We start from the raw sequence: 44,839 nt of genomic DNA, 5'->3' as shown, positions 1-44,839 counted from the left end.
AGGCGCTGCTGCTGGTGGTCGGGCTGGTGGGCGCGGCCCTGCTCTACGGCGACGGCGCGATCACGCCGGCGATCTCGGTGCTGTCGGCGATCGAGGGGCTGAAGATCGACGCGCCGGCGCTCGGGCCTTACGTGGTGCCGATCACCCTGGTGATCCTGGTCGGGCTGTTCCTGGTCCAGCACAAGGGCGTGGCCGCCATCGGCCGGGTGTTCGGGCCCGTCATGCTGGTCTGGTTCGTCGTGCTCGGGCTCCTCGGGATCGCCGGGATCGTCGCAAAACCGGAGATCCTGGCGGCGGCCAACCCGTTCCGGGCCGTCGATTTCATGCTCCACGCCGGCTGGCACGTCAGCTTCGCGATGCTCGGCGCGGCCTTCCTGGCGGTGACCGGCGGCGAGGCGATGTACGCCGATCTCGGCCATTTCGGCGCCCTGCCGATCCGCGTCGCCTGGTTCGTGCTGGTCCTGCCGGCGCTGGTGCTCAACTATTTCGGTCAGGGCGCCCTGCTGATCGCCGCGCCCGACGCCCTGGAGAACCCGTTCTTCCGCCTCTGCCCCGACTGGGGCCATCTGCCCCTCATCGCACTGGCCACGATGGCGACCATCATCGCCTCGCAGGCGATCATCTCGGGCGTGTTCTCGCTGACGCAGCAATCGGTCCAGCTCGGCTTCCTGCCGGCCATGCGCATCGTCCAGACGGCGCACGAGGAGCGCGGCCAGATCTACGTGCCGGCGGTGAACTGGCTGCTGGCCGTGGCGACCCTGACCGCCGTGGTGGTGTTCGGCTCCTCCGACGCCCTGGCCGGCGCCTACGGCATCGCCGTCTCGATGCTGATGGGCATCACCACGCTGCTCGCCGCGCTGATCGCGCTCCGCTGGGGCTACAACCCGGCCCTGGTCCTCGCGGTCAACGGCTTCTTCCTGGCCATCGACCTCGTGTTCTTCGCCGCCAACAGCGTGAAGATCCTGGAGGGCGGCTGGTTTCCCCTGGTGCTCGCCGGCCTCGTCGCCGCGATGATGCTGACCTGGAAGAAGGGCAACGAGCTGGTCGAGGAGGCGCGGGCCGCCCTGCGCCTGCCGGAGGACGTCTTCCTCGCCGGTCTGCAGCACCGCGACCTGCTGCGGCTGCCGGGCACGGCCGCGTTCCTCTCGGCGGCCGAGCACGGCATCCCGCTGCACCTCTCGCGCTTCGTGGAGCGCAACCACGCCCTGATGGCGCGCATCCTGATCATCACGGCGCTCTACGAGGAGACGCCCACGGTCCCGCGCGACCAGCGCGCCCACGTGACGATCCTGGCGCCGGATTTCTACCGGGTGATCCTGCGCTACGGCTTCATGGAGGAGGCCTCGATCCCCGAGGGGCTGGCCTGCGCGGTGGAATCGCGCCACCTGCCGCCGCACGTCCTCGACGACATGACCATCTTCGTCGGGCACGAGACGATCATCCCGCGACGGGACAAGCGGGGGATGGCGCCCTGGCGGGAGAACCTGTTCGCCTTCATGCAGCGCAACGCCGAGCGCACCGGCGCCTTCTTCGGGGTGCCGACCCGGCAGGTGGTCGAGGTCGGGACCGAGATCGAGATCTAGGCCCCGCCCAGGGATATTCCCGCGGCCCGGCAAGTCGCCGCGGCGGCGCGGCCCAGACCAGGCCGGGTCGTGGCGAGAGATCGGGGCGACGGCCCGCGCGCGATGTGCATGGATCGCCCGCCCGGCATTGGCGTCGTAGTGGCCGTGGTCGTCGATCCGGCCCGGACCTGTTTCCGCCACGGGCGCGCCGAAGCACGGAAACTTGAGGCCGCGCCGCGGCGCCGCAGGGAACCGTAGCCTTCCGCCGTCGTTCCGCCCCGACGCAGGCGTCGCGCCCCCGGGGCGCGCGCCGGATAGGAGAGACAGCATGAACAGGGATCATCTCGAGGGCGGCGTCCGCCATCTGCGCGGCCGGATCAAGACGGCGGCGGGCGCGGTCCGCGGCCGGGCCGGCGATCAGCTCGACGGCGCCTACGACCAGGCCGCCGGCGCGGCCCAGTACGCCTACGGCGAGGCCCGGGACACGGTCCGCGACCTGCGCCACGGCGGCGAGCACCTCGTCGAGGAGGGTCGCGCCCGGTTCCGCGACGTCAGCGAGCGCGGGCACGCCCTGGCGGACGAGGCGCTCGAGCGCGGCCAGCACTACCGCGACCGCGCCGTGCGCCACGGCCGCACCCTCGCGGCGCGCGCGGACGAGAACCGCGGCACGACCCTCGCCCTCGTGGCGGCCGTCGCGTTCGGCCTCGGCTGGCTGGCGCGGCCGACCCGCTGAGCGGCTGACGGCTCCTGATCCGGAGCGGGGCGGGCGCTCGCGCGGCCGCCCCGCCGACCGGAACGCATAAAGACATCTTTATGTCTTGATTGCTTCGTAGACCGCGCGGTGTTAGGGGTTGCCCCGACCCGCAACGCGAACACGGAGCCATCGACTCATGGCCAAGGATTACATCGTCAAGGATATCGGGCTGGCCGATTACGGCCGGAAGGAGATCTCGATCGCCGAGACGGAAATGCCGGGCCTGATGGCGGTCCGCGAGGAGTACGGCGCCGCGCAGCCCCTCAAGGGCGCGAAGATCGCCGGCTCGCTCCACATGACGATCCAGACCGCCGTGCTGATCGAGACCCTGAAGGCGCTCGGCGCCGACATCCGCTGGGTCTCCTGCAACATCTACTCGACCCAGGACCACGCCGCCGCCGCCATCGCGGCCGCCGGCATCCCGGTCTTCGCCGTGAAGGGCGAGACCCTGGAGGAGTACTGGGATTACACCTCGCGCCTGTTCGACTGGCACGACGGCGGCATGCCGAACATGATCCTCGACGACGGCGGCGACGCGACCATGTTCGTCCATCTCGGCCTGCGCGCCGAGAACGGCGACACCGCCTTCCTCGACAAGCCGGAGAGCGAGGAGGAGGAGGTGTTCTTCGCGCTCCTCAAGCGCAAGCTCGCCGAGAAGCCGAAGGGCTGGTTCGCCGGCCTCGCCGACAGCATCAAGGGCGTGTCCGAGGAGACCACCACGGGCGTCCACCGCCTCTACGTGCTGGCCAAGGAGGGCAAGCTGCTCTTCCCGGCGATCAACGTGAACGACTCGGTCACCAAGTCGAAGTTCGACAACCTGTACGGCTGCAAGGAGTCGCTGGTCGATGGCATCCGCCGCGGCACCGACGTGATGATGGCCGGCAAGGTCGCGATGGTCGCGGGCTTCGGCGACGTGGGCAAGGGTTCGGCCGCGTCCCTGCGCAACGCCGGCTGCCGCGTGCTCGTGTCGGAGATCGACCCGATCTGCGCGCTCCAGGCAGCCATGGAGGGCTACGAGGTCGTGACCATGGAGGATGCCGCGCCGCGCGCCGACATCTTCGTCACCGCCACGGGCAACAAGGACATCATCACCATCGACCACATGCGGGCGATGAAGGACCGGGCGATCGTCTGCAACATCGGCCACTTCGACAACGAGATCCAGGTCGCCGGCCTGAAGAACCTCAAGTGGTCGAACATCAAGCCGCAGGTGGACGAGATCACCTTCGCGGACGGCCACCGCATCATCCTCCTGTCGGAGGGCCGCCTGGTGAACCTCGGCAACGCCACAGGTCACCCGTCCTTCGTGATGTCGGCCTCGTTCACCAACCAGACGCTGGCCCAGATCGAGCTCTGGTCGAACCCGGGCAAATACCAGAAGCAGGTCTACACCCTGCCGAAGACCCTCGACGAGAAGGTGGCGGCCCTGCACCTGGAGAAGATCGGCGTGAAGCTCTCGAAGCTCCGCCCCGATCAGGCCGCCTATATCGGCGTCTCCGAGAGCGGCCCGTTCAAGCCCGAGCACTACCGCTACTGACGACGTGTCGCCGGCGGCGCGGACGGCCTCGTCTCCGGGGCCGGCACCGTGCCGCTGCGATCCGGCGAGGGAATCCGATCGGACGATCCGAAGGCCCGGCGCGCTGCGCCGGGCCTTCGCGTTTGTCAAGCGCCGCCGGACGAATCGAACTGTGTCTTCTGTGTGTCGTTAACGACTGATTATGCCGGGTCGGCCCATAGCCACGCTTCGTTCCCCTTCCGGGGCGATTCCGCCGCACTGTAGAGTGCGGGCGAATCTTAGATCGATGGGGCTGCGGCGCTTCGGGAGAATCGCCGCGGGAACGGTGCCTTCTGCGCCGCGCGGCGACGCGCGCCGGTCGGACAGCCATCGGGTACGGGGGCGGGGCAAACCATGGGTGTCGGTCGTGCGACACACGTTCGGATCGGCGTGGGCGCGCTCGCCCTGACGACGGCGAGCGCGGCCCTGGCCGAGCTGCCGGAGGCCACCGCCGCGCATCCCGCGCGGGAGATCCACAGCGTGGCCGCGCTGGCGATCTTCGGCGGCCTCGTGGCCTTCGCGGTGATCCTGTCGCTCCTGCACCTCTACGAACGCGGGCGGTGGACCCGGCGCGAGCGCGAGCTCGCCGGGACCCTCGACGTCCTGCGCGGCGCCCACGACCGGGCCGAGATGCTGCTCAACGCCGAGCGGCAGATCCTCGTCACCTGGGACCAGCGCAGCGAGCCGGTCGTCGAGGGCGACATCAGCCTCGCCATCCACGGCGAGCGGCCGACCTCCGGCTACGCCCGCCGCGTGCTGGCCTTCGGGACCTGGCTCGTCGCCGCCGACGCGACCGCCGTGGAAGCCGCCGTCGAGACCCTGCGGGCGCGCGGCACCAGCTTCGCGCTGAGCCTGCGGACCCAGACCGGACGCAGCGTCGAGGCGCACGGTCAGGCCGTGGCGGGGCGGGCACTCCTGCGCCTGCGCGAGACCAGCCAGGAGCGCTGCGAGATCGCCGACCTGCGCGCGACCCTGGACGAGACCCGCCGCGGGCTGTCGGCCCTGTCGGGGCTCCTCGACGCGATCCCGCAGCCGGTCTGGCGGCGTAACCGCGACGGCGGGCTGAGCTGGGTCAACGCCGCCTACGTGGCGGCGGTCGAGGCGGAGAGCCGCGAGGCCGCCCTCGACGCCGGCCTGGAGCTGTTCGACCGGCCGGCCCGGGAGACGATCGCCCGCGAGGAGGCGGCCCGGTCCGCCGGCCTGACCCGGAGCGTCCCGCGCCTCTCGGCCATCGTGGCCGGCAACCGGCGGATGCTCGACGTGTTCGAGACCGGGCTGGAGACCGGCCGCGTCGGGATCGCCATCGACGTGTCGGAGCTCGAGAGCGTGCGCGCCGATCTGCAGCGGCAGATGAACGCCAACGTCCGGACCCTGGACCAGCTGCCGACCGCGGTCGCGATGTTCGACGTCTCGCAGCGGCTGATCTTCCACAACGCCGCCTACCGGCAGCTCTGGGACCTCGACCAGGCCTTCCTCGACGGCCGCCCCTCCGACGGCGAGATCCTCGACCACCTGCGGTCGGAGCGCAAGCTCGAGGAGCACGCGGATTTCCGCGGCTGGAAGCAGGGCGTCCTGTCCGCCTACCGGGCCGCTGAGGCGAACCAGACCTGGTGGTACCTGCCCGACGGGCGGACCTTGCGCGTGGTCGCGGATCCGAACCCGCAGGGCGGCCTGACCTACCTTTTCGACGACGTCTCCGACCGCCTGAACGCCGAGTCGCGCTACAACGCCCTGCGCCGCCTGCAGGCCGAGACCCTGGACACGCTGGCCGAGCCGGTGGCCGTGTTCGGCGCGGACGGGCGCCTGTCCCTCGCCAACTGCGCCTTCTTCACCGTGTGGCGGCTCGACCCGGAGATGGTCGAGGAGCGCCCGCACGTCGACGCGGTGATCGCCGCCTGCCGGGCGCTCGCCCCGGCCGAGGAGCCGTGGCTCGACATCCGCGACGCGGTGGTCGGCCTCGAATCGCGCACCGCCCGGACGTGCCGCCTGGAGGTGGTCGACGGCACCGTCCTCGACTGCGCCGCGCAGCCGCTCCCGGAGGGCGCGACGCTCCTGACCCTGATCGACGTCACGGCGAGCGTGAACGTCGAGCGGGCGCTCACCGAGAAGAACGACGCCTTGGAGAAGGCCGCGCAGCTGCGCGACACCTTCGTGCACCACGTCTCCTACGAGCTGCGCTCCCCGCTCACCAACATCATCGGCTTCACCCAGCTCCTCGGCGACGAGACCGTCGGGGCGCTCAACGAGCGGCAGCGCGAGTACGCCGACCACATCATGCGCTCCTCGGCGGCGCTGCTCGTCATCATCAACGACATCCTCGACCTCGCCTCGATCGACGCCGGGTCGCTGGAGCTGCAGCGCGAGGAGGTCGACGTCCAGGCCACCGTCGAGGCCGCGGTGCGCGGCATCGAGGACCGCCTCGCGGAATCGCACATCACCCTCGCCCTCGACATGCCGGAGGATATCGGCAGCGTCCACGCCGACGGGAAGCGGGTGCGCCAGATCCTGTTCAACCTGCTCTCGAACGCCGTCGGCTTCTCGGATGCCGGCCAGCGGGTGGAGGTCCATGCCCGCCGGACCGCGCAGGAGCTCGTCCTGAGCGTACGCGACCACGGCCGGGGCATGCCGCCCGAGATCGCCGATTCGGTGTTCAACCGGTTCGAGAGCCACACCCTCGGCACGCGCCACCGGGGCGTCGGCCTGGGCCTGTCGATCGTGCGCTCCTTCGTCGAGCTGCACGGCGGCCGGGTCCTGCTGGAGACGGCGCCGGGCACCGGCACCCGGGTCACCTGCACGTTCCCGACCGACGTCGGGGGCGCGGCCCGAAGCGAATTGCCCGAACCCAGGCCGCCCGTCCTGCCACCGCCGCCGCCTCCACCGCCCCCGCTGCCCCGCAAGCCCACCCTGACGCTGCAGTCGAGCCGGCCGGAGCCGCCGGCATCCGACCGGAGAACGTCGCCGTAGCGCTTGATTCTTCGGTCGGTCCCGCGCAGCAGGGGGCATGTCCGCGCATGATCGTTCCGGCTGGGCCGTCTTCGGCATCGGTGACTTCCGCCTGTTCGGCTCGGCCCGGTTCCTCACGGGCCTCGCCTACCAGATGCAGGCGGTGGCGATCGGCTGGTACGTCTACGACCTGACCCACTCCGCCCTGGCGCTGGGCCTGGTGGGCCTCGCGGGCTTCCTGCCGGCGGTGCTGTGTGCCCTGGTCACCGGCCACGTCGCGGACGCCTACGACCGGCGCCTCGTCGGCGCGGCCGCCTTCGCGCTGCAGAGCGCCGCGAGCCTCGGCCTCCTCGCCTGCGCCCTCACGGGCGTGCACACCGTCTGGCCGATCTACGCCCTCGTCATCGTCGTCGGTACGGCCCGGGCCTTCGCCAACCCGGCCCTCCAGGCGCTGCTGCCGACCCTGGTGCCCGGACCGCAATTCAGCTCGGCGATCGCGTGGAACGCCTCCCTCTGGCAGAGCGCGTCGGTGATGGGGCCGGCGCTCGGCGGCTTCCTCTACGCCCTCGGACCCGCCGTCGTGTTCGGCGGGGCAGGGGGCAGCTTCGCCCTGGCGAGCCTCCTGACCCTGTTGATCCGCTTCCGGCCGGCGGCGGTGAGCGAGCGGCCGCCGATCACCTGGGCCGCGCTCTCGGCCGGGATCGACTACATCCGCTCCCAGCCGGTGGTGCTCGGGGCGATCAGCCTCGACCTGTTCACGGTGCTGCTCGGCGGCGCCACGGCGCTGCTGCCGATCTACGCGGCGGAGGTGCTGCATGTCGGCCCGCTCGGCCTCGGCGCGCTCCGGAGCATGCCGGCCTTCGGAGCGGTCGCCACGGCGGTGCTGCTGGCGAACTACCCCCTGCGGCGCCACGCGGGGGTGCGCATGCTGCGGGCCGCCGCGGTGTTCGGCGCCGCCACGGTCGCGTTCGGGCTGTCGACGTCGCTGCCGCTGTCGATGGCCTGCCTGTTCGTCACGGGGGCGGCCGACATGATCTCGGTCTACGTGCGCCAGACCTTCGTGCAGGGCGAGACGCCGGACGCGATGCGCGGCCGCGTCTCGGCGGTCAACACGGTGTTCATCGGCGCCTCGAACGAGCTCGGCGAGTTCGAATCGGGGTTGCTCGCCGCCGCGATCGGCGCGGTCCCTGCGGTGGTGCTCGGCGGCGCCGCGACGGTCGGGGTGGCGCTGCTCTGGGGCAGGCTCTTCCCGGCGCTCAAGGCGCGCGACCGGCTGATGGTACAGGGCTAGCGCGCCCTCGCGCGGCCCGGGACGCGACGCGGCCGGCATGACGGCCGCGGCGAGCGTGGCTCCGCGAGCCGGCGCCGCACAGCGCGCGAATCCCCTCTCCCGTGCGAAAGCGGAACACGGTGAGGGGGCGAGGTGCGGCCGTCACGACCGGAGCCGCCGTCCGCCCGAACCGTATCACCACGGTCGGGAACGGCCCCGGAGCCCGGCTCGTGAGCCGGGCTCCGCGACGGGCTCAGCGGCCCGACAGCAGCGGCGACCAGGTCGGGTCGGACGCGTAGGCGGGCGTCGGAACCGGTTGCTCCACCTTGCCGGTGATGTCGACCATGAACAGCTTGCCGCCGCCCTGGCCGCCCGGATCGCGGAAGAACAGCACGTACTGGCCGTTCGGCGCGAAGGTCGGGCCCTCGTTGTGGAAGCCCTCGGTGAGCACGCGCTCGCCCGAGCCGTCGGGCTTCGAGACGCAGATGGCGAAGCCGCCGTTGCGCTGGCGCGTGTAGGCGATCAGGTCGCCGCGGGGCGAGAAGGCCGGCTGCGAGGCCGAGCCGGGGCCGAAGGTGATCCGGTGCGGGTTCGAGCCGTCCGACCCCATCACGTAGACCTGCTGGGAGCCGCCGCGGTCGGACTCGAAGGCGATCTGCGACCCGTCCGGCGAGTAGGTCGGCGAGGTGTCGATCGCCATGCCGTTGGTGATCGAGCGCTGGGCCTTCGAGGCGAGGTCCATCGTCACGATGTCGGCGTTGCCGCCCTGCTGGACGCTCATCACGATCTTGCGGCCGTCCGGCGAGAAGCGCGGGCTCGCGCTCATCGAATCGACGTTGCCGAGCGCCTGGCGGGTTCCTGTCTCCAGGTTGATCATCTGCACCCGCGGCTGGTGGCCGGTGGCCTGGGCCATGAAGGCGATGTCCTGCGTGGCCGGCGAGTAGCGCGGCGCCACGATCGACATCTCGCCGGTGGTGATCGCCCGGACATTGGCGCCGTCCTGGTCCATGACCATCAGGCGCTTGCGGCGGTTCTCCTTGGGGCCGGTCTCGTCCACGAAGGCGATGCGGCTGTCGAACCACGGCCCGAGGCCGGTGATCTTGGTGTAGACCCCGTCCGAGATCAGGTGGCCGGTGCGCCGGACGTTCGCGGCGTCGGTGCCGTATTGCTGGCCGGTCATCTGCTGGCCGTTGGTCACGTCCCAGAGCCGGAACTCGACCTTGACCCGGCCGCCCTCGCGGACGACCCGGCCGGTCACGAGACCCTGCACGCCGGTGGCGCGCCACTTCTCGAAGTTCGGCGCGGCGTCGAAGTTCGGCTGCTCGGGGAAGCGGGCGTGGTCGAGCGGCGTGAAGTAGCCGGAGCGGCGCAGGTCGTTGGTGACGACGCCGGAGACGAGACCGGCGAGGCTCGGGTCGCCGCCGAAATCCGCGATGGCGATGGGCATCGGCTGGAAGTTGCCGCCGCCGATGCGCAGCTGCAGCTGCGCCTGGGCGGGCCCGGCCAGGACGGCCGTCAGCAGGGTGAAGACCGCGATCAGGCGCGCGGCGAAGGACGTCGGGAGGCGCCCGACGGAGGGCAGGTGCAGCATGGTGGGTCGGATCCGAGTGACGATCTGACGAGGCGGCCGGAACAGGGCGGAAGAAGGGCTGGAAGCCCTCAAGTCGCCGTGAACTCGAACTCCGCGTTGATGGCCTTCCAGTCGTTGTAGTACGGCGCGTAGGTGGCCGGGATGTTGTACGGCGCGCACCGGCGGACCGCCCGGAGCGCGGCCTGGGCGATCGACTGGTCGACCGCGCTCGCCCCGCCGCGCATGATCCGCGGCTCGGTGCTGAGGGAGCCGTTCGGGTTCAGGCGGATGTCGAGCACGGGCAGGACCACGCCCTGGGCCGCGCCGGGGGGCGCCGAGTAGCAGCGCTCGATCTGCTGCTGGAGCAGGCCGACCAGGGCGTCGCGCAGCGACGGCGACAGGCGCTGCGCGTTGCCGGTCGCGGCGCCGAGCGCCGCCACCTTCTGCACCGCGTGGCCGGTGGCACCGGTCGACTGCGACGGCGCCTTCGAGGCGAGCATCGATCGGATGTCGCCGGCGTTGAACTTGTCGGCGAGCTCGGCCTGCTTGCGCGCCTTGGCCTCAGCATCGGCCTTGGCCTTCGCGTCCGCCATGGCCTTGGCCTTCGCCTTGGCGGCGGCCTCGGCTTTGGCGGCCGCCGCGGCCTCGGCCTTAGCCTTGGCGGCGGCCTCCGCCTTCTCGCGCTCGGCTTCGGCCTTGGCCTCCGCGATCTCCTTCTGGCGCTCGGCTTCCGCCTCGGCCTTGGCCTTCGCGTCGGCGGCCTTCTTGGCCGCCTCCTTGGCCGCCTCCTTGGCGGCTTCGGCCTTCTTCGCGGCGGCGGCCTTCTGGGCGGCCGCCGCGGCCTCGGCTTCCTGCTTCTCGATCAGCTTCTCGAGCTGCTCGCGCTTCTCGGCCTCGGCCTTCGCGACGGCCTCGGCCTTGGCCTTGGCCTCGGCCTTGGCGGCGGCAGCCTTCTCCGCCGCGGCCTTCTCGGCCGCCTTCTCTGCGGCTTTCTCGGCCGCCTTGGCGGCGGCCTTCTCGGCGTCGCGCTTCTCCTGCGCCGCCTTCTCCGCCGCCTTGGCGGCCTGGGCCGCCTCCTGCGGGTCGGGCTCCCCGCGCAGCGGCATCTCGTCCGCGTTGGCGAGCTTCATCTCGGCCGTGCGGGTCGGCGCGGTGGGCGCGTCCTGCTTGGAATTCTCGGGCTCGCGGTCCTCGAACTTCTCCGCCTTGCGGTCGGCCCGCGACGTCGCGTTCGGCATCGGCTTGTCGGCCTGGCGCTCGCCCTTGGTGATCTCGGAGAACTGGTTCTCGGTGATCACCTCGACGGGCACGCCCTCCTGGGCCTCCGGCAGGGCCGGGGCCGCGACGCTGACCAGCGCCAGCGCGAGGAGCGCGACGTGAGTGCCGGCGGAGATCCAGACACCCGGTTCCTTGCGGTCGAAGCGGAACTCCACGGGACGGCCCTACTGATGCTCAGGCTCGGTGACGAGGGCGACCTTCTTGAAGCCGCCACCGGTCACGATCGCCATCACCTGTGCCACGCGACCGTAATCGACGCGCTTGTCGCCGCGCACGAAGACGCGCTCCTCGGTCCCGGTCTTGGCGGTCTCCATGAGCTTCGGCACGATCGAGTCGTCGGTGAGCTCGTCCTCGCCGAGGAAGACCTGGCCGGTCTGGCGGATCGACAGGGTGATCGGCTTCACGTCGGAATTGAGCGGCGAGGCCTTGGATTGCGGCAGGTCGAGGGGGACGCCGACGGTCATCATCGGCGCCGCGACCATGAAGATGATCAGGAGCACGAGCACGACGTCGATGAACGGCGTCATGTTGATCTCGTTGATGGGTCCGCCGCGGCGGCCCCGGCGCCGGCGGCGCTTGCCGCCCTGCGATGCGCCCGCTGCCATGCCCATGAATCGGTCTCCTCTGGATCAGCCGGTTCAGGCGGCGAGCGGCAGCCGCTCGTCGATCTGGCGGGAGAGGATGGCGGAGAACTCGTCGGCGAAGCTCTCCAGCCGCGACTGCGCCTTGGAGACCTCGGCCTGGAGCTTGTTGTAGGCGAGCACCGCCGGGATCGCGGCGAACAGGCCGATGGCGGTGGCGAACAGAGCCTCGGCGATGCCGGGGGCGACGACCGCGAGCGAGGTGTTCTTCGAGGCCGCGATCGACGTGAAGGCGGTCATGATGCCCCAGACCGTGCCGAACAGGCCGATATACGGGCCGGCCGAGCCGATCGAGGCGAGGAACAGAAGGCGGGATTCCAGCCGCTCGACCTCGCGGTGGATGGTGACGTCGAGCTGCTTCTCGATGCGCTGCGACAGCGACTGGATCTGCCGGCCGGAGCCCTCGAAGCTGCGCTTCCACTCCCGCATGGCGGCGACGAAGACGGCGGCGAGGCCCGTGGCCGGCCGGTCGTTGAACGAGCGGAACAGCTCCTCCAGCGAGCGGCCGGACCAGAACGCGTCCTCGAACGCGTCCATCTCGGCCTTGGTCCGGCGGAACAGCAGCGTCTTGTCGACGATGATCGACCAGCACCAGATCGAGGCGCTGAGCAGCCCGATCATCACGATCTTCACGACGAAGTGGGCCTGCAGGAACAGGCCGAGCAGCGTCATGTCGGCGACAGGCGCGGCCTGAATCGCGTCGGCTGGGTTCATCCGTCGAGGTCTCCTGCTCCGGATCGCGATGCGCCGGGCGAGGCCCGCGTCCGCCGGATCCGTGAGCGATATCAAGGCTGTCGCCCGCGAATCTGTCGAAAGTAAGGGCCGTCGACGGCCCCCGCGCCCCGCCGCGGCATCGCCTCCGTTAAGGGCGCGGCAGGGTTAAGAATCGGTTTCGATCCGGGCGATCCTGAGGCATGCAACGCTGGCGGCCGGGCCGTCCGGGCTGGACCTGTCGAAAGCGCCTCCCGTATGGTCGCGGCCCGCGGCGCCGAGTCGACAGCCCTGAGATACGCAGGACGCGCATGACCCTCCCCGTTCCCAGCCTGCCCGATCTGCTGCCCACCGGACCGGCCCGGTTCCTGGGCTGGTCCATGATCGCCGACCCGATGCTGGCCGGCTTCCTGGCGCGCGCCGGCTTCGACGCGGTCCTGCTGGATCAGCAGCACGGCACCTACGATTACAAGACATCGTGTGCGGCGATCACCGAGATCGCCCTCGCCGGCAAATCGACCCTGGTGCGCGTGCCGGTGGGCGACTTCGCCATGGTCTCGCGGATGCTCGACGCGGGCGCGGCCGGCGTCGTGGCGCCGATGATCAACACCGTCGCGGATGCCGAGGCCCTGGCCGCCGCCGCGAAATTCCCGCCGGTCGGCCAGCGGAGCTGGGGACCGGACCGGGCCATGTGGCTCTCGGGGCTCCGGAGCGGCGCGGACTACCTCGCGGGCGCCAACGACCGGGCGCTCACGATCGCCATGTGCGAGACCGAGGCGGGGATCGCCGACCTGGAGGCGATCCTCGCCGTGCCGGGCATCGACGGCGTCCTGGTCGGCCCCGCCGACCTGTCGATCGCCCTGTCGAAGGGGGCGGCCATCGACCCGCTGGGATCGGCGGTGACGGCGGCCCTCGGCGAGATCGCGCGCAAGACCCGTGCGGCGGGCAAGATCCCCTGCGCCTTCGCGCCGTCGCCGGCCCGGGCCCGGGAGATGGTCGGGATGGGCTACCAGCTGGTCTCGGTCGAGTACGACGCGCTGACCATCGTCAACGCCTTCGCCCGGGTCCTCTGCGAGGCCGACCCGTCGCGGGCCGGCTGACGTCGATCCTGCCTAGGCGCCGTCGCCCGGTGCGAGCCGCTGCCGCAGCGCGTCGGGCAGGCGGACGGCACGGCCGTCGCGCACGCAGGCGACCGTGACCTCCGCGGAGACCAGCACCGCGTCGCCCAGCCGCACCTCCTGCGCGAGCTGCATCGACGCGCCGCGCAGGGCGCGCGTGCGGGTGACGACGGTCAGCAGGTCGTCCATCCGGGCCGGGCGGAGGAAATCGAGGCTCATGCGCCGCACCACGAAGACGAGGCCGCGCGCGTCGCGGTGCAGGTCCGACTGGTCTCCGGCGAGTTCCCGCAGCAGCTCCGTGCGGCCGCGCTCGAGGAAGCGGAGGTAGCTCGCGTGGTAGACGAAGCCCGAGAAATCGGTGTCCTCGTAGTAGACGCGCACGCACAGCCGGTGCGGCGGGGTCTCGTCCTTCGCGGGTCCGTCGGGGCCGGGCTCGATCGCGCTCATGCGCCCCTTTAGCGACGGGCGCCGCGGGGGCGCAACACGACGAGGGCCGCCCTGGGGCGGCCCTCGCGCGGATCACGCGACGTGCGCGGTTCAGCCGCCGATGCGGGCCGCGATGGTCGCCGAGTGGGCGTGCTCGTCGGCGATGTACGGCAGGGCCTCGGTGGCGAACCGGCGGCCCTGGGCGTTATCGCCCTGCTTGGCGTAGGCGTCGTAGAGCGCCAGGGTGCGGGCGTCCGAGCGGGCCTGCTGGTCGATGTAAGTGCGGTCGAAGGCCCGGCCGGTCGGGGCCGCCTGGAGCTGCGCCAGCCGCGCCTGACCGCGCTCGCCGAGGGCGACGCGACGGCCCGGCTCGGCCGGGCTGTTGTCGACGATGCCGACCGCGCCGAGGGCGCCGCCGACGATCCCGGTGCCGATATTGGCGGCCACCGTCACCGGCGCGAGCACGAGGCCGACCGGGTTGCTCAGGTCCGTGCGGATGCCCTGGTTGTCGGACACCACCGAGCCGTTCCGGGTCAGGGAGGTGTTCGGCGGCAGCAGCGCGTCCGTGGTCGCCTTGCGCTCGACGAGGACGCGGTTGGCGTAGTTGCGGACCTGCGGGTTGCGCGACCGCTGAAGGGCGATGCGGCTCGCCTCGATGCTGGCGGCGTCCGAGCGGAGCGCCTCGGCCCGGAAGGCGGGCGTCTCGGTCGCGGCGGCGCCGACGCCGTCCTGGTTGGCGAAGGGCAGCACGCGGATCGGCAGGGCGTCCTGCGCGAAGGCGGGCGCCGAGATGGCGGCGACGGACAGGCCGAGCACGGCGAGCGTAAGCTTCTTCATGGCGGAAGTTTATCCCTGACGTTGTTCTTGAGATCTCGAAGATCTGCCGCGACCAGAGAGACAGGGCCTCGATCGGGACAGCCTTGCCGGCGCCGAGCGGACCCGGCGCGGTCGCCTCCACAACTGTCGCGTTTCGGCGCTGTTCCACGGGCACCAGCACTTTTTCCTGCGCCGCGATCCGCGAGAGCCGCGCCTAAGCTTGGCAATATTGAATGACAACGGTCCGGGAAAGGGCTTTACGCGCAGGGACTTGTCGACAGCGCGGCGCGAGACGATGCCGGACGCGGGACGGATCGCGGCGCGCGCCGTGCATGTGCAGAGGGAAACGCTGATCCGAGTTCAATGCATGGAGGGGGTCGCGGTCATCCTCACGGCTCCTCGTCGCCGAAGAAGCCGAACTGCCCGGGGGTCTCCCGTTTCGGTTCCGGCATCTGCATGTGCCGGTAGGCGTGGCGGGTGAGGACGCGCCCGCGGGGGGTGCGCTGCACGAAGCCGCGCTGGATCAGGTAGGGCTCGATGATGTCCTCGATCGCGTCCCGGGGCTCCGACAGGGCCGCCCCGATCGTCTCGATGCCGACAGGACCGCCCCCGAACGCGCGCGCGATCAGGCTCAGGTACTTGCGGTCCATCACGTCGAGACCCGCCCCGTCCACGTCCAAGAGCTGCAGTGCCCGGTCGGCGATCGCCCGCGTCACCGTCTCGGCCTCCGCCACCACCGCGAAGTCCCGCACCCGCCGCAACAGCCGCCCCGCGATCCGCGGCGTGCCCCGCGCCCGCCGGGCGATCTCGTTGGCGCCCTCCGCCGACATGCCCAGGCCCAGCACCCGCGCGCCGCGCGCCACGATCTGCTCCAGTTCGTCGATCTCGTAGAATTCCAGCCGGATCGGGATCCCGAACCGGTCGCGCAGCGGCGTCGTCAGCAGGCCCGCCCGCGTCGTGGCGCCCACCAGGGTGAACTTCGGCAGCTCGATCTTGACCGAGCGCGCCGCCGGGCCCTCGCCGATGATCAGGTCGAGCTGGTAATCCTCCATGGCCGGGTAGAGGATCTCCTCGACCGCCGGGTTGAGCCGGTGGATCTCGTCGATGAACAGGACGTCGCGCTCCTCCAGGTTGGTGAGCTGGGCGGCCAGATCCCCGGCCTTGGCGATCACCGGTCCGGAGGTCGAGCGGAAGTTCACGCCCAGCTCGCGCGCCACGATCTGCGCCAGCGTGGTCTTGCCCAGGCCCGGCGGCCCGACGAACAGCACGTGGTCGAGCGCCTGGCCGGTCTTCCTCGCCGCCTCGATGAACACCTGCATGTTCGCCCGCGCCGCGCGCTGGCCGATGAACTCGGCAAGGCTCAGGGGACGGATCGTCTGATCCACGTCCTCGGCGCGCTTCTCCGGCGTCAGGATGGCGTTGGTCGGAGACTTCGGCTTGCTCATGAACCCTGCTTGGTGGACCGTGCCGCGCGGCCCGCGATGGACGGTCTCACGGGACGGCTGGGCACCGGCGCGTCCGGTTTTGTTCTTCCTTACCCGCGAAAGCCCGGAAGTCTAAGTGCCGTGGCCGGGCGCTCGGCCGGGCCGAGGATGGAGCGTCACCACTGCGGATGTGAGCGAGCGCACGGGCCGCCGCCGACGATGGGGCAGCGATGCAACCGCGATGCAACCGAACGGCCGGCCCGCGCATTCCTGGACCAAACCTTCAAGCATGGCCGCAGGGCGCATTTCCCCATGAGACTCCGTACGATCGCTGCCGCCGCAGCCGGCACCGTCATGCTCGCCGTGCCGCTCGCGGCCCAGGCCGCCACCGGCCCGGCCGAGACCAAGGTCGCCGAGGCCGCTCCGCAGGTTCACCCCGTCTCGGTCGAGCGGGACGACGACGTCACCTGCAGCCGCGCCCGCCGCCGCCTGTGGATCGAGGGCGAGGGCTGGGTGGTCCGGCGGATCACCACCTGCCGCTGACCCGCCCGCTACCGGGAACCGACTGGCTGGGCATGACCGGGCCGTTACGCACTCTGCGCGGCTGGAGCCGCGGAACGGCCGGTGATCCGGTCCGTTGGCCCCGCATCCGGCGCGGACCGCGCGCGCCGTCACCCATCGGAGCCGGCCCCATGGCGAACCGGATGATCCTGACCCTGCTCGCCCTCGCGGCGGCCGCGCCCGCCTCGGCGCAGACTTTCCGGGGCTCCGATCCCTACGCAGCGGTCGCCTACGCGCCGGGTTACGCCGCCGATCCGGGTTTCGCCGGCGAATTCGTGCGCGGGACCTATATCGGCGCCCCGCTGACCCGCGTGCCGCGCCCGACCCAGATCGTGCCCAGTCCCTGGAGCTACGGCACCTACGGCGTCCCAACAGTGACCGGCATCCCGGCCGCTCCGGCGGCACAGCCGACCCTCACGGTGATCGACGCCGCCCCCCGCACGCGCCGCGGCGCGCGCGCCGTCGGCACCGGTCCGGTCTCGGGGGCCCGGGTCATCGCGGTTCAGGTTCCCCGGCGCTGAGCGCCGCGAACCACGCCGCGTAGGGCGTGTTGCGGACGAGATGCCTGTTGAGGTCGGGGGCACCGTCCGTCCACCAGACCGGCCCGCGCTCGCCGAGCGCCTCCTTCGAGGCCTGGACCTCCGACCTGGCGGAAGCCAGAGCGTCCGCAGCGCCGGGCTCGCCCGCGCGCTCGGCCCGCTTGGCCTCCTTCACGCCCCGCCGCGCAGCCATCAAGCGTTTCACCAGCGCCGCCCGGCAGGTTTCCGACAGGTCGGGATTCGCGCGGCGCCACAGACGTTCCCGGACAACGATGTAGCGCCGATCCGGAGTGGTAATGGCCACGCTCATACCGGGGTTCAGCTCCGTTGGGGGGAGATTAAGCCTTCCGGCTTACACCGCGGATATCAGTTGCGGGTCACGCCATGCAGATCGTCATCGTCGACTCGAGCCGCGTCGTGCTGCAGATCATCGCGTCCCTGATCGAGCCGCGTGGCCACGCGGTGCACCCCTTCACGGATTCGGAGCGGGCGCTGGAGTTCCTGGCGGCGACGCCCACGGTCCGGGTCCTGATCACCAGCCTGGAGGTGCGGCCGCTCTGCGGGCTCGAACTTTGCTGGTCGGCCCGGCTGCTCGCGGAATCCCGCGGGCCGCTGCACGTCATCACCATGTCGTCGGCCCGCAACGTGCGCAGCCTCGCCGAGGCCCTCGACAGCGGCGCCGACGACTTCATCGAGAAGCCGCCGAGCGCCGAGGAGCTCAACGCGCGCCTGCGCGCGGCCGAGCGCCTGACCACCATGCAGGAGGAACTGATCCGGCTCGCCGAGACGGATCCGCTGACCGGCTCCTTCAACCGGCGCGCCTTCTTCAACCGCGCGCGCGCCGCGGCGGCGCAGGATCCGAGGCCGGGGGCCGTCTCGGCGATCCTCCTCGACATCGACCACTTCAAGCGCATCAACGACGAGCACGGGCACGATGTCGGCGACGTGGCGATCAGGGCCGTGGCAGAACTGATCGCCGAGACCGGGATCGCGGGACGCCTCGGCGGCGAGGAATTCGCCGTCATCCTGCCGGGCCGCGGGCTCGCGGAAGCCGTGGTGCAGGCCGAGCGCCTGCGCGCCGACGTCCAGGGCTTGCAGATCCGCGGGGCCAAGGGTCCGATCACGCTGAGCTGCAGCTTCGGTGTCAGCACGTGGCGGCACGGCGACAGCGTCGAGGCCCTGGTCAAGCGGGCGGACGTCGCGCTCTACGCCGCCAAGGGCGGCGGCCGGAACCGTGTGGTCCCGGATCAGGGCGAGGGCGCCCGCGCCGTCGCGGGCTGACACGGACCGACCGTCCCGGATCGGCACAGTCCGTCGGACGGTGTCCCGCGGTCGTCCCAGATCGGCGCACTGATTCGCCGAGTATCCGTTTCCGGGCATCGATTCTGCCAATATAAAGCTTAATATTCGCGAGTTGTTGCTGGAACGGATCTTGGAACTTCGCCTTCGATCCCGGCCGCCTGTATCAAGCCGGGAGAGAGAGGTGCGAGGTCATGAGTACGGCCGTTGGCGTCCTGATCCTGGATGAGCCGGAGGACCTGAGCGCGACGGTTCGCGCCACCCTCGAGCACATGCCCGAATTCCATACCATCGGCGAGGCCGATCTCGACCGCGCCGACGCCGGCAGCAGCGTCGCCCTGGTCTTCCTCGACGAGATCCGGCTGGCCGACGGGATCGCCCGCATCGTCGCCCTGAAGGAGCGCCAGCCGGCACTCCGCACGCTGGTCGCCTTCGGCGCCCTCACGGCGGACGACCTCCGCGCCCTGCTGGCCGCGGGCGCCGACGCCTTCGTGGCGCGCTCCAGGTCGCCGCGCGAACTCGGCGCGGCGCTGCTGGCGCTCGCGGAGGGCTCGGACGTCCTGGTCCCGCCGGAGCAGCCGGTGGCGATGCCGCCGGAGGCGGGCGACAGCCTCGGGCTGACGCCCCGCGAGGCGGAGGTGCTGCGCTTCCTCAGCTCCGGGTTCAGCAACAAGGAGGTCGCGCGGCGGCTGGCGCTCAGCGTGCGCACGGTGGAGACCCACCGGCTCAACCTGCGGCGCAAGACCCAGACCGGCCGGCTCAAGGACCTCGTCTCGCTGGCTCGCCAGCTCGGCCTGGCCCCGGTGGTCGATTCCGGCGATCAGGTCCGGCGCGGCACCGACAACCGCTCCTCGGGCAACGACAGCCAGTCCCGGCACTGACAGGGGGCCCGGGCGGTCTCGCGGAGACCGCCCCCCTAAGCGGCCGCGGCCGCCTTCCGCGCTCGGGACGCGCGCTCGACCGCCGCCCCGCTCTTGGACCGCTCGGGCGCCTTCGCGCCCCGGCCCAGCGCGTCCGCAGGCTTGACCCGACCCTTGGCCTTGACGACACCCTCGGTGGCGGAGAGGCGCGCCTGCAGGAGACCCAGCACCGCCGCCTCCTCGGGCCGGAGGCTGGAGAGGTCCTCGCTCAGCTCCGATTCGACCGCGTCCTTCACCTGCAGGAGCAGGCCGCCCTCCAGGTAGCAGTCGAGGATCTGCGGGTGGATGTAGCACTTGCGGCAGATCGTCGGCGTGTTGCCGAGACGGCCGGCGACGCTCTCGATGGCCGCGCGGACGTTGCGCTTGGCCCCCGCCTCGCTGTCGAAGGTCTCGAACTCCCGCAGCGCCAGCGCCGCCAGCACCGTGCCGGCCCAGGTCCGGAAATCCTTCGCGGTGAAGTCCTCGCCGGTGATCTCGCGCAGGTACGCGTTCACGTCCGAGGAGGTGACGTCGCGCTGCGTGCCGTCCGGGTCCAGATACTGGAACAGCTCCTGCCCGGGCAGGTCCTGGCAGGCCTTGACGATCCGCGCGACCCGCCGGTCCTTCAACGAGACGTCCCAGGTCTTGCCGCTCTTGCCCTTGAAGCGGAACGACAGCGCCGAGCCCTCGATCCGGACGTGGGGGTCGCGCAGGGTCGTCAGGCCGTAGCTCTTGTTGGTCCGCGCGTAGTCGTCGTTGCCGACGCGGATCAGCGTGGTCTCGAGCAGGTGGACCACGGTGGCCAGCACCTTGTCGCGGGGCAGGCCCGGCCGCCTCATGTCGGCGTCGACGCGCCGGCGGATCCCCGGCAGCGCGTCCGCGAAGGCCATGATCCGCGAGAACTTGTCGGCCTCCCGGGCCTCCCGGAAATCCGGGTGGTAGCGGTACTGCTTGCGCCCCTTGGCGTCGCGGCCCGTCGCCTGGATGTGGCCGTTGCGGCGGGGACAGATCCAGACATCCGTGTAGGCCGGCGGGATGGCGAGGCCGCGGATGCGTTCCAGCACCGCCTTGTCGCGCACCGGCGCGCCCTTGGCGTCGAGGTAGCGGAAGCCGGTGCCGCTCCGGCGGCGGGTCAGCCCGGGCCGGCCGTCATCGACGTAGACGAGCCCGGCCTCCTCGGCCGCGGCGCGGAGGTCTCCGCCGCTCTCCGCCGTCTCGACGCACGCCATGAACAGCCCCTCCCATCGACGCCGCCCGGCTGCCTCGCCCGGCGAGAAGGCCTCTGACAACCGGCGGCACGCGACCGCCGTTCCGGGGCTGCACATCCGCCGCAGGACGCCGCCCGCCGCCGTGCTAGAGGGGGTGGATGCAGTCCGATGCCGCCCCCGGGAATCTGCCCGTTCCGATGCGCCGCCTGGTCTTCGTGGTGACCGAGGACTGGTTCTTCGCCTCGCATTTCCTGCCGATGGCCCGCGCCGCCGTCGGCATGGGTCTCTCGGTCGCCGTCGTGACGCGGGTCCGCCTGCACCGCGCCGCCATCGAGGCGACCGGCGCGCAGGTCGTGCCCCTGGAGGCCGAGCGGGCGAGCCTCAACCCCATGGCCGCGGGCTACGCGGCCGGGCAGCTCGCGGCGATCCTCAAGGCGCTGAAGGCCGACATCGTCCACTGCATCGCCCTCCGGGGCATCCTGGTCGGCGGCACGGCCGCCGCCATGGCGGGCATCCCGTCCCGCGTCTTCGCCCTGACCGGCCTCGGCCTGGTCGGCGCCCGGAGCGACCGGCTGGGCCGGGCGGCCCGCCTCGCCCTGCGCGCGCTGATCCGGGGCCCGCTGGCCTCGTCGCGGACGCGCTTCCTGTTCGAGAATCCCGACGACGCCCTCGCCCTGGGCCTCGATCCGCTCGACCGGTCGGTGACCGTGGTGGGCGGCGCCGGCGTCGATCCGACGATCTTCGTCCCGCAGCCGCTGCCGCCGATGCCGCCGCTGCGGGTGGCCGTCGTCGCCCGGATGCTTTGGTCGAAGGGGATCGACGTCGCCGTCGAGGCCGTCCGCCTCGCCCGGAGCCAGGGCGCGCCGGTGGAACTGACGCTGTACGGCGCGCCGGACCCGTCGAACCGGCGGGCGATCGGCGCCGACACCCTGCGCGCCTGGAGCCGCGACGGCATCGTCTGGCACGGGCCGACGACCGACGTGGCGGGGGTCTGGGCCGGCCACCACGTCGCCTGCCTGCCCTCGCGCGGCGGGGAGGGCCTTCCGCGGACGCTGCTGGAAGCCGCCGCCTGCGGCCGGGCGCTGGTCGCGTCCGACGTCCCGGGCTGCCGCAGCCTCGTGCGCGACGGGGTCGAGGGCCTGCTCGTTCCCCCGGACGACGCGCCGGCCCTGGCCGCCGCGCTGGCGCGCCTGAGCGGCGATGCCGGTCTCGTCGCCGGCCTGGGCGCGGCCGCGCGGGCGCGGATCGAGGTCGGGGGCTTCACCGAGACCGCGGTGACCGACCAAGTCCGCGCCGTGTGGCGCGACCTGCTGGAGGCCTGACCGTGCGCGCACCGGACAATCCCGCCGGCTTCATCCGCACCAACACCCGCCTGCTGCCCGTCCCCCACGCGCCCGAGATCCGCCTGCACGTCGCCGACGAGGCGACCGATCTCTGGCAGCGGACCGAGGAGGAGTTGCAGGCGATCGGGTTGCCGCCGCCGTTCTGGGCGTTCGCCTGGGCGGGCGGCCAGGCGCTCGCCCGCTACGTCCTCGACAACCCGGACGTCGCGGACGGCGCGCGCGCGGTGGATTTCGCCTCGGGGTCCGGCCTCGTCGCGATCGCGGCGGCCCGCGCCGGGGCGCGCCACGTCGTCGCCAGCGACCTCGACCCCTTCGCCGTCGCGGCGATCGGGCTGAACGCCGCGGCCAACGGCGTCGGCGACCGCGTCGCCGCGATCGCCGACGATCTCCTCGCCACGGATCCCCGGGCCGATCTCGTCCTGGCGGCCGACGTGTTCTACGAGCGCGACCTCGCCGAGGCCGTGACCGCCTGGCTCGTTCGCCTGCAGGCGCGCGGCGTCACCGTGCTGATCGGCGATCCGGGCCGCACCTACCTTCCGCGGGACCGCCTCGACTGCCTCGCGACCTACGAGGTTCCGGTCTCGCGCGCGCTGGAGGATTCCGAGATCAAGCGCAGCCACGTCTGGCGGCTCCGCGGATGACGGATCCGCCGAGACGGTCCTGCCGGACCGCCGCCCGCGCGGCCGCGCCGAGGCTTTATCCGGCGCGGGAATGCGTTACCGTCGAATCGACCCGCGTCGCGTGCCGCGCATGCGCCAGGGTGTTCGGAGTCCCGGATCAGGGCGTGCTGCGGCGGAAGGTTTCGTGGTGAGTGTCGAGTCGAGTGTGAAGCCCAGCCGTGCCCGCGTCGTCGCCTTCTCGGGCAGCGCCAAGCGACCCTCGCGCACCCGCATCCTGGTCGAGGCCCTCGGCGCCGAACTCGGTCGCCTGCGCGGGATCGACCTCGCCGTGTACGACCTGATGGATGCCGGCCCGGGCCTCGGCGCGACGCAGCGGGACGACCTCTCGGCGCCCGCCGCGCGCCTCGTCGAGGCGATCGAGGCGGCGGACGCGCTGATCGTCGGGACGCCTGTCTACCAGGGCGGCTATGCCGGGCTGTTCAAACACGTCTTCGACTTCGTCGACCCGGCCCGGATGATCGGCATGCCGGTGGCGCTGACCGCGACGGGCGGGGGCCTGCGCCACGCCCTGGTGGTCGAGCACGGGCTCCGACCCCTGTTCGGCTTCTTCGCGGCCCACGTCGCGCCGACCTCGGTCTATGCCGGGTCGGACGACCTGGTGGACGGCCGCATCGTCGACGAGACCGTGGCGATCCGGCTGCGCGCCGCGGCCGCGGAACTCGCAGCCCTGCTCGACGTGTCGCGGGCGACCGCGACCGGCGTATCCGTCTGACGGGAGACTATTCCGGCCGGAGGCGAGCCCTAGATCGGAGCGGGACCACGCTCATCCGCGAGGGATCATGTCAGGCTCTCCGCTCACGGCCGGCAAGGCGCCGACCGCGCTGCCCGCCACCTACGTCACGGCGTCCGGACTGCCGCGCTACCATCCGGTCTCCCAGGCGCTGCACTGGCTGAACGCCGCCCTGGTCCTGGCCGTACTGCCGCTCGCCTGGGTCGCGATCAGCCTGCCGCCGACGCCCGCCAAGGGCAGCATGTTCGTGCTGCACAAGTCGGTCGGCCTGACGATCCTGGCGATCGTCGTCCTGCGGATCGTCTGGCGGATGATCCGGCCCGCGCCGCCGGACCCGCAGGCGCCGCGGCTCCTGACGCTGATCGGGCGCATCAACCATGTCCTGCTCTACGCGATCTTCCTGATCATGCCGATCAGCGGCTACCTGCTCAGCGCGCTGTCCGGGCGCGACACGCCGTATTTCTGGCTGTTCACGATCCCCGGCCTCCCGAAGGACGAGGCCACGCAGAAGATCTTCGAGTCGATCCACGTCTTCGGCCAGTGGCTGGTCTACGCGCTCGTCCTGCTCCACATCGCCGGCACGGCGTGGCACCTCGTCATCCGGCGCGACGGTCTGCTGGAGCGGATGCTCCCGGTCCAGGACGGGCGCGGCTCGTCACGCTGACGCGCCCGTCATCGGACGCGCGGTCGCCGCCGCGCGGTGCGCTCAATCGACGCGGCGCAGGACGAAGGTCGCGCCGACCTCGGGATCGCGCCGCCACCGGCCGTCGCCGCTCGGCACGAGGTCGATGCTGTGGCCGCGCTTGGCGGTGAGTGTCATCCGGCCGTTCGTGTAGCGCCAGCGCACCGGATCGAACACCTCCAGGCCGCTGTCGTGGCAGCCGGGGACGATGTGCACGCCGCCGCCGACCCCGTCGAGGTTGATCCGGCAGGTATCGCGCTGCTGGAAGCGGTCGAGGGCGTAGAGGCCCGGCGCCGGACCCGCCGAGGCGGTCGCGGCCGAGGCGGTCGCCGGCGGCTGCAACTCGGCCGGGACCCGGGCCGCGGTCTGGAGCGGGGAGGGGGCCGGGGTCGCCGGATCCGCGGGCGCGGTCTCGGGCACGGTCTCGGGCGCCGCCGCCGCGTCGGCCGGCCGCATCGCGACGATGTCGAGGGGAACGAGACTGTAGCGCTCGCCGCCCTCGGCCTGGGCGACGAGGCTGCGCTGGTCCGGCCGCTTGGCGAAATCGAGGACCGGGCGGACGTTGCGGTCGACGAGGCGGACGGCCCCGTCGACGAAGAGCCAGCCGGCGACGCCGTTCAGGACCGGCAGGGCCCGTCGGCATCCGGCCGGGAAGCGCAGCCGCTGCCCCGCCTCGCCGCTGTCGAGCACCAGCGTCATGACGCAGCGGCGGTTGGTGCCGTCCCGCGACAGGTCCCAGGTTCCGGGCACCTGCCCGAGCTTCTCGGGGAGGCTCGGCGGCGCGGTCGGAGCCGGGGGCGCCGCCAGCGTCTCCGCGGCCGGAGGAGGGGACGGCGGTGCGGCCTCCTCGGTGGCGGCGGGCACGTCCTGGGCGGCGGCCGGCCGGACGATCGCGGCGGTCGCGATCAGTGCCGATGCGGCCAGCAGGGCGGCCCGAGCCTGTCTCACGCGGTCGGTCTCCAGGGTGTCTCGGCGACGGGCGTCAGCGGACCCCGTCCCTCGAACCACGAGACGACGTTGTCGACCACGAGTTGGGCCATCGCCGCGCGGGTGTGCTCGGAGGCCGACCCGACATGCGGCAGCAGCACCGTGTTGTCGAGGGCGGCGAGATCCGCGGGCACGTGCGGCTCGTTCTCGAAGACGTCGAGGCCGGCGCCGAGGATCGTGCCCGCCTTCAGCGCCGCGGTCAGCGCCGCCTCGTCGACGAGGGTGCCCCGGGCGACGTTGATCAGGATGCCCTCGGGACCGAGCGCCTCCAGCACGGCCGCGTCCACGAGGTTGCGCGTGTCGGCGCCGCCGGGCGCCACCACGACGAGGATGTGGACCGCGCGGGCGAGGCCGATCAGCGTATCGTGATAGGTGTAGGCGACGTCCGCCTGACGGCTGCGGCCGTGATAGTCGATCGCGACGCCGAAGCTTTCCAGGCGGTGGGCGATCGCCCGCCCGATCCGGCCGAGACCGAGGATGCCGACCCGCCGCCCGCGCAGCGATGCCGTGAGCGGGAAGGGCGCTTTGGGCCAGTGGCCGTCCCGCAGGTAGCGGTCGGCCTGGGGGATCCGCCGCAGGGTGGCGAGGGTGAGGCCGAGGGCGAGGTCGGCGACCTCGTCGGTGAGGACGTCCGGCGTGTTGGTGACGACGATGCCGCGCCGCTGCGCCCCGGCGGCGTCGACGGCGTCGTAGCCGACGCCGAAATTCGCGATCAGCTCGAGATTCGGCAGCCGGTCCATGAGCGCCCCGTCCACAGCGCCGCCGACGCAGAGCGCCCGGATCCGCGGGCCGACCTCGGCGAGCAGCGCCTCCGGGTCCGCGGCCTCCGCCAGCCGGTGGACCCCGTAGCGTCCCGCGAAGGCCTTCTCCACGAGCGGGTGCATCTTCCGGAGAAACAGGATCTCGATCGGGGCCTCAGCCATCGTTCACTCCCACCTTCGGCCGCCCGTCCGTGTCGGCCGCCTCCCCCGTCCCGGCATAGAGCCTGTGCGGGGTGGGGCGCCAGCGCGCCGGAGCCGCCGGCGGTGACAGCCGCGCGGATCAGCCGGGCGGCCGTTCGGCCGGCACAGGGCCTGCCTCTTTCGAAAACCGCGCGCGATGCCTACTAAGGACCACGCATCATCGCGAGAGTTCTGCACCGACCCCACTCGCCGAAGACGAAGACCGATGACCAGCCCGCGCACCCTCTACGACAAGATCTGGGACGACCACGTCGTCGATGTCCAGCCGGACGGCTCCAGCCTCCTCTACATCGACCGGCACCTCGTCCACGAAGTGACGAGCCCGCAGGCCTTCGAGGGTCTCCGCGTGGCCGGCCGCAAGGTGCGCCATCCGGAGAAGACGCTGGCCGTGGTGGACCACAATGTCCAGACCTCGGACCGCTCGCAGGGCATCGACGATCCCGAGAGCCGCACGCAGCTCGAAGCGCTCGCCGAGAACGTGCGCGACTTCGGGATCGAGTTCTACGACGCGCTCGACCGGCGCCAGGGCATCGTCCACATCATCGGCCCCGAGCAGGGCTTCACGCTGCCCGGCCAGACGATCGTGTGCGGCGATTCGCACACCTCGACGCACGGCGCCTTCGGGGCGCTGGCCCACGGGATCGGCACCTCGGAGGTCGAGCACGTGCTCGCCACTCAGACCCTGGTGCAGCGCAAGGCCCGGAACATGCGCGTCACCGTCGACGGCACGCTGCCGCCCGGCGTGACCGCGAAGGACATCATCCTGGCGATCATCGGCGAGATCGGGACCGCGGGCGGCACCGGCCACGTCATCGAGTACGCCGGCGAGGCGATCCGCGCCCTCTCGATGGAGGGACGGATGACGATCTGCAACATGTCGATCGAGGGCGGCGCCCGCGCCGGCATGGTCGCCCCCGACGCGACGACCTTCGCGTACGTGAAGGACCGCCCGAAGGCGCCGAAGGGCGCGGCCTTCGACGCGGCCCGCCGCTACTGGGAGAGCCTCGTCACCGACGCGGGCGCGCATTTCGACCGCGAGGTGCGCCTCGACGCGGCCAACCTGCCGCCGATCGTCAGCTGGGGCACGAGCCCCGAGGACGTAATCTCGGTGCAGGGCCGCGTGCCGGACCCGTCCGAGATCGCCGACGAGAACAAGCGGCAGTCGAAGGAGAAGGCGCTCGCCTACATGGGCCTGACGCCGGGCACCCGGATCACCGACATCACCCTGGACCGGATCTTCATCGGCTCCTGCACCAACGGCCGCATCGAGGACCTGCGCGAGGTCGCGCGGGTCGTCGGGGACCGGAAGGTCCATGACGGCGTCTCGGCGATGATCGTGCCGGGCTCCGGCCTCGTGAAGGCGCAGGCGGAGGCCGAGGGTCTCGACAAGATCCTGAAGGCGGCGGGCTTCGACTGGCGCGAGCCGGGCTGCTCGATGTGCCTCGGCATGAACCCGGACAAGCTGCGTCCGGGCGAGCGCTGCGCCTCGACGTCGAACCGCAACTTCGAGGGCCGCCAGGGTCCGCGCGGGCGCACGCACCTCGTGTCCCCGGCGATGGCGGCGGCCGCGGCGGTCGCCGGACACTTCGTCGACATCCGGGAGTGGCCGCAGGGCTGAAATCGCGATTGACGCCGGCGGCTCCGTTGCCTAAACGGAGCCGTCGCCGGCCGATGGCCGACGGCGAGCCCAGGTGGCGGAATTGGTAGACGCGCTGGTTTCAGGTACCAGTCTCGCGAGAGGTGAAGGTTCGAGTCCTTTCCTGGGCACCAAATGCCTGACAGCAGCCCGCCAACGCATTGGCGGGCTTTGTTGTTTCTAGGGTGCGGACGTCCCGGACCGGCCTGCGGGAGCCCGTGGCGTCCCGCCGGCCGTAGGGCCTGGACGATCCGCGTGCCGGTTGCGCCGTCTCGGCTTCCGTCCGGACGACGAACGGGGCACAGCGCCTCCGCCGCGTGGGCCGCGGCGCCCGGATCCGACCATTTCCCGTTGAAGACAGAGCCGGCGCGGTCACTCCCGCGATGGTCTCCCGCTCCGAGCGAAGCGTCGGCGCGACGGGCCCGAACGCATCCGTGCCGTTGACGGCGCGTGACGGGTGCTGGCCCTTGCCCGACGCGCACGCACGGAGGATCGGGCGGTCGGAAGCTGCCACCCGCCGAACGGGAGTCTCGACGGCGATGCCTGCGGGCTCTCGGGCGGATCGTGCCTTCGACGATCCGACGGGCTTGGCGGCGTCCCGGTCATCCGACAGGTCGCCCCGGGCTCGGGCGGGTCGCCGATCGCTTCGGGGACCGGAACCAGGCGCCGTCCCGCGCGTAGACCGAGCCTCGACATTCCCCCAGCGAGACCACCTCGAACCGCCCGGCCCCGGCCGAGGCGGTTTTTTCGTGCCGGGCGTCCGCTCGCGCGGCGCTTGCGGCGGCGCGTCGTCCCTCCAGGGATCCACTCAGCCCCGCCGGCACCGCCGCGCGGGGCTCTTTCGGTCAGGCCTCGGTGACGCGCCTGTAGCTCGCGGCGAACGCCTCGGCTTCCTCGTGCGTCAGATCGGTGACCACGAGCCCCGGCGCGTAGACCGTCCAGCGGCCGTCGTTGTCCTCCGACATACGGATCTCGACCACCGCGGACCTCCTCGATCTCGAGTAGAAGCTCGCTGTCAGACTGACGATTTCCTGTGCCGGATCAATACCTCTTACGATGCTGGAGGCGCCCCGGCGCGGACGCGCCCGGCCGATCGGCGCCGGCTCTGGCTGCCGAATCCCCGAGCGGGACCGCCGCGCCGCGGCACGGGCACGGACCGGTAACCCCGGTCGGTCAAGCTGTGCGCGAGCCAAGTTGCGTATCGGCTCGGCTCACCCGCTGGTGAGATCAGGCGCTCCCCCGCCCCGTGAGCAGATCGGGGCGGGGCCGAGAGCGCGGTCGGCGGCCCGGCAACCGGTCTGCCGTATCCCGCGGCCCTGTCCGACCCGGAGCCCGCCGCCGCGCGTGACCGCTACAGCCAGCGCTCGTCGAGGTCGGTCGCGTTTCGGTCCGCCACGGGCTGCGTCTCGTCGCCCTCGGCGAAGACCACCACGTCGTCCGGTCCGACATCGCGGGTCGCGTAGAAATCCCAGCGCCGGTGGATCACGCGCGGGCCGCCGAAGATCCGGAAGGCGTTCCAGTACCGGTCGTCCCGGAAGCCGACGTAGTGGACGCAGCGGGTGCCCATCGACTCACCGCAGGCGGGCCAACAGCCGGGCCAGGCGCGGCCGCAGCGGCAGCGACAGCCGGTAGGCCAGCTCGGCGAGCGGGAGTATCGGACGGACGCCGAGGACGCGCAGCTCGACCAGACGGCCGAGCCAGCGCCAAGCGGGCAGGGTCCGCCAGAGGCGCGCGAACGCGGCGGCGCCGGAGATCAGCCGCCCGTCCGCGGTCCGGACGTGGAAGCGGCGCAGGGCTCGGTCCCGGTCGAGATCCGCGCCGAGCGCCGGCTCGGGCGCCCCGCGACCGACGTCGACGAAGGCGAGCCGGTCCGCGCCGGCGCAGCCGCGATACTGGTCGATCTCGGCGCGGCACAGCGGGCAGCCGCCGTCGTAGTAGACGGTGATCGGCCCGTCGGAGCGCTCGTCGGCCATAGCCGCGCCGGTGGTCACGGTCTCAGTTCGCCGGCGGGCTCAGGACCAGCCTGCCCTTGAAGGGCGCGTCGGCGTTGCGCGTGCTGGTGCAGGCGTAATCCTCCTGCCCGGCCTTCATCGTCCGCAGGCGCAGCGTGCCTCTGCCGTTCTGCTTGACCGTGTAGCCCTTCTCGCTGGCGACATGCACGAGGTCGCCGTCGGCGTGCAGCACGAGGCCGTTCTCGAACTGCCCGGGCGCGGTGATCGTAACCGGCGCGTCGGCGCTGCTCACGATGTTCAGCGCGACGTTGGTGTCGGCCGGAAGCTTCAGCTCGGCCGGGTCGCAGACCGGCTTGCCGTCCTTCATGCTGATCGTCAGCTCCACGGGCGGCATCGCGTCCGTCGCGGGCGGCGGCAGGGGCTTGCCCTGGGCCAGGGCCGGTCCCGCGGCCAGGAGAGCCAGGAGCGTCGCCGATCCGCGCGCGAGTGTCCGCATGAGGTCAGTCCCGATTGGATGGGTCGGCGCGGTCCGCCGAGCACACCGGCGGGAAAGGCGGTTCGGTCGGCGACGTTCCCGGGCGCAACGCCGCACCCGGGCGGCGTGGGAGGATCCCGCTCGCGCGCGGATCGGCCCGTGATCGCGCCCGCGGGCGGGCGGGGTGACCCTGCCGCCGGCTCGGCCCGGATACCCGAAGCGCGGCGCGGGGTATAAGGACCCGCTTCGGTTTTCGGCGAGGTCGATTCGCGTGCGGTCCGGTTCAAGGCTCTCCGAACGCTGGTTCACGCTGGCGCTCTGGCTCGTCGCGCTGGTCTTCGCGTGGTTCCTGATCGGTCTGGGATCGCTGGTCGTCGGCGATCTGCCGCAGGTGGAGCACCGCTACACCCTCGACCAGTTCCTCGACACCGAGCAGGGAACGGCGTCGGCCGAGGCCCTCAAGCAGATCCGCCGGGAGCAGGAGGACAATCGCCGGACGGTCGAGCAGGATCAGCTCGCCCTCGAGGCGGCGCAGTCCGCATCCGAGGGTGCGCGCGAGACCTTCGCCAACTGGCTGAAGACCCGCGACGCCACCCAGCGGGTCGACCAGGATCCCGGGCTCATCGCGCGCACCCAGCAGCTCGACGCGCTGAAGGCCGCCGAGCGCGCCATCGAGGAGCGGCTCGCCGCCCTGGCGCGGACGGGTCTCGACCTGTCGGAGCGCGAGGCGGCGCAGCTGCGCGTGGACACCGATCTGCGGGCCGCGGCGCAGACGCGCCTCGACGCGGCCGAGCGCGGCCAGGAGCTGCGCGTCTTCGGCTACCGGCTGGCCCTCACGCTGCCGCTGCTGGCCCTCGCCGGATGGCTCCTGCTCAAGCGCCGCCGCACCCGCAACTGGCCGTTCGTGTGGGGCTTCGCCTTCGCGGCCGCATTCGCGTTCTTCGTCGAGCTCGTGCCCTACATGCCGAGCTACGGCGGCTACGTGCAGTACGGCGTCGGCGTGATCGTCACGCTGGTCGCGGGTCGCGCGGCGATCAACGCGCTGCACGCCTACCGCGCCCGGCAGGCCGTGGTGGAGGCGCGCCCGGACGCCGAGCGGCGGACCGAGATCGCCACCGACCAGGCCCTGGCGCGCCTCGCCAAGAAGGCGTGCCCAGGCTGCGAGCGGCCGATCGCCCTCGACGACGCGAGCACGAACTTCTGCCCCCATTGCGGGCTCGGCATCTTCGCGCACTGCCCGTCCTGCGCGCAGCGCAAAAGCACCTTCGAGCGCTTCTGCCGGGCCTGCGGCACCCGCAGCCCGGATCTCGCGAGCGCGGTGTCCTGAGGCCGCCCGAACCTGCCGGCGCGCCTCAGGCGTTGTCGCCCCGGATTGCCGCGATGACCGCGTCGGTGACCTGACGCGTCGTCGCCGTGCCGCCGAGGTCCGGCGTGTGCAGGTTCGGATCCGCCGTGACCCGCTCGACCGCGCGCATCAGCCGGTCGGCCGCCGGCTTCTCGCCGAGGTGCTCCAGCATCTGGCACGCCGTCCAGAAGGTCGCGATCGGGTTCGCGATGCCCTTGCCGGTGATGTCGAAGGCCGAGCCGTGGATCGGCTCGAACATCGACGGGAAGGTCCGCTCCGGGTTGATGTTGGCGGTCGGCGCGATGCCGAGCGAGCCGGCGAGCGCCGCCGCGAGATCCGACAGGATGTCGGCGTGCAGGTTCGTCGCCACGATCGTGTCGAGAGTCTCGGGCTTCGTCACCATGCGCATCGTCATGGCGTCGACCAGCATCTTGTCCCAGGTCACGTCCGGGAAGTCCGCGGCGACCGCGGCGGCGATCTCGTCCCACATCACCATGGCGTGGCGCTGAGCATTCGATTTGGTGACGACGGTCAGCAGCTTGCGCGGACGGGAGCGGGCGAGTTCGAAGGCGTAGCGGATGATCCGGTCGACCCCCGAGCGGGTCATCATCGAGACGTCGGTGGCGACCTCGTTGGGATGGCCCTGGTGGACCCGACCGCCGACGCCCGCGTACTCGCCCTCCGAGTTCTCGCGCACGATCACCCAGTCGAGTTCCGGGCCCGAGACGTTGCGCAGCGGGCTGGTGATGCCCGGCAGGATCCGGGTCGGGCGGACGTTGGCGTACTGGTCGAAGGGCTGGCAGATCGCGAGCCGCAGGCCCCAGAGGGTGATGTGGTCAGGCACGTCCGGCGCCCCCACGGCGCCGAAGAAGATCGCGTCGTGGTTCCGGATCTGCGCGCGGCCGTCGGCCGGCATCATCACGCCGTGTTTCTTGTAGTAGTCCGAGCCCCAGTCGAAATGGTCGAAGCGGAAGGCGAAGGACCCGGTCTTCTCGGCCAGCGCGTCGAGCACCTCGATGCCGGCGGCGATGACTTCGACGCCGATGCCGTCCGCCGGGATGGCCGCGATGGTGTAGGTCTTCGTCATGGGTGTCTTCCCAGAAATCTTCGGGGGTCGGGCGAGAAGGCGGGCGCGGGCTCGAGGTCCGGATCGGGACGTGTAACGTTTTGTGACACCGCGCAGTTTCGCGTTGCCGTGCCGCCGGCCGCCCCTATGCTCGCCCCATGCACGAGGGCACCACCATCGCCATCGTCGAGGACGATCCCGACATTCGCGCCCTGCTCGCCGGCTACCTGGAGGGCGAGGGGTTCCGCGCCGTCGCCCTCGACGGGGGCGCGGCCCTCGACCGCCTGATCGCGGCGGGCCCCGCGCCCGACCTCGTCGTCCTCGACTGGATGCTGCCCGGCGAGGACGGGCTGTCGATCTGCCGGCGCCTGCGCGAATCGGACGGTCCGCCGGTCGTGATGCTGACCGCCAAGGACGAGGACATCGACCGGGTGCTCGGCCTGGAGATGGGCGCCGACGACTACGTCTCGAAGCCGTTCAACCCGCGGGTCCTGCTGGCCCGCATTCGCGCGGTCCTGCGCCGGGCCCACGGCGCCGGCGGCCAGCCCGCCGAGGCCGCGTCCGAGCGGCTGAGTGTCGCCGACCTCGTTGTCGATCTCGCGGCCCGCACGGTGCTGACCGGCGACCCCGCCGCCGAGATCCCGCTGACCAGCGCCGAGTACGACCTGCTCCAGTGCTTCGTCACCCGGCCGCAGCGGGTGCTCTCGCGCGACCAGCTCCTCGACTGGACCCGCGGCCGGACCGCCGACGCCTTCGACCGCACCATCGACGTTCAGGTCAGCCGCCTGCGGCACAAGCTCGACGCCGCGGGCAGCTGCGCCGCGTCCCTGCTCAAGACGGTGCGCAACGCCGGCTACATCCTGGCCGCCCCGGTCCGCTCCGGCACGCCGTGATGGGCCGTGTCGGGCTCCTCGGGCGCATCATGCTGCTCCTGCTGGGCGCCCTCTCCCTGCTCGTCCTCGCCACCGTGGCCCTGGATCACTGGCAGCGCCGGGAGGAGCGGCTGCCCGCGGGCTCGCGCTTCCCGCGGGTCGACCAGGCCGCCGGCATCATGACGCTGCTGCGCGACGCGGATCCCGCCCAGAGGCCGGCCATCCTGAAGGCGGTGAGCGGCGAGGTGCTGCGGGCCGAGATCGTCGACGCGCCACCCGACACCGTCGACCTGATCCGCGAGCCCCGCCTGGAAACGCGGATCCGGCGGATGACGGCCGAGCCCGCCGACCGCGTCCAGGCCTACACCGACAACGCCCTGCTGCGCCGCGGCGTCGATCCGGCCCACATCGACCAGGCGGAGCGCTCCGGACCGGTCGGACGCCTCGCGATGGCGACCTACCGGCTGCCCGACGGCCGGTACGCGGTGATCACGGCGGCCCAGCACCACCGCTCGCTGATGCCGTGGCTGTTCGGCCAGCCGCTGAGCCTCTGGGTGGCGGTGCTCGGCGCCGCGGCGGCGGGTCTCGTCCTGGTCGGCACGCGCCACGAACTCGCGCCGCTGCGGCGCCTCACCGACGCGGTCTCCCGGTTCGACGGCCGCGCCCCGGAGCGGGTGAGCGCGCCCCGGGGGGCGCCCGAGATCCGGCGTCTCGCCCAGGCGGTGCAGGGCATGCAGGAGCGGATCGCCGGCCTCATGGCCGAGCGCTCGCTGCTGATCGGCGCCATCTCGCACGACCTCAAGACCTATCTGACGCGGCTGAGGCTCCGCGCCGAGGTGGTGGCGGAGCCGCTGCTCCGGGACAAGCTCGTGGCGGATCTCGACGCCATGACCGAACTGCTCGACGCGTCCCTGGGATTTGCCCGCGGCACCGCCGTCGAGGCGACCCGGGCGCCGGTGGATCTCGCCGATCTCGTCGCCGTCGAGGTGGCCGAGCACGCCGCTCAGGGCGCCGCGATCACCCTGACCGGCGAGGAGGTGCGGGACGCCACCGTGGCCGGCGACGCGGTCGCCCTGCGCCGGGTCGTGGCCAACCTGATCGGTAACGCCGTCAAGTTCGGACGCTCCTCGGTGGCGGTGGCGGTGAGCCGGGCCGGGACGGTCTGCCGCATCGTCATCGAGGATGACGGTCCGGGCATTCCCGAGGCGGAGCGGACGGCGGTGTTCAGCCCGTACTACCGGATCGAGCGCTCGCGCAGCCGGAAGACCGGCGGGACCGGCCTCGGCCTCGCCATCAGCCGGCAGATCGCCGAGGCCCACGGCGGCACGGTGGTGGCGGAAGCCCGTGCGGGCGGCGGCGCGCGGCTCGTCGTGACCCTGCCGAGCCTGTCCTGAACGCGGGCGGCAACGGGCCCGCAACCGGCCGTTACACATCGTTACAGGACGGCGCGGCGCGGTCACATCCGAGAAGCGCGCGCGGACGAACCTTCGCTCACACGCCGCGGCGAATCCTCCGCCCCGGCGACGGCAGCCGGCCCCGGGCCGGACTGCCCGATCGAGCAGAAGGAGATCATCGATGTTGAATGTTCTCGCCCCGGCCGCGCTCCTCGTCGGCCTCGCGGTCCCCGCCTCGGCGCTGCCGCTGGTGCAGGACGCGGTCTCCGACGGCGCCGACGGCGCCCGGATCATCCAAGTCTACGGCGGCTGCGGACCCTACGGCCATCGCGGCCCCTACGGCGGCTGCCGCACCGGCGGCCAGTGGGGCGGCTACGTTCGCGGCCGCTCGTGCCCGGCGGGCTTCCACATGGGACCCTACGGGCGCCGCTGCTGGCCGAACTGAGAGGCCGCGATACCCGCTCGCCCGCACCCTTCCGCGTCCGGCCCCGCGGCCGGACTCCCGTGGAGACTCCGCTGGAGTTGAGTCATGATCCGCACCCTCGTCATGCCCGTGGCGCTCGCCGCGGGAGTTCTGATGGCCGGTTCGCCCGCCGAGGCGCGCGACGGCTGCGGGCCCGGTTTCCACCGCAACGTCTACGGCTGGTGCCGGCCGAATCTGGGCTACAGGCCGTTCGTCTACGTCCCGGTCTATCCGCGCGTCGGCTACCGGTGGCACTACGGCTACCGCTGGCACCGACGCTTCGCGTGGGGCGGCGGCTATCGCTGGGGCGGCTTCCGCCATGCCGGCTGGCATCGGGGCTGGCACGGTGGCTGGCACGGTGGCTGGCACCATGGCGGCTGGCATCACCGCTGGTGATCCCGTGCCGGATCCGGCCGCGACCCGCCCTCAAGGCAGGACGAGGCCCGACGCCGCGTAGGTCAGGGCCGCGACCAGGGCCGCGGCCGGCATCGTGATCACCCAGGCGATCACGATGCCCTGCGCGACGTTCCAGCGGACCGCCGAGACGCGACGCGCCGCGCCGACGCCGACGATGGCGCCCGTGATCGTGTGGGTGGTCGAGACCGGGATGCCGAAGGCGGTCGCGGCGAACAGCGTCGCGGCGCCGCCGGTCTCGGCGCAGAAACCCTGCATGGGCGACAGCCGCGTGATCTTGGAGCCCATCGTGTGGACGATGCGCCAGCCGCCCAGAAGGGTGCCGAGGGCCATGGCGGTCTGGCAGGACAGCACCACCCAGAGCGGCACGTGGAAGGCCCCGCTCTCGCCGTGGGCGTAGAGCAGGGCCGCGATGATGCCCATGGTCTTCTGGGCGTCGTTGCCGCCGTGGCCCAGGGAGTAGAGCGAGGCCGAGACGAACTGCAGGCCCCGGAACAGGCGGTCCACGGCGTGCGGCGTCGAGCGGACGAAGATCCACGAGACGGCCAGCATCAGCAGCAGCCCCAGGGCGAAGCCGAGGGCCGGCGAGAGGACGATGGCGGCGCTGGTGGCGATGACGCCGGGCCAGACGATCACGCCGACCCCCGCCTTGGCGATGCCGGCGCCGAGCAGGCCACCGATCAGGGCATGGGAGCTGGAGGACGGGATCCCGGCGTACCACGTGACCAGGTTCCACGTGATGGCGCCGCCGAGCGCGCCCATGATGACCCGGTCGTCCACCGTGGCGACGTCGATGATGCCCGAGCCCACCGTCCCGGCGACGTGCAGGCCGAAGACCAGGAAGGCCACGAAGTTGAAGAACGCCGCCCAGAACACGGCGTAGCGGGGCGCCAGCACGCGCGTCGACACGATGGTGGCGATGGAGTTCGCGGCGTCGTGAAGCCCGTTCAGGAAATCGAAGACCAGGGCGAGGGCGATGAGGACGACGAGGAGCGTCACGCGGCGACCTGCGGCTCAGACGTGTTCGACGACGATGCTGCTGATCTGGTTCGCGACGTCCTCGAACCGGTCCATGACCTTCTCCAGGTGGCCGTACAGCTCGGACCCGACGAGGAAGGCCATGGGGTCGCGTCCCGAGGCCCTGAACAGGGCCTTCAGCCCGTCATTGTGCAGGTCGTCGGCGCGCCCCTCCAGCTCGATGACGCGCTCGGTCAGGCTGTTGAGCGCGGCGGCGTTCTCGCCGAGGGCCCGCAGCTTCGGCAGCGCCACGGCGGTCACCTGCGCGGCCTCCTGGATGACCGCCCCCATCTCGCGCATCGCCGGCTCGAAGGTGGTCACCTCGAAGAGCTGGACCGCCTTGGCGGTCTTGAGCATCTGGTCGATGGCGTCGTCGAGGGAGCCGACCAGGGCCTGGATGTCGCCGCGGTCGAACGGCGTGATGAAGGTCCGGCGGACCGCCAGCAGCGCCTCGCGGGTGATCCCGTCCGCCGCGTCCTCGTGGGCCGCGATCGCCGCGTAGGCCGCCGGGACGGCCTGAGTCCCGTCGAGAAGGCCTCGCAGGGCGGCCGCGCCGTCCTCGAGCGTTCGCGCGTGACGCTCGAAGAGGTCGAAGAACCGGTCCTCCCGCGGCATCAGGGCGCGAAACCAAGCCAGCATGTCGTGTCCGGATCGAGAGGTCGGCGTGTCGGCCGGGTGCGACGACACCCGGCAGTCACAACGGGCGAAGATGCCGACCCGATCCGGAAGTCGGCAAACAATCCTGCGGGCGTTCCGCTCAGCGGGACCGGCTGGCGGCGTGGAGCCAGCCGAAATCCACCGGGTAGCCGAGCCCGTGCAGCATCTTCACCCGCTTCCACGAGGCCGACCGCGCCGAGACCGCGTCCTGCCCGGCGTCGATCTCGGCGCTCTCCATCTCCTGGAGTTCCTGGGTCAGCGCCTCGCGCAGGCCTGTGGCCTTCATGTTGCCGAGTGCGGCGGTGAACGCCTGCTCGGCGATCCGAACCTGATCACAAATCTGACGCACGCTCATCAGTACCGATCCCTCCAGCCCGGCATGAACACTGCACTTCCGCAGTCGATCGGAAGCTATCACGCGAGCCGGCGGCGGGAGACGTACGTCTTTGGTGCATCATCTCCGGTGCCGCGACCGTCACCGCAGGGGGAGCAGGCCGGGGCGCCGCATCGTCCGCGGCGGGCGCGGCCAGCGCCGCTTGCGCCCGAAGATCCGGCGCGGATCGGAGAGGCGCGCGTCCACCTCCATCTTGCGCCCCGAACGCGGCGGGACGCTGGCGCCGATCGCCACCAGCGCGGCCGACCCGATCAGCGCGACGAGTACCGCGCCCCAGAACACGCTCTCGAACATCAGGCACTCCCGGACCGGAGTCCCGCCGCAGACCGTTCCGAGCTGCGGACGATTGCGGAGGAAGCTAGACCATTCCCACGAATGTAATCAACGCCGCGTATCGTTCTGTATTCAACTGTCGACAACTGATTGCGCCGCCCCTGCGCCCGCGGCCGTCGCGGATCCCTGCCCTTGCGCAGGATCAATGCGCCCGCCGCCCCGGTCTCCGAACGTCCTCGCGCGGAAACGGAGCCCGGACCATGCGCCTCTATCGCGTCACCTTCTACAAGACCGTCGCGGACGATACCGGCCACGAGCACCGGGTGCGGCAGCACGCGGTCCTGGTCCGGGCGCCGTCGGACGTGTCGGCCATCTGGCAAGCCAAGGCACTCCTCTGCGCGGACGCCCGGGTCGTCGACTGGCGCCTGCGCGCGGACAGCTGCGAGGTCAAGGCCCTCCCGGTCGCCGCGTAGGTCGACCGCACCGGGCCTGCGCGCGGCAGGATCGGACTATCCCCGCCGGCAAAGCTTAAATCTTAAATTATGCAAATATTCTTCGGTCTCTAACGTACTATATTGCACCGAGTCGCCATCCGCCCAAGATGATGCGATGACAGATGCAGCTCATCAACCTTCGCAATACGTGATCACAGCCTCGGCGCAGCGCGGCGATCTGCGTCAGACCCGGAAACGGGCCGCCAGCGCCGTGGTCCTGGCGCGATCCTGGATCGCGGCCGGCTACGAGGCCGTTAGGATCACCGATCCGTCGGGCAAGGTCCTCAGCCCCGAACGGTACCGGGTCAAGATCATGACCGGCGGCCGGCCCTATCACTAGCGCCAACCCTGTCCGTATCGGAACGGTCCGGAGGACCGGCAACTCCGGTCGATCCGCCCGCGCCCCGCGGCCCCATCCGTGCGCGAGGGGGGCCCGCGCCGCCTGCGGCGCGGACCGGGCCATCGCTCCGTTCCGAACGCGATCGGGAGCGACTCCAGCACCCGACGACGGCGGCCCCGCGACGACGGGGTGCGGCGGCCGCTCGGGCCCGGGACAGCGACAGGTCGGACCGACAAGCCTCCCGTCTGTCGGGGATCAAGGCTCCGAAGCTCGGCCGGTGCGGCACCGCACGCCGCGAAACCTTGCCGTCCCGCTGCGGCCCCATTCCGCTGCGACACCGCCCGGGTCGGCCCGTCGATCGCCAGCGCCCTGTCCCGGGGCCTCGCGGTGGCGGCGAAGATCCCGACGCCGGACCCCGCGCGCCTGCCCGCGCGGGCCGGGCCGATCGGGGCGGGTTTTACGAAGCGTTCATCCTCCGGGTGTCCGATCCGGGGGGCAGGGGCGGGAAAGCGGAAGCGATGCCGAGCGAGACCAACCGAGTGACTCAGGACGCCCCGGCACAGGAGCCGATCCTGGAGCTGTGGCGCATCCTCGCCCTCGCGCTGATCGTCGCGGCCGGCATGCTGTTCGTGCACCTCGTCGTCCCCGCCGAGGCCGACGCGGCCGCGGCCCCGATCGCGACGGCGCAGACCGCGGGCTCCCAGACCCTGCGATGACGGGCCCGGCCTGAGAGGGCCCCGACGCGGCACCCGGTCCGCTTCCGGCCGCGCGCCGCCTACTTGCCCCGCGCCGCGCCGAGCGCGGCCTGATCCAGCGCGCTCGCTGCCGCCCTCAGCTCGCGCCGGGCCTCGGCGATCGCCGCAACCCTCTGGTCGCCCTGCGCAGTCAGGGCCTCCAGGAAGGCGGTCCAGTCCGCGCGGGCAGCGGCGGGGATCTGGCCGTCGAGCTTCTGGCGCAGCAGCGCGACGCGCCCCTCGGGCGTCGCGACCGCCGGGGCCGCGGCATCGGAATCGTACACGCCGACCGCGCAGGTCTGGTCCTCGGCCCGGGTGTAGTAGGTGGTCTTGGGCTCCTCGACGGTGCTGCCCGGCTTGGGGAACAGGTAGCGGATCACCGAGATCTCGCCGGGCTTCGCCGTGTCCAGCATCGTCCGGATGAAGTGATTGCCGGTCCGGTCGTGCAGGTCGCGGACGTCGTGCCCCTTCAGGATCGGGTTCGGATGGGCGGTCATCACGCCGTCCGGGCCGATACAGAACACGTAGGTGTCGGCGGTGCGAAACCCGCCGGTGCCGTCGGTGAAGTCCCGGAGCGCCCGGGCCCTGTCGGCCTTCAGCGCCCGGTCGACGCGCCCGAGCATCCAGGACGCGAAGCCGTTGGGGCTCGGATCGTCGCAGGAGACGGGAGCCTCACCGTCGCCGCAGGCCCAGGCCGGCGCGACCGGCCCCAGCACCAGCACTGCGAGAATCGCGAGTCGCGAAGCTTTCGACGCCATCGGCACCTCCCGAACGCGACATATCCAGTCGAGTCGGGACGATGAGAGACCTGTCAGACTGGATTGGCAATCATCCAAACAAGTCTTGACAGGGCGAAAGCGGCGCGGAGCGTCACTGCATCGGCAGCGGGACCGCCTCGACGCCGACGTCGCCGATCCCCCGGGCAGCGAGGGCCGCGCGCAGGGCGTCCGTCAGGCAGGTGCCGGCCGTGAAGGCGCCGAGCGCCGAACCGTGACGGTCCGCCTCACGGGGGAGGGGACCGATCAGCTGCACGACGCGGCGGGCGATGGCGGGCGCCGGATCGATCCAGGCCACCGGCCACGGCGCGACCGCCTGGAGGCGCGGCAGCAGCAGGGGATAGTGGGTGCAGGCGAGGCAGACCACGTCGGTGCGGCGCCCGTCCGCCTCCATGACGAAACAGGGGGCGATCTCGGCGGCGAGGGTGGCGTCGTCCACCGGCGCGCCCGCGAGCTCGGCCTCCGCGAAGGCGGCGAGGTTCTGCGAGCCGACCAGCGTCACCGCGCAGGCACCGGCGTAGGTCGCGATCAGGTCGTGGGTGTAGGAGCGGGCCACCGTGCCGGGCGTCGCCAGCAGGGTCACGAGCCGCGAGCGCGTCGCCTCGGCGGCCGGCTTGATCGGCGGGACGACCCCCACGAAGGGCGTGGTGAAGCGCTGGCGCAGCGCCGGGAGCACCAGCGTCGAGGCGGTGTTGCAGGCGATGACCACGAGGTCGGGCCGGTGGGTCGCGACCAGCCGCTCCATCACGGTGAGGACGCGGGCGACGAGGGTCGCCTCCGAGAGCCGGCCGTACGGGAAGGCGGCGTCGTCGCCGACATAGACGTAGCGGGCATCCGGACGGGCGCGCCGCACCGCGTCGAGGACGGTGAGGCCGCCGAGGCCGGAATCGAACACCAGGATGGTCGGCTCGGCGGCACAGCGCAGCGCGGCGGCTGACAGGCTGGCCCCGGCCATCAGATCGATCCGCATGAGAACCCCGGACTCCTCGAAGAGCGTCCCAAAATCTCGGCAGCGAGGGTTAAGGCGATGTCACTACGGCGAGAGAAAGACCCGCGATCCCCAACCCGTTCCGTTAACCGCCGCGCCGCGGCGGCGAAGAGGCCCGGTCGGCCGCACGCCGACCGCGCTGGCGGGAAGCCGCTCGCGAGACTGCTCTTGCAGAGGTTGTCGGAACACGTCCGGAACATATCTTCTGCGCGCCGGCCGGGGTCGAGAAGGCATTTCTCGGTCAGGCCCGAAACAAGGGACCATCGTCATGGCAGCGACAGCCGCACTGCGCCCGGACGAGACACGCGACCCCGCGGCACCGGCCTTCCCGCCGCCGCACGTCACGGCCCGGCCGATCGACCGGGCCGCCTGGATCGCCGCCTACCGGCAGGTCCGGGGCGAGACCGAGCGCCGCGCCGCGCCGCTCTCCCCGGAGGACCAGCAGGTCCAGTCCATGGCCGATGCCAGCCCGACCAAGTGGCACCGGGCGCACGTCACGTGGTTCTTCGAGCAGTTCCTGCTCCGGGAGCACCTGCCGGGCTACGCGATCTACGACGCGCGGCTGCACTATCTGTTCAACTCGTACTACGTGGCGGCCGGCCCCCGTCAGCCGCGCATCCAGCGCGGCATGATCACCCGCCCGACCACGGCGGAGGTCGCGGCCTACCGCGCCCATATCGACCGGGCGGTCGAGGCCCTGCTGGGCCAGGCCTCCGAGCGCGCCCTGGAGGCGGTGCTGCCGATCCTGGAGATCGGCCTCTACCACGAGCAGCAGCACCAGGAGCTCCTCCTCACCGACATCCTGCACGCCTTCGCGCAGAACCCGCTCAACCCGGCCTACGACCCGGACTGGCGCTTCCCGCGGGCGGCGGCGCAGGCCGGCCAAGTCACCCTCGACCGCGCCGTCGCGTGGATCGGGCATGACGGGGAGGGGTTCTCGTTCGACAACGAGTCGCCGCGCCACGAGACGCTGATCCCGGCCGGACGCCTCGACCGGGCGCTGGTGACGAACCGCCAGTGGCTCGCCTTCATGGAGGATGGCGGCTACGCCAAGCCGGAGCTGTGGCTCTCGGACGGCTGGTATGCCGGACCGGCGGAGGGCTGGGAGGCCCCCGGCTACTGGCGCCGGGACGGGGCGGGGTGGGCGACCATGACGCTGGGCGGCGAGCGTCCGGTGGACCTCGACGCGCCCGTCACCCATGTCAGCTACTACGAGGCCGACGCCTACGCCCGCTGGTCCGGCCGCTTCCTGCCGACCGAGTTCGAGTGGGAGGTCGCGGCCCGCGACGGCGGCCTGCCGGACGCCTTCGGCCTCGTCTGGCAGTGGACCCGCAGCGCCTACGTCCCCTACCCGGGCTACCGGCCGCTCCCGGGGGCGCTCGGCGAGTACAACGGCAAGTTCATGGCCAACCAGTTCGTGCTGCGGGGCTCGTCGGTGGCGACCCCCGCGGGCCATGCCCGGCTGCCGTACCGCAACTTCTTCTATCCGCACCAGCGCTGGCAGTTCACCGGCCTGCGCCTCGCCGACGCCGCCTGACGCGCCCCGGAGCCGCCCTTGACCATCAAGCCCACCTTCGCCGACGCGACGCCGGTCACGCTGGACGCGCCGCCGCTGAGCTTCCTCGACGACGTCCGTGCGGGCCTGTCCAAACCGCAGAAGGCCCTCTCGCCGAAATACTTCTACGACGAGGCCGGGTCCGCGCTGTTCGAGGCGATCACCCGGCTGCCGGAATACTACCCGACCCGGACCGAGATCGGCATCCTCGACGCCTGCGGTCCCGAGATCGCCGCGCTGCTGCCGGCGCACGCGGCTCTGGTGGAGTTTGGCAGCGGCTCGACCGTGAAGCTGCGCCGCCTCCTGCACCACCTCGACACCCTCGCGGCCTACGTGCCGGTGGACGTCTCGGGCGAGTTCCTGCGCGGGCAGGCGGAGGCCCTGCGGGGCGACTTCCCGGACCTGCGGGTCGAGCCGGTCGTGGCCGACTTCACCCGCGACTTCGACCTGCCGGAGAGCCTGAACGGCCTGCCGCGCGCCGGGTTCTTCCCGGGCTCGACCATCGGCAACTTCGACCCGCACGAGGCCGAGGATCTGCTGCGCCGGTTCGGCCGGATCCTGGGGCCGGGCGCCCACATGATCGTGGGCGTCGACCTCGTGAAGGACGCGGCGGTGCTGGAGACCGCCTACGACGACGCGCAGGGCGTGACGGCCGCCTTCAACCTCAACCTCCTGACCCGGATCAACCGGGAGCTCGCCGGCCGCTTCGAGCCCGGCGCGTTCAGCCACAGGGCGGTGTTCAACACCGACGCCTCGCGGATCGAGATGCATCTCGTCGCCCGCGACGCCCAGGCCGTGCGGGTCGGCGCCGAAACCTTCGCGTTCGCGGCGGGCGAGACGATCCACACCGAGAGCAGCTACAAGTACACGCCGGCCACGTTCCGCGCGCTGACCGAGCGGGCGGGCTGGACGTGGCTGACGGTCTGGACGGACCCGGACAAGCTGTTCTCGGTCCACGCGCTCCGGCTGGACTGAGCGGGGCCGGGCGGGACACGCGATCCATGCGTTACGGCCCGCCCTGGTTCCTGCTGGTGGCGCCCGCGCTGGGCGCCCTGGCGGGGCTCCTCTACGGGGTGATCTTCGGGATCGCCCCGCTGACCGGCACGGCGATCCGCGGCGCGATCATCGGCACGCCGATCCTGCTCTACGAGCGCCGGCTGCTGGCGCCGCGGCTGCGCGACCGCGTCCGCGGCCTCGCGACACCGCTGTTCCTGATCGCCACGGTGGCGCTCTACATCGCGCTGATCGTGCTCGGGAACGCGGTCGCCAGCACCGTGCTGAACCAGCTGTTCCGCTTCATGTACAGCGAGCGGAACGCGATGCTGATGTCGCAGTCCGGCCTGCTCTACGCGCTCTGCATCTCGGCCCTGGTCGTGTTCGTGTTCCGGGTCCGCGACCTGATCGGGCCCGGCGTCTTCGCCAACCTGCTGATCGGACGCTACCACAGGCCGATCAGCGAGGAGCGGATCTTCCTCTTCCTCGACGTGACCGGGTCGACGCGCTTCGCCGACCGCCACGGCGACCGGGCGGCGCAGGCCTATCTCGGGCAGGTGTTCAACGCCCTGGCGCTGCCGGTGGCCCGCGCCCGCGGCTCGATCGACGACTACGTCGGCGACCTCGCGCTGGTGACCTGGACGATGGAGCGGGGCCTGCGCGACGCCGCCTGCCTGCGCTGCGTCTTCGCGTTCCAGGAGCGGCTCGCCGCCGAGGCGGAGACCTGGCGGGATCGCTTCGGGCAGGTGCCGCAATTCCGCGCCGCGCTGCATTGCGGCCCGGTCGTGACCGCCGAGATCGGGCTGGAGCGGCACAAGATCGCGTATTTCGGCGACGTCGTGAACACGACGGCCCGGCTGGAGGCGCTGTCGAAGACCCTGGGCGTCGACGTCCTCGTCTCGGCCGACCTCCTGGCCCGGCTGGGGCCGCTGCCGGCCGACCTCGTGGCGGAGGATCTCGGCGCCCACGCCCTGCGCGGCCGCGCCGAGCCCCTGGCGGTGGCGGCGCTCCGGCGCCGGGCCGCCGCCGCGGCGCCCGCGCGG

48 protein-coding genes and 1 tRNA gene are annotated in these 44,839 nt (G+C 72.0%); 27 read left to right on the top strand and 22 right to left on the bottom strand.

The annotated features are described in order from the left end of the window. The 5 genes from ACLBXO_RS27490 to ACLBXO_RS27470 form a co-directional block, all read left to right on the top strand. Positions 1 to 1,583, top strand: a 1,583-nt coding sequence (locus ACLBXO_RS27490; RefSeq protein WP_447687381.1) for a potassium transporter Kup, incomplete at its 5' end; no start/stop codon positions are given. A 307-nt stretch (positions 1,584 to 1,890) separates the two neighbouring features. Then, positions 1,891 to 2,295: a CsbD family protein gene (locus tag ACLBXO_RS27485; RefSeq protein ID WP_447687380.1), complete on the top strand. Its 405-nt coding sequence runs from the start codon at positions 1,891 to 1,893 to the stop codon at positions 2,293 to 2,295. A gap of 157 nt (positions 2,296 to 2,452) precedes the next feature. Further along, positions 2,453 to 3,853 (top strand): adenosylhomocysteinase, encoded by a 1,401-nt coding sequence (gene ahcY, locus ACLBXO_RS27480; protein WP_091679894.1) that lies wholly within the window; start codon positions 2,453 to 2,455, stop codon positions 3,851 to 3,853. A 372-nt stretch (positions 3,854 to 4,225) separates the two neighbouring features. After that, entirely contained in the window at positions 4,226 to 6,835 is a 2,610-nt protein-coding gene (locus ACLBXO_RS27475; protein ID WP_331317500.1) for a sensor histidine kinase, read from the top strand. 37 nt (positions 6,836 to 6,872) lie between these two features. Beyond that, positions 6,873 to 8,105: an MFS transporter gene (locus ACLBXO_RS27470; RefSeq protein WP_447687379.1), complete on the top strand. Its 1,233-nt coding sequence runs from the start codon at positions 6,873 to 6,875 to the stop codon at positions 8,103 to 8,105. A gap of 232 nt (positions 8,106 to 8,337) precedes the next feature. Here ACLBXO_RS27470 and tolB read toward each other — a convergent pair whose 3' ends face one another. The 4 genes from tolB to tolQ all read right to left on the bottom strand — a co-directional run bounded on the left by tolB (position 8,338) and on the right by tolQ (position 12,287). Further along, positions 8,338 to 9,675 carry a Tol-Pal system beta propeller repeat protein TolB gene (gene tolB / locus ACLBXO_RS27465; RefSeq protein WP_331314994.1) on the bottom strand — a complete coding sequence of 446 codons (1,338 nt, stop codon included), beginning with the start codon at positions 9,673 to 9,675 and terminating at the stop codon, positions 8,338 to 8,340. Positions 9,676 to 9,743: 68 nt separating this feature from the next. Then, a complete protein-coding gene (gene tolA / locus ACLBXO_RS27460) occupies positions 9,744 to 11,087 on the bottom strand; it encodes a cell envelope integrity protein TolA (RefSeq protein ID WP_331314992.1) in 1,344 nt (447 codons plus the stop codon). Between the two features lie 9 nt (positions 11,088 to 11,096). Beyond that, positions 11,097 to 11,543, bottom strand: coding sequence for an ExbD/TolR family protein (locus ACLBXO_RS27455; protein ID WP_020093363.1), 447 nt, complete (start codon positions 11,541 to 11,543; stop codon positions 11,097 to 11,099). A 27-nt stretch (positions 11,544 to 11,570) separates the two neighbouring features. After that, on the bottom strand, positions 11,571 to 12,287 hold the full coding sequence (tolQ, locus tag ACLBXO_RS27450) for a protein TolQ (protein WP_447687378.1): 717 nt from the start codon (positions 12,285 to 12,287) through the stop codon (positions 11,571 to 11,573). Between the two features lie 308 nt (positions 12,288 to 12,595). Between tolQ and ACLBXO_RS27445 the strand changes: the two genes are divergently transcribed. Continuing rightward, complete coding sequence (locus tag ACLBXO_RS27445) at positions 12,596 to 13,384, top strand: HpcH/HpaI aldolase family protein (protein ID WP_331314991.1); 789 nt, start codon at positions 12,596 to 12,598, stop codon at positions 13,382 to 13,384. A gap of 12 nt (positions 13,385 to 13,396) precedes the next feature. Here the strand turns inward: ACLBXO_RS27445 and ybgC are convergent, their stop codons facing one another. The 3 genes from ybgC to ruvB form a co-directional block, all read right to left on the bottom strand. Further along, positions 13,397 to 13,849, bottom strand: coding sequence for a tol-pal system-associated acyl-CoA thioesterase (ybgC, locus tag ACLBXO_RS27440; protein WP_447687377.1), 453 nt, complete (start codon positions 13,847 to 13,849; stop codon positions 13,397 to 13,399). A 90-nt stretch (positions 13,850 to 13,939) separates the two neighbouring features. Continuing rightward, the gene (locus tag ACLBXO_RS27435; protein WP_331314987.1) at positions 13,940 to 14,665 is read right to left on the bottom strand and encodes a DUF4142 domain-containing protein; all 726 of its coding nucleotides are present in this window, start codon (positions 14,663 to 14,665) and stop codon (positions 13,940 to 13,942) included. A 368-nt stretch (positions 14,666 to 15,033) separates the two neighbouring features. Further along, positions 15,034 to 16,089, bottom strand: coding sequence for a Holliday junction branch migration DNA helicase RuvB (gene ruvB, locus ACLBXO_RS27430; protein WP_447687376.1), 1,056 nt, complete (start codon positions 16,087 to 16,089; stop codon positions 15,034 to 15,036). Positions 16,090 to 16,380: 291 nt separating this feature from the next. On the opposite strand from ruvB, the gene ACLBXO_RS27425 reads away from it, so the two are divergent. After that, positions 16,381 to 16,611: a hypothetical protein gene (locus ACLBXO_RS27425; RefSeq protein ID WP_331314984.1), complete on the top strand. Its 231-nt coding sequence runs from the start codon at positions 16,381 to 16,383 to the stop codon at positions 16,609 to 16,611. A 149-nt stretch (positions 16,612 to 16,760) separates the two neighbouring features. After that, a complete protein-coding gene (locus tag ACLBXO_RS27420) occupies positions 16,761 to 17,150 on the top strand; it encodes a hypothetical protein (RefSeq protein ID WP_331314983.1) in 390 nt (129 codons plus the stop codon). Here ACLBXO_RS27420 and ACLBXO_RS27415 read toward each other — a convergent pair. Next, complete coding sequence (locus ACLBXO_RS27415) at positions 17,122 to 17,478, bottom strand: hypothetical protein (RefSeq protein WP_447687375.1); 357 nt, start codon at positions 17,476 to 17,478, stop codon at positions 17,122 to 17,124. The genes ACLBXO_RS27420 and ACLBXO_RS27415 overlap by 29 nt on opposite strands. 74 nt (positions 17,479 to 17,552) lie before the next feature. Here ACLBXO_RS27415 and ACLBXO_RS27410 point away from each other — a divergent pair, with 74 nt between their 5' ends. Together ACLBXO_RS27410 and ACLBXO_RS27405 are read left to right on the top strand one after the other, a co-directional pair. Further along, entirely contained in the window at positions 17,553 to 18,449 is an 897-nt protein-coding gene (locus tag ACLBXO_RS27410; RefSeq protein ID WP_331314981.1) for a GGDEF domain-containing protein, read from the top strand. 212 nt (positions 18,450 to 18,661) lie between these two features. Continuing rightward, positions 18,662 to 19,348, top strand: coding sequence for a LuxR C-terminal-related transcriptional regulator (locus tag ACLBXO_RS27405; protein ID WP_447687374.1), 687 nt, complete (start codon positions 18,662 to 18,664; stop codon positions 19,346 to 19,348). 35 nt (positions 19,349 to 19,383) lie between these two features. On the opposite strand, the gene ACLBXO_RS27400 is transcribed toward ACLBXO_RS27405, so the two are convergent. Further along, complete coding sequence (locus ACLBXO_RS27400; protein WP_447687373.1) at positions 19,384 to 20,595, bottom strand: DNA topoisomerase IB; 1,212 nt, start codon at positions 20,593 to 20,595, stop codon at positions 19,384 to 19,386. 137 nt (positions 20,596 to 20,732) lie between these two features. On the opposite strand from ACLBXO_RS27400, the gene ACLBXO_RS27395 reads away from it, so the two are divergent. From ACLBXO_RS27395 to ACLBXO_RS27380, 4 genes are all read left to right on the top strand, one after another. Next, entirely contained in the window at positions 20,733 to 21,896 is a 1,164-nt protein-coding gene (locus tag ACLBXO_RS27395) for a glycosyltransferase (protein WP_447687372.1), read from the top strand. Positions 21,897 to 21,898: 2 nt separating this feature from the next. Further along, positions 21,899 to 22,558, top strand: a complete 660-nt coding sequence (locus ACLBXO_RS27390; protein ID WP_447687371.1) for a class I SAM-dependent methyltransferase — start codon at positions 21,899 to 21,901, stop codon at positions 22,556 to 22,558. 184 nt (positions 22,559 to 22,742) lie between these two features. Beyond that, positions 22,743 to 23,309, top strand: coding sequence for an NAD(P)H-dependent oxidoreductase (locus tag ACLBXO_RS27385; protein WP_331314971.1), 567 nt, complete (start codon positions 22,743 to 22,745; stop codon positions 23,307 to 23,309). A 67-nt stretch (positions 23,310 to 23,376) separates the two neighbouring features. After that, positions 23,377 to 23,991: a cytochrome b gene (locus ACLBXO_RS27380; protein ID WP_331314969.1), complete on the top strand. Its 615-nt coding sequence runs from the start codon at positions 23,377 to 23,379 to the stop codon at positions 23,989 to 23,991. Positions 23,992 to 24,033: 42 nt separating this feature from the next. On the opposite strand, the gene ACLBXO_RS27375 is transcribed toward ACLBXO_RS27380, so the two are convergent. Continuing rightward, positions 24,034 to 24,957 carry an AprI/Inh family metalloprotease inhibitor gene (locus tag ACLBXO_RS27375; protein WP_447687370.1) on the bottom strand — a complete coding sequence of 308 codons (924 nt, stop codon included), beginning with the start codon at positions 24,955 to 24,957 and terminating at the stop codon, positions 24,034 to 24,036. Further along, on the bottom strand, positions 24,954 to 25,919 hold the full coding sequence (locus ACLBXO_RS27370; RefSeq protein ID WP_447687369.1) for a 2-hydroxyacid dehydrogenase: 966 nt from the start codon (positions 25,917 to 25,919) through the stop codon (positions 24,954 to 24,956). Before ACLBXO_RS27370 ends, ACLBXO_RS27375 begins: the two co-directional genes overlap by 4 nt. 244 nt (positions 25,920 to 26,163) lie before the next feature. On the opposite strand from ACLBXO_RS27370, the gene leuC reads away from it, so the two are divergent. Together leuC and ACLBXO_RS27360 are read left to right on the top strand one after the other, a co-directional pair. Further along, on the top strand, positions 26,164 to 27,576 hold the full coding sequence (gene leuC / locus ACLBXO_RS27365; RefSeq protein ID WP_447687368.1) for a 3-isopropylmalate dehydratase large subunit: 1,413 nt from the start codon (positions 26,164 to 26,166) through the stop codon (positions 27,574 to 27,576). A 67-nt stretch (positions 27,577 to 27,643) separates the two neighbouring features. After that, positions 27,644 to 27,728, top strand: a tRNA-Leu gene (locus ACLBXO_RS27360). A 711-nt stretch (positions 27,729 to 28,439) separates the two neighbouring features. On the opposite strand, the gene ACLBXO_RS27355 is transcribed toward ACLBXO_RS27360, so the two are convergent. From ACLBXO_RS27355 to ACLBXO_RS27340, 4 genes are all read right to left on the bottom strand, one after another. Then, on the bottom strand, positions 28,440 to 28,574 hold the full coding sequence (locus ACLBXO_RS27355) for a hypothetical protein (RefSeq protein ID WP_447687367.1): 135 nt from the start codon (positions 28,572 to 28,574) through the stop codon (positions 28,440 to 28,442). 371 nt (positions 28,575 to 28,945) lie between these two features. Continuing rightward, positions 28,946 to 29,161 (bottom strand): hypothetical protein, encoded by a 216-nt coding sequence (locus tag ACLBXO_RS27350; protein WP_331314962.1) that lies wholly within the window; start codon positions 29,159 to 29,161, stop codon positions 28,946 to 28,948. 4 nt (positions 29,162 to 29,165) lie between these two features. Further along, on the bottom strand, positions 29,166 to 29,567 hold the full coding sequence (locus tag ACLBXO_RS27345) for a thiol-disulfide oxidoreductase DCC family protein (RefSeq protein ID WP_331315014.1): 402 nt from the start codon (positions 29,565 to 29,567) through the stop codon (positions 29,166 to 29,168). Between the two features lie 22 nt (positions 29,568 to 29,589). Continuing rightward, on the bottom strand, positions 29,590 to 30,042 hold the full coding sequence (locus ACLBXO_RS27340) for an anaerobic typically selenocysteine-containing protein (RefSeq protein WP_331314961.1): 453 nt from the start codon (positions 30,040 to 30,042) through the stop codon (positions 29,590 to 29,592). Between the two features lie 250 nt (positions 30,043 to 30,292). On the opposite strand from ACLBXO_RS27340, the gene ACLBXO_RS27335 reads away from it, so the two are divergent. Next, a complete protein-coding gene (locus tag ACLBXO_RS27335) occupies positions 30,293 to 31,348 on the top strand; it encodes a serine endopeptidase (protein WP_447687366.1) in 1,056 nt (351 codons plus the stop codon). Positions 31,349 to 31,373: 25 nt separating this feature from the next. Here the strand turns inward: ACLBXO_RS27335 and ACLBXO_RS27330 are convergent, their stop codons facing one another. Beyond that, positions 31,374 to 32,453, bottom strand: coding sequence for a tartrate dehydrogenase (locus ACLBXO_RS27330; protein ID WP_331314958.1), 1,080 nt, complete (start codon positions 32,451 to 32,453; stop codon positions 31,374 to 31,376). A gap of 137 nt (positions 32,454 to 32,590) precedes the next feature. Here ACLBXO_RS27330 and ACLBXO_RS27325 point away from each other — a divergent pair, with 137 nt between their 5' ends. The 4 genes from ACLBXO_RS27325 to ACLBXO_RS27310 all read left to right on the top strand — a co-directional run bounded on the left by ACLBXO_RS27325 (position 32,591) and on the right by ACLBXO_RS27310 (position 35,557). Continuing rightward, positions 32,591 to 33,325: a response regulator transcription factor gene (locus tag ACLBXO_RS27325; RefSeq protein ID WP_331314956.1), complete on the top strand. Its 735-nt coding sequence runs from the start codon at positions 32,591 to 32,593 to the stop codon at positions 33,323 to 33,325. Then, the gene (locus tag ACLBXO_RS27320) at positions 33,325 to 34,698 is read left to right on the top strand and encodes a sensor histidine kinase (RefSeq protein ID WP_447687365.1); all 1,374 of its coding nucleotides are present in this window, start codon (positions 33,325 to 33,327) and stop codon (positions 34,696 to 34,698) included. Before ACLBXO_RS27325 ends, ACLBXO_RS27320 begins: the two co-directional genes overlap by 1 nt. A 181-nt stretch (positions 34,699 to 34,879) precedes the next feature. After that, on the top strand, positions 34,880 to 35,143 hold the full coding sequence (locus ACLBXO_RS27315) for a GCG_CRPN prefix-to-repeats domain-containing protein (RefSeq protein WP_447687364.1): 264 nt from the start codon (positions 34,880 to 34,882) through the stop codon (positions 35,141 to 35,143). 84 nt (positions 35,144 to 35,227) lie between these two features. Next, positions 35,228 to 35,557: a GCG_CRPN prefix-to-repeats domain-containing protein gene (locus tag ACLBXO_RS27310; protein ID WP_447687363.1), complete on the top strand. Its 330-nt coding sequence runs from the start codon at positions 35,228 to 35,230 to the stop codon at positions 35,555 to 35,557. 30 nt (positions 35,558 to 35,587) lie between these two features. Here the strand turns inward: ACLBXO_RS27310 and ACLBXO_RS27305 are convergent, their stop codons facing one another. The 4 genes from ACLBXO_RS27305 to ACLBXO_RS27290 form a co-directional block, all read right to left on the bottom strand. After that, positions 35,588 to 36,574, bottom strand: a complete 987-nt coding sequence (locus tag ACLBXO_RS27305) for an inorganic phosphate transporter (RefSeq protein WP_331314952.1) — start codon at positions 36,572 to 36,574, stop codon at positions 35,588 to 35,590. A gap of 15 nt (positions 36,575 to 36,589) precedes the next feature. Beyond that, the gene (locus ACLBXO_RS27300) at positions 36,590 to 37,231 is read right to left on the bottom strand and encodes a DUF47 domain-containing protein (protein WP_447687362.1); all 642 of its coding nucleotides are present in this window, start codon (positions 37,229 to 37,231) and stop codon (positions 36,590 to 36,592) included. A 118-nt stretch (positions 37,232 to 37,349) separates the two neighbouring features. Further along, positions 37,350 to 37,604, bottom strand: a complete 255-nt coding sequence (locus ACLBXO_RS27295) for a hypothetical protein (RefSeq protein ID WP_331314948.1) — start codon at positions 37,602 to 37,604, stop codon at positions 37,350 to 37,352. Between the two features lie 120 nt (positions 37,605 to 37,724). After that, entirely contained in the window at positions 37,725 to 37,937 is a 213-nt protein-coding gene (locus tag ACLBXO_RS27290) for a hypothetical protein (protein ID WP_331314946.1), read from the bottom strand. 239 nt (positions 37,938 to 38,176) lie between these two features. On the opposite strand from ACLBXO_RS27290, the gene ACLBXO_RS27285 reads away from it, so the two are divergent. From ACLBXO_RS27285 to ACLBXO_RS27275, 3 genes are all read left to right on the top strand, one after another. Continuing rightward, entirely contained in the window at positions 38,177 to 38,389 is a 213-nt protein-coding gene (locus tag ACLBXO_RS27285; protein WP_331314945.1) for a hypothetical protein, read from the top strand. Positions 38,390 to 38,525: 136 nt separating this feature from the next. Beyond that, positions 38,526 to 38,750: a hypothetical protein gene (locus ACLBXO_RS27280; protein WP_331314943.1), complete on the top strand. Its 225-nt coding sequence runs from the start codon at positions 38,526 to 38,528 to the stop codon at positions 38,748 to 38,750. A gap of 518 nt (positions 38,751 to 39,268) precedes the next feature. After that, positions 39,269 to 39,466: a hypothetical protein gene (locus ACLBXO_RS27275; RefSeq protein WP_331314942.1), complete on the top strand. Its 198-nt coding sequence runs from the start codon at positions 39,269 to 39,271 to the stop codon at positions 39,464 to 39,466. A 59-nt stretch (positions 39,467 to 39,525) separates the two neighbouring features. Here ACLBXO_RS27275 and ACLBXO_RS27270 read toward each other — a convergent pair whose 3' ends face one another. Both ACLBXO_RS27270 and murI read right to left on the bottom strand, forming a co-directional pair. Then, entirely contained in the window at positions 39,526 to 40,242 is a 717-nt protein-coding gene (locus tag ACLBXO_RS27270) for a cache domain-containing protein (RefSeq protein WP_331314940.1), read from the bottom strand. A 112-nt stretch (positions 40,243 to 40,354) separates the two neighbouring features. After that, positions 40,355 to 41,230: a glutamate racemase gene (murI, locus tag ACLBXO_RS27265; RefSeq protein ID WP_331314938.1), complete on the bottom strand. Its 876-nt coding sequence runs from the start codon at positions 41,228 to 41,230 to the stop codon at positions 40,355 to 40,357. Positions 41,231 to 41,516: 286 nt separating this feature from the next. Between murI and egtB the strand changes: the two genes are divergently transcribed. The 3 genes from egtB to ACLBXO_RS27250 all read left to right on the top strand — a co-directional run. After that, complete coding sequence (gene egtB, locus ACLBXO_RS27260; protein ID WP_331314937.1) at positions 41,517 to 42,785, top strand: ergothioneine biosynthesis protein EgtB; 1,269 nt, start codon at positions 41,517 to 41,519, stop codon at positions 42,783 to 42,785. An 18-nt stretch (positions 42,786 to 42,803) separates the two neighbouring features. After that, positions 42,804 to 43,778, top strand: a complete 975-nt coding sequence (gene egtD, locus ACLBXO_RS27255) for an L-histidine N(alpha)-methyltransferase (RefSeq protein ID WP_447687361.1) — start codon at positions 42,804 to 42,806, stop codon at positions 43,776 to 43,778. 26 nt (positions 43,779 to 43,804) lie between these two features. After that, positions 43,805 to 44,839, top strand: a 1,035-nt coding sequence (locus tag ACLBXO_RS27250; RefSeq protein WP_447687360.1) for an adenylate/guanylate cyclase domain-containing protein, incomplete at its 3' end; no start/stop codon positions are given.

Source organism: Methylobacterium sp. C33D (genome assembly GCF_053345825.1).
The sequence above is the reverse complement of the archived record's forward strand: the minus strand, read 5'-3'. Positions and strand labels throughout refer to the sequence as shown.

Bases quoted from the DNA above. Each gene is read 5' to 3' on its own strand.
- ACLBXO_RS27485 (WP_447687380.1), top strand. From the start codon at position 1,891: ATGAACAGGGATCATCTCGAGGGCGGCGTCCGCCATCTGCGCGGCCGG.
- ahcY (WP_091679894.1), top strand. From the start codon at position 2,453: ATGGCCAAGGATTACATCGTCAAGGATATCGGGCTGGCCGATTACGGC.
- ACLBXO_RS27475 (WP_331317500.1), top strand. From the start codon at position 4,226: ATGGGTGTCGGTCGTGCGACACACGTTCGGATCGGCGTGGGCGCGCTC.
- ACLBXO_RS27470 (WP_447687379.1), top strand. From the start codon at position 6,873: ATGTCCGCGCATGATCGTTCCGGCTGGGCCGTCTTCGGCATCGGTGAC.
- tolB (WP_331314994.1), bottom strand. From the start codon at position 9,675: ATGCTGCACCTGCCCTCCGTCGGGCGCCTCCCGACGTCCTTCGCCGCG.
- ACLBXO_RS27455 (WP_020093363.1), bottom strand. From the start codon at position 11,543: ATGGGCATGGCAGCGGGCGCATCGCAGGGCGGCAAGCGCCGCCGGCGC.
- tolQ (WP_447687378.1), bottom strand. From the start codon at position 12,287: ATGAACCCAGCCGACGCGATTCAGGCCGCGCCTGTCGCCGACATGACG.
- ACLBXO_RS27445 (WP_331314991.1), top strand. From the start codon at position 12,596: ATGACCCTCCCCGTTCCCAGCCTGCCCGATCTGCTGCCCACCGGACCG.
- ybgC (WP_447687377.1), bottom strand. From the start codon at position 13,849: ATGAGCGCGATCGAGCCCGGCCCCGACGGACCCGCGAAGGACGAGACC.
- ACLBXO_RS27435 (WP_331314987.1), bottom strand. From the start codon at position 14,665: ATGAAGAAGCTTACGCTCGCCGTGCTCGGCCTGTCCGTCGCCGCCATC.
- ruvB (WP_447687376.1), bottom strand. From the start codon at position 16,089: ATGAGCAAGCCGAAGTCTCCGACCAACGCCATCCTGACGCCGGAGAAG.
- ACLBXO_RS27425 (WP_331314984.1), top strand. From the start codon at position 16,381: ATGAGACTCCGTACGATCGCTGCCGCCGCAGCCGGCACCGTCATGCTC.
- ACLBXO_RS27420 (WP_331314983.1), top strand. From the start codon at position 16,761: ATGGCGAACCGGATGATCCTGACCCTGCTCGCCCTCGCGGCGGCCGCG.
- ACLBXO_RS27415 (WP_447687375.1), bottom strand. From the start codon at position 17,478: ATGAGCGTGGCCATTACCACTCCGGATCGGCGCTACATCGTTGTCCGG.
- ACLBXO_RS27410 (WP_331314981.1), top strand. From the start codon at position 17,553: ATGCAGATCGTCATCGTCGACTCGAGCCGCGTCGTGCTGCAGATCATC.
- ACLBXO_RS27405 (WP_447687374.1), top strand. From the start codon at position 18,662: ATGAGTACGGCCGTTGGCGTCCTGATCCTGGATGAGCCGGAGGACCTG.
- ACLBXO_RS27400 (WP_447687373.1), bottom strand. From the start codon at position 20,595: ATGGCGTGCGTCGAGACGGCGGAGAGCGGCGGAGACCTCCGCGCCGCG.
- ACLBXO_RS27395 (WP_447687372.1), top strand. From the start codon at position 20,733: ATGCAGTCCGATGCCGCCCCCGGGAATCTGCCCGTTCCGATGCGCCGC.
- ACLBXO_RS27380 (WP_331314969.1), top strand. From the start codon at position 23,377: ATGTCAGGCTCTCCGCTCACGGCCGGCAAGGCGCCGACCGCGCTGCCC.
- ACLBXO_RS27370 (WP_447687369.1), bottom strand. From the start codon at position 25,919: ATGGCTGAGGCCCCGATCGAGATCCTGTTTCTCCGGAAGATGCACCCG.
- leuC (WP_447687368.1), top strand. From the start codon at position 26,164: ATGACCAGCCCGCGCACCCTCTACGACAAGATCTGGGACGACCACGTC.
- ACLBXO_RS27350 (WP_331314962.1), bottom strand. From the start codon at position 29,161: ATGGGCACCCGCTGCGTCCACTACGTCGGCTTCCGGGACGACCGGTAC.
- ACLBXO_RS27345 (WP_331315014.1), bottom strand. From the start codon at position 29,567: ATGGCCGACGAGCGCTCCGACGGGCCGATCACCGTCTACTACGACGGC.
- ACLBXO_RS27340 (WP_331314961.1), bottom strand. From the start codon at position 30,042: ATGCGGACACTCGCGCGCGGATCGGCGACGCTCCTGGCTCTCCTGGCC.
- ACLBXO_RS27330 (WP_331314958.1), bottom strand. From the start codon at position 32,453: ATGACGAAGACCTACACCATCGCGGCCATCCCGGCGGACGGCATCGGC.
- ACLBXO_RS27325 (WP_331314956.1), top strand. From the start codon at position 32,591: ATGCACGAGGGCACCACCATCGCCATCGTCGAGGACGATCCCGACATT.
- ACLBXO_RS27320 (WP_447687365.1), top strand. From the start codon at position 33,325: ATGGGCCGTGTCGGGCTCCTCGGGCGCATCATGCTGCTCCTGCTGGGC.
- ACLBXO_RS27315 (WP_447687364.1), top strand. From the start codon at position 34,880: ATGTTGAATGTTCTCGCCCCGGCCGCGCTCCTCGTCGGCCTCGCGGTC.
- ACLBXO_RS27310 (WP_447687363.1), top strand. From the start codon at position 35,228: ATGATCCGCACCCTCGTCATGCCCGTGGCGCTCGCCGCGGGAGTTCTG.
- ACLBXO_RS27300 (WP_447687362.1), bottom strand. From the start codon at position 37,231: ATGCTGGCTTGGTTTCGCGCCCTGATGCCGCGGGAGGACCGGTTCTTC.
- ACLBXO_RS27295 (WP_331314948.1), bottom strand. From the start codon at position 37,604: ATGAGCGTGCGTCAGATTTGTGATCAGGTTCGGATCGCCGAGCAGGCG.
- ACLBXO_RS27290 (WP_331314946.1), bottom strand. From the start codon at position 37,937: ATGTTCGAGAGCGTGTTCTGGGGCGCGGTACTCGTCGCGCTGATCGGG.
- ACLBXO_RS27285 (WP_331314945.1), top strand. From the start codon at position 38,177: ATGCGCCTCTATCGCGTCACCTTCTACAAGACCGTCGCGGACGATACC.
- ACLBXO_RS27280 (WP_331314943.1), top strand. From the start codon at position 38,526: ATGACAGATGCAGCTCATCAACCTTCGCAATACGTGATCACAGCCTCG.
- ACLBXO_RS27275 (WP_331314942.1), top strand. From the start codon at position 39,269: ATGCCGAGCGAGACCAACCGAGTGACTCAGGACGCCCCGGCACAGGAG.
- ACLBXO_RS27270 (WP_331314940.1), bottom strand. From the start codon at position 40,242: ATGGCGTCGAAAGCTTCGCGACTCGCGATTCTCGCAGTGCTGGTGCTG.
- murI (WP_331314938.1), bottom strand. From the start codon at position 41,230: ATGCGGATCGATCTGATGGCCGGGGCCAGCCTGTCAGCCGCCGCGCTG.
- egtB (WP_331314937.1), top strand. From the start codon at position 41,517: ATGGCAGCGACAGCCGCACTGCGCCCGGACGAGACACGCGACCCCGCG.